We start from the raw sequence: 57,671 nt of genomic DNA, 5'->3' as shown, positions 1-57,671 counted from the left end.
AATACGCAACCAAATAAGTTGAGGGAACAGGTAATAACCTATATGATCCATTGTCATTGTAATAATTCCAATCCATTTGATCGCATTGACTTTATCATAACTTTCTTTTGACATTTCATCCCTCCAATTGCCGAAATCAAGCCATTGTAAGCATTTTACCATTAAAGAAAAAGAACCTAAAGGGCTAATGTCTCTTATTCTTAAATGAATCAAAAGGGAGACTAAAATGACAAATTAAGTCATATTTTACGTTAAAATCCACTTTTTGTATTCTTTTAGTAAAGAAACTCTTCAAATAATACAGAAGTAATAAGAAACCATGACGAATGACGAAAAGCACTTCTCTTTTTTTTTTACCGTGGTAGGATAGCAATTGTTGAAGGAACGACTCCTTCATTTCTTATAGAGCTTAGAGCTCATATCTAACATTGTCGCTCAGAATCCACAGCCAACTTCTTTATACCTTATGTAGGCGAAAAACTATTTTTACAAAACAAAGGAGATCAAAAAAAAATGAAAAACTTTAAATCGAAATTTTTTGTAGCAAGCGCAACTTTAGCTTTAACAGGTGTCATGGCTGTTACAAATCCAACTGAAGCTTCCGCAGCAGAATATACTTCTAGTACTTGGGAAGCTCGTACAGTAAGTGAAATCAAACAAGACATTAAAAGTACTGAAGATGGAAGCACTGAATACACTATCCAATGGGGTGATACATTATCATCTGTAGCATTAGCAACTGATTTATCTATTACTGACTTAGTAGATGTTAATGATATTAACAATGCTAATACTATTTATAGCGGCAATACTATTTCTTTATCTGCGGACCATTCAACTGTTACTATCGAAACAACTGAAGAAACTAAAAGCTATGATGTTAGCGATTCTGAAGTTGTAGAAGTAGAACCTACTGTTGAAGAAGAAACTCCTGTAGTAAAAGAAACTCCAGCTGAAGAACCTGAAGTTGTAGAAGAAGTAGTAACAACTGAACCTGCTGTAACAGAAACAACAGAAGCAGAAACAACTTCTGCTCAATCTGGTAAGACAGTTACAGTTGAAGCAACAGCTTATTCTACAAACCAACCTGAATTATCAGACACAACGGCAACTGGAATCAACTTGAATGAAAATCCAAATGTTATTGCTGTTGACCCAAGTGTTATTCCTTTAGGATCAACGGTTTATGTTCCAGGATACGGTACTTTTATTGCTGGAGACACAGGTAGTGCTATTAACGGCAACCGTATCGACGTGCATATAACAGATTTAAACCAAGCATTAGCTTTTGGTAGACAAACAATGGAAGTTCAAATTTTAAATTAATCACGCTAAATTAAATTTAACTTATTCTTAACCCCCAATTTCGAATAGTTAAAAATCCACCTAAGAGGTTTTATCTCTTAGGTGGATTTTTTTGTTATTTTTCTTCAATTACTTGAATCGGAATGTGCGCAGAACGTTCAAAATCAAATAAACCTAAGTCTGTAATCTTTAATTTTGGAATAACTGGAAGGGTCAAAAAGGATAAAGTCAAAAATGGATTAAAATTTATACTCTCTCCTATAGTAGACACTGCTTGATTTAAAGCTTTTAGCTGCTCATTAACAACTGGATACTCCATTTCTGTCATTAATCCTGCTACGGGCAAAGCGAGTGACGCTAATACCTCTTCGCCTTCTACAACAGCTAACCCTCCATTGGTCTCAATTACTTGTTTAACAGCTTTAAGCATCTCTTGATCAGAAGTTCCCACTACAACTATGTTGTGTGAGTCATGGGCAACAGTTGTCGCTATCGCACCTTTCTTTAAACGGAACCCTTTTACTAATCCCAATCCTATATGATTCATTCCGTTGTGTCGTTCAATCACAGCAATTTTCAATTGATCTTTTTGGATAGAAGGAACAAAACACCCTTCTTCAATGGTTACTTCTTCTTTTAAATGGTTCGTCACCAAACTATTAGGAATGATTTCGATCACATTGCATATAGAATCCGTTAAAGGTATCAACAACGCTTCTACTGTTAGCTCTTGGACATTTATTCTAGCTAATTCTGGGCCTTTAAGGCCTTTTCCAATCTCATTTTTAAATAAAGATTCATTTAATTTACCGTTATCTGAAATACAAACGCCTTTTTTAAAGACTTGCTTGATAGAAACAGTTTCTAAATCATCTAAAATTAAAAAATCTGCTTGGTAACCTGGAGCAATTGCTCCTAAATGATTAAGATTAAAGCATTCAGCTGTATTTAATGTTCCCATTTGTATAGCGGTTATCGGGTCTAAACCATTTTGAATAGCCAGTCGTATGATATGGTCGATACTTCCTTCTTCCAATAAATCATCAATTAATTTATCATCTGTGACAAATAGGCATCTGCGTGAATTTTTTGCCGTCACAGCCGGTAATAGCGCCATTAAGTCTTTTGCAACTGTACCTTCTCTAATCATCAAGTACATACCCATATCTAACCGGTCTTTTGCTTCTTTGGCATTGATGCTTTCGTGATCCGTACGAATTCCAGCTGCCATATAAATATTTAATTCTTCCTTTGTCAGCCCAGCAGCGTGTCCATCAATCAATCCATTAGATTCTTGAACCATTGCAATTTTATCCATCATAAAGCTGTCACCATTTTTTACAGAAGCAAAATCCATGACTTCTGCTAGACCTAATACTTCAGGCGCAGATAAAAATGGGCTAAGCTCCTCAGCATTTAGTAATGCCCCATTATTTTCAAATTTTGTTGCTGGTACACAAGAAGACAGCATCATATAAATATCCATTGGCAGTCGTGTCGCTTCATCAATCATAAATTGAATGCCATTTACTCCAGCTACATTAGCAATTTCATGTGGGTCTGTCACTACGCTTGTTACACCATGCTGCAATACAATTTTTGAAAATTCTTTTGGAGTTAATAAAGAACTTTCAATATGAACATGTCCATCAATCAATCCTGGTATGATTATTTTATTGTGAGCATCAATTATTTTGGCTCCCTCATATGAACCGATTCCAGCAATCACCCCATCTACGATTGCAATATCTCCGCTCATTAATTCTCCAGTAAATACGTTTACGATCATTCCATTTTTTACGACTAAATCGGCAGGCGTTTTTTTAGCAGATACGCTGATTCTTTTCTCCAATGTTGACGTTCTTAAATTCATCAAAAGCCTCCTGATCTTTGTTTTTAATTTTATATTCTACAATACACTAGCTAGATTTAAAAACAACTTTTATTTTGTTTTATTTGCAAGTTTTTCCTATTGTATTATGTTAAAATACAGGTTAAGGATAGGGAATGTGAGGATTCTATATGAGTAAGTTTAATGAAATTTTTTTAGATCTCGAAGCAGCTATTTTAAACCAACGCTTTATTTCTGGAGATCTTTTGCCTAGCGAAAATGAATTAGTAAAACAATACAATGTTTCCCGTGAAACAATACGAAAAGCTTTAAACCTGCTATTAGAAAAAGGCTATATTCAAAAAATTCAAGGTAAAGGTTCTGTTGTTTTAGACGTGAAACGGTTTGATTTTCCCGTTTCAGGCTTAACCAGCTATAAAGAGCTTCAAGTAGCTCAACAAATGAATAGCCAAACTATCGTGATGCATAACGGTTTGCAACCTGTCTCTCAAGAGTTAGCGGATCATTTAACTATTCCTTTGAATACGCCAGTTTTGTATCTTGAACGTTTAAGAAAAGTAAATGGCGAAGTGGTTATTGTAGATAAAGATTATCTGCTCACTTCTATTGTTCCAAGTATTCCAACAGATGCAGCTGAAGATTCATTGTATCATTACATTGAACATACATTAGGTCTGACTATTGGGTATGCTCAAAAAGAAATAACGGTAGATCCTATTACAGAAGAAGACAAGCAGCTGATGAATTTAAAAGATGACACCCATGTCGTGGTTGTAAGAAGCGATGTTTATCTAGAAAACACAACACTTTTTCAACATACTGAATCTCGTCATCGTTTGGATCGTTTTCGTTTCGTTGATTTTGCCAGACGTCGAAATTCTCTTTAAACAAAAAAGGAAACTGATAAATTATCAGTTTCCTTTTTTATTTTAATTAGCTTCAAAATAAAAAGCAATTGTTTCATACGGACCTAATTCTAAGTTAGCAGTTAAGCTTCTTTCTTCTTTATTGCCGATAAGATAACGACTAGATCTAGTTAAAAATTCTTCTGGAATTTCCAAAGTCACATGATCTGAATAGAAATGATTAAATACAAGCAGTTGTTCTCCCTCATATTCTCTTACATAACCATAAACACTTGGATGATCCATCATGATTCCACGGTAATCCCCTTCAGAGATTACTTTCAAATCTTTTCTTAATTGAATAAGCTTTCTATAAAAATCAAAGATGGTTCCTTCTGCTCGTTCTTTTTCTACATTGATTTGATGGTAATTTTCAGTTAATTTTATCCATGGTTGTCCCGTAGTAAAACCGGCATTTTTTTCGTTTGTCCATTGCATTGGTGTGCGGCTATTGTCACGAGATTTCCCTTTAATGATCTCCATAATTTCTTCATGTGGCAGATCTTTTGCTTGTAGTTCTTTATAAGCATTATGTGTCTCTACATCTACATAGTCTGTGATATCTTGAAATTCTGGATCTGTCATACCAATTTCTTCACCTTGAAAAACATAAGGTGTTCCACGCATCAAGTGAATCGTTTGTGCTAATAATTTAGCAGAAGCTTCAAAGTGATTCACAGGATCTCCAAAACGGCTGATTGCGCGAGGCTGATCATGATTATTCAAGAACAGTGCATTCCAGCCATTACCTTTAGACATGCCTTCTTGCCAATCATTTAGCAACTCTTTTAATTCCATAAAATCAAATGGTGTTTTGCTCCATTTTTCTCCATTTAAATAATCGACTTTTAAGTGATGGAAACTAAAGACCATCGATAATTCTTGTTTTTCAGGATTAGAATAAGAAATTCCATTTTCAATTGTTGTGGAAGACATTTCTCCAACTGTCATGATGTTAGGGTATCTTCCATACGTTTCTTGATTCATTTCATGAATAAATTCATGTGTTATTGGTCTATCAGTATATAAAGATTTTCCCACGCCATCTTCCGCATCTACCAATACTTCATCTTTCCCAATAACATTGAGTACATCAAAACGGAATCCTTTTACGCCTTTTTCTAGCCAAAAATTGACTACGTTAAAAAGCTCTTTTCTTACTTCTGGATTACGCCAGTCTAAATCAGCTTGCGTAACATCATACAAATGCAAATATTCTTTTCCAGTATCCCTAAAAGGAGCCCACGCTGGGCCTCCAAATTTTGAGACCCAGTTTGTCGGGTGGCTTCCATCTGCTTTTGGTTCACGTAAGATATAATAATCTTGGTATTTCTTTTCACCTTTGAGCGCCCGTTGGAACCACTCATGTTCAATAGAAGTATGGTTCAAAACCATATCCAACATAATTTCCAACTTATGCTCTTTAGTTACAGCGATGAGTTCCTCAAAATCTTCCATCGTTCCAAATAATGGATCAATTTCTACATAATTAGCGATATCATAGCCATTATCTTTTTGCGGAGAAATGAAGAAGGGGTTGATCCATAACACATCAACACCTAATTCTGCTAGATAAGGAATCTTTTCAATAATTCCTCTTAAATCTCCTACTCCATCTCCATTAGAATCCTTAAAAGATTTTGGGTAAATTTGATACACGACTTTCTCATGAAAGGTACTCATTTTTATTCCTACTTTCTAAAAAATTATTTCCCTAATTCAGGTTCTGTAATAGTAACTTGGTCAGATTTATTCAAGATGTTATATTTACGGAATACAATTGTTAAGACAAACGGTACCACTATTGCAATCGCCATACAAAGGAAGAAGATTGGCCAATATTGGTTTTGGATAGATAAGAATCCTGGAATTCCGCCAACACCGATTGAATTTGCTGTCACGTTGAAAGTAGTAGATACTAACCCAGCAAGACCTGAACCGATCATAGCCGCAACAAATGGGTAAATGTATTTAATATTGATTCCGAACATAGCGGGTTCTGTTACACCTAAATAACAAGAGATAGCTGCTGGAATAGAAACTTGTTCTTCTTTTTCATTACCACGATGTAAGAAAATAATCGCTAATACAGCTGAACCTTGAGCAATATTTGATAAAGCGATCATTGGCCATAAGTTTGTTCCTTGGAAGTCAGCAATCAGCTGTAAATCGATCGCATTCGTCATATGGTGCAAACCTGTAATAACCAATGGTGAATATAAGAACCCAAACAAGGCACCAAACAACCAGCTAAATGAGCTTCCTAATCCTGCATAAACGACACTTGAAACCCAGTTTCCTATAACCCAACCAATTGGTCCTAAAACCGTGTGAGCAATCAAAACCGTTGGAACTAAAGCAAAGAATGGTACAAAAATCATTGAAATAGCTTGCGGAACTATTTTACGCAATCCTAATTCTAAATAAGCCAATACAAATCCGGCTAACATAGCAGGAATAACTTGTGCTTGGTACCCGATCATGTCAATTGTGAAATAACCAAAATCCCAAACTGGAATGTCTGCTGCTGCCGTTCCGGCAACTGCATATGCATTCAATAATTGAGGTGACACTAGTGTGATCCCTAGAACGATTCCTAAAATTTGAGTGGTTCCCATTTTTTTAGCAACACTCCACGTGATACCTACTGGTAAGAAGTGGAAAATAGCTTCTCCGATCAGCCATAAGAACGAGTTGACTCCACTCCAAAACTGACTGACATTAACGATTGTATTGTAAACTGGTTCTCCAGCACTGTTGACTTGCGCTACACCATCTACCATCGCTTGACCAAGAGATTCCATTGGAATGGCTTCCAAAATATTTCGGAATCCTAAAATCAACCCTCCGACAATAATTGCTGGAATAATAGGTGAGAAGATCTCTGCTAAAACGGACATAGCACGTTGTACAGGATTTTGATTTTGTTTACTTGCTGCTTTTACTTCGTCTTTCGATACGCCTTCTTTGCCGGAAATTTTAGAAAATTCATTATAAAATGTGGCAACATCATTACCAATAATAACTTGATACTGTCCGGCTTGAGTAAACGTACCTTTAACTGCTGGAATATCTTCTATCTTTTTGCTGTCTGCTTTTGCAGGATCATTTAATACGAAACGCATGCGGGTAGCACAGTGACTGACTGCAGAAATATTATCAGGGCCTCCGACGTCTTCCAATAGCTGTTTTGCATCTTGCTTGTAATCTGCCATTTTTTTTCCTCCTAAGAAAAAGTTATAAGTGCAACTTGTATATACAAGTACAATGTACCGTTTTCTTTTGGAAAATGCAAGCGTTTTATCTTCCTTTTTTCTGCTAACTGATTTTTATAAACATAATCGCTTTTTAAGCACAAAAAAAGGCTGACATAAAAGAAAAAAATTCTTATGTCAGTCCTTACTTTCTCTATTTAACAATACTATAGTAAACTTTTGAAGTTACTTGATAAATGATGCCATAAATCAGACTATAGCCAACAATTACCCCTGCAAAACACCAAAAGACTAATGATGTATTTACTACATTAAAAAGAATTAACAATTTTTGAATAAGTGGAAAGGCAAAGGCAACATGAATCACCGCAACTACTAAAGGCAATAGGAACATCCAAATAATTTGTAAACGAGTCGTTTTACGTATCATTTGTTTATCTAATCCCACTTTCTGCATGATCTGGAATTTTTCTCGATCGTCATAGCCTTCTGAAACTTGTTTAAAGTATGTGATTAAAGCTGCTCCAAAGACAAACAACAATCCAAGGAAAATGCCTAAGAATAAAAAGCCGCCATTCATATTATATAATTCATCACTGAAGAGTTCTTTTGACTCATAAAATGACCCGTCTTTACTGTTTAGTATTTCATCTAGTTTCTTAGAATAGCTTTTTTTCTGTTCTTGGGTCCCAGTCGTATTCCAAGAAATCATCGCTTCCGTAGTAAAAGGATATTCATTTTCTGATAACTGATCTTCGTAATCAATAATAGACTGACGAACCTCATTTGATTGGACGATAATAAACTCAGGTGATTTCACCTCTTCATCAATTTTGATAGGACTTTTATTTATTGACTCAATCTGATAAGTTGTATCTCCTATGAGCAATGTAGTCAAGTCATCGCTATTTTTTAAGTTGTAAACCAACATTTCATCAGAGTCTAAATCAATTGATTGGTTTGTCATTTGTTCATAATCTTCTTGTACCAGTATATTGACAAAAAATGTTTCTTTTGCAGAATAATTAACTTTATCACCAACAATCAATTCATTATCCTCTAATTGTGTAGCTAAAGAATAAGAGGAGTAACTTTCTGTACCGGTTACTTCTAAACCTAATTTTTCTGTTTCTTTTTGTATCTCTTGCAATTCTTCTTCTTTATTGACATCTGTAAAATAAGTTATTTTATTTTCATAAGGATATAAGCGATCTAAAGTTCCTTGTATTCCAATAAAGACAGCTAATGTAGTCGATACTACAACGATGACCATCGTTGCTAAGATAGTAATATTAGCTAATCCAGTGGCATTTTGTTTCATGCGATAAAGCATACCAGAGATTGAAATAAATGGACTTGGACGGTAATACAATTTCTTATTTTTCTTCAATGCTTTCAGGATAAATATTGATCCGGAAATGAATAAAAAATACGTACCTGCAATAACCAAAAGGACTGCAAGTAAAAAGTAAATCATTGCATTCAATGGGTCATTAATCGTTACAGACAGATAATAACCTGATCCAATCAATAATAAAGATAGAATAAAAAGGGTAATAGAACTTTTGGGTTCCCGTTCTCCTGTTTGTTTTCCTTTGATCAATTGAATTGGGTTAGAAAACGTTACTTGAGTGATATTATAGATCAACGTCACCAAAAAGATGAGAACAAATAATCCAATCGTGATCATTACAGCATTCAATGTGAAAGGAAAAGACATTTTTACGCCAAATTTCAAAGCATAATTTAAAACAAGAAAAGCAAGTTCCCCCAATAAATGTCCAATAATCAATCCTAAAAGGATGCTAGAAAAGCTTGTTACGACTGATTCAATCGTCAATATCCTAGAAACATGTTTCTTCTTCATTCCTAGTATCGCGTACAACCCAATTTCTTTTTTCCGTCGTTTTATCAAGAAACTATTGGTATACAAAATAAACAGAAAGGAGAACACCCCAATGACTACTGCTCCAATAGTAAACAACATCGGTAAGGATGCGTTTCTCGTTTGTACAAACTTATTCCCCATTAAAGCAACCATCATATAAAACATCGCTACTGTAGCAATAGAAGCAAAAATATAAGGTAGATAAATTTGCTTATTAGATTTAATGTTTCGTAGAGCTAACTTAGAAAAAAAACCTTTATTCATGTTGTTCACCTCTATTAGCTAGTACGATTAATGCTTGAGAAATTTTGTCCATGAACTGATCTGGCGTTTGTTCTCCACGGTAAATTTCATGGTACACTTCACCATCTTGAATGAACAAGACCCGATTCGAATAAGCAGCAGCTCTTGTACTATGAGTAACCATGATAATGGTTTGTCCAGCGTTATTGATGGTTTCAAAAGTTTCTAACAGGCTTTGGCTGGATTTTGAATCTAATGCTCCAGTTGGCTCATCAGCAAGAAGCAATTTCGGATTAGTGATCAAGGCACGAGCTACAGCTGCGCGTTGTTTTTGTCCTCCAGATACTTCATAAGGATAATGATTAATCAATCCATCGATTTTCATTTTTTTAACGATTGGCATCAAACGATGTTCCATTTCAGTTATTGACGTATTTGACAGTACTAGCGGCAATACTATATTGTCTTTAATTGAAAAATTGTCCAATAAGTTGAAATCTTGGAATACAAAGCCTAAATAATCTCTACGGAAATTAGAAATATCATTGTCCTTGATGCCTGTTAAATCTTTTCCTTCCAGCAAAACCTCACCATCAGTTGCAGTATCAAGGGTTGCTAAAATATTTAATAAACTTGTTTTACCAGAACCTGACTCTCCCATAATGGAGACAAATTCTCCTTTTTCTACTGAAAAATTCACGTCTTTTAAAGCCTGCACTTCTTGCGTTGAGAACCTTCCTGTATACGTCTTTTTTAAATGACTCACTTCTAATAATGTCATAATTATTTCCTCCTGTTCATTTCTCTATTTCTATTACTAGTTTAATAAAAATGAACAATGCTTGCTTTTATCTTTTCTTACAGATGGTGATTAAACCTTACACTTTCGTAAGATTCAGTATTAATAATCTTTTATTAGTGAAGTTCGGGCTAAATCGATTATTACTTTAGTGCCTTTTCCTACAATTGACTTGATTGACATCTCATGACCAAGGCGTTTTGTAATTTCCTGACTAAGAAATAAGCCCAACCCTGTTGATTTTTCGTGAATTCTTCCATTAAAGCCAGAATACCCACGTTCAAAAATACGCGGCAAATCTTCAGAGCGAATGCCAATACCGGTATCTTCAATAATGAGTTGGTCTTCCTTAGTTGGGCTCATATAAATTTTTATCTTACCGCCTTCAGGAGTGTATTTCAGACTATTAGAAAGAATTTGTTCAACTAATACCCTCAACCATTTCTCATCGGATAAAATACTTTTGTTGGTTTCTTGATAATCTAATTGGATACGATTGTAAATAAATAAAATCGAAAACTTCTTAACCGTTTCTTTGATCACTCGGTCAAGCGAAACTTGTACAAAGTCTAAATCAGAACCGCTTTGCTCTATTTTCAAATAATTCAATGCCATATGTGTATAGTTTTCAATCTGCAGCAACTCTTGTTCCATTTGATGGGTAAATTTTGATTTATTGTCCCGTTGCATCAATAAGCTGATAGCTGAAATGGGTGTTTTGATCTGATGCAGCCACAAGGTAAAATAGTCTATCTGAGACGTATTGCGTTGCTGACTCTTTTTTTTGACTTGTTGTATTTCTTCTATTAACTTTTCAATTTTAAGATGAAAAAAATCTTCACTCGAATCACGATTAGAGGACAATTGCTTCAATGTATCGATTGGGTCTTTATCTAATCGCTCCAACAAACGAAATCGTTTATAGTACCTTGAAAATTTAAACAAGAAGAAACACCCGCCTATAAATAGCGAAAGTTCAATACTAAATACTAAAAAGTACAATGGCAATTGTCCTAATACATAAATAAAGCTAAACACACTTAGGTTAAGTACATATGCTAAAAAGAACGAATAGTTAGCTTTTATAAACGCCTTGAGAATATCTATCACTTTATTAGTTGATTTCAATAGAGTCATCATCCTTTTGCAGGCCATACCCATAACCTTTTTTTGTGATAATAAATGAAGTCAAGTCCAATTCAGCTAGTTTTTTTCGCAAACGATTGATATTGACTGCTAATGTATTATCATCAATAAACGAATCATTTTCCCATAATTTCATCATAATCGCCTCGCGCGAAACAAAAGCCCCTTTTTGTATAAATAAGACTTCTAAAATTTTCATTTCGTTTTTGGTCAGTTCAACTTCCTGATCCATATATTGAATCTTTAGTTCACTCGTTTTTAGATAGACTTGTTGATAGCTTAAATAAGCATCATTGCCCGTAAAATCATACGTTCTGCGCAATAGAGCTTGTATTTTAGCTAACGCTACTGTTAAATCAAATGGTTTACTAATAAAGTCATCTGCTCCCATTTGAATAGCCATCACAATATCCATTCGTTCACTTTGAGAAGAAATAAAAATAATCGGTACTTGCGAGACTTTGCGAATTTCTGTACACCAGTAATAACCATTAAAATATGGCAGCTTAATATCGATTAAGACTAATTGAGGTGTTTCATGTGTAAAAGTATCCATAACAGCATTAAAATCTGTTACATGAAACGCATCGTATTGCCATTTCGTCAACTCTTCTTGTAAACTTGAAGCAATTACCAAGTCATCTTCAATAATCATAATTTTAACCATTTTACGCACCTACTTATCTTTAATTATTTACTACATACTATACAGGATTACTTTCCGTCAGCCTATTAGACTTTTGGCTTAGTAAAAATTTTTGATTCTTTAATTATTTTACAAAAAAAAGAGGCTGAGACAAAAATCCCAGCCACTTCTTTATATACGAATGTTTATTCTAAAACGTGCTCCAAAAAGCAGACTCAATTCTAATAAACACTTCTATTTTAATTCAACCACTAAGTAGCGGTGCGGTTCATTACCTTCTGAGTGAGTGACCACAGATTCGTCTTTGCTTAAATAAAAATGAATTTGCTTTCTTTCAGAAGCAGGCATAGGTTCTAAGAACACAGGTTGCTTTGTACGACGGACTTTCAGAGCAGTTCGCTCAGCTAACTCTCTTAATGCCATTTCTCTACGTTCACGATAATCGCCAACATTCACGATTGCAACAAACTTTGTTTTAGCATGACGATGAAGTAAAACTTGAGCTAATGATTGCAAAGCATTCAATACTTTACCATTTTTGCCTATAATGAGACCTGCTTTTTCTGTTTCAATATGAAAGACTACTTGTTCTTTCGTTTTTTCAACAGTAACAGTACTGGAAATACCCATTTTCTGTGCAATTTCTTGAAGATATTCCGATACCATTTTAATAGCCTCTTCATCATCCTGTTCGCTGTCAGTTTCTTTAGAAAGAGTTTCATCTTCCAAAAGATTATTTTCTATTAAATTAGAAGTTTCTTCTGTTAAAGGTTTGATTTCTTGAGTTGAATCTGTTGGTTTGTTTTTTATTTCTTCTTTAATAACCGATTCTCCAAAGAATTCTTTACCATTGTTGTCAGCTACAATTTTTGTGACTGTTACAATAGCCTCTTTCTTACCAATTCCAAAAACACCTTTTCTACCTTGATCGACCACTTTAATAGAAGCTTCTTCTTTACTGATTCCCAATTCTTTCAACGCTTTTTGAGTAGCTTCATCTACCGTTTCAGCTCTAACTGTATACTTATTCATTTGCCTACCTCCATTCTGCACATTTTTATTTTAATTTACTTTTTTTTCTTTTTCTTAGGTTTCAACGCTTTTTCAAGAGCTCGTTGGCGTTCTCGTTCAACTCTTATTTTTTCTTCACGTTCTTTTTTGATTTTGAAAGGATTATTTAACAATAACGTTTGTCCAACAGAAAAAGCATTACCTACAACCCAGTATAGTGACAATGCACTTGGCAATGTGATCCCCATAAATAAAATCAATGCTGGCATGATATACATCATAGATGTTGTCGTTGGATTTGACTCTGCTTGGCTCATACTAGATAACTTAGTCGTTCCATATGTTAATGCAGCAGCCAAGATTGGTAAGATAAAATAATGATCTGGTTCTCCCAGGTTCATCCATAAGAAGTTTCCAGTTTTCAATACATCTGTACGACTGATTGCTTGATACATGGCAATTAACACTGGCATTTGGATCAATAAAGGCAAGCAACCTGCTACAGGATTGACTCCTGCTTCTGCATATAATTTAGAAGTCTCTTCTTTTAATTTGTTTTGTGTATCTGTATCTTTAGAAGCATACTTTGTTTGCAATTCTTTTAATTGCGGTTGTAACTCTGCCATTTTTTGAGTACTTTTTGTTTGGCGGTGCATAATAGGTAAAAGAATCAATCGAATGATCAATGTGAAAATAATGATCCCTATTCCATAACTTCCACCAAATAAATTAGAAAACCAAATAATCACACGAGAAAAATTTAAAATAATGTATCTATCCCAAATTCCTGTGCTTTGTTCTGTAATGGGTGAAGTACCACAACCCACTAACACTACTGCTAATAAAACTGTTCCTAACAAAAGAAGTAATCGCTTACGTTTATTCACGGCCTAGCCTCCACTCTAAATAAGTACATTCTATCTTAATAATTTAGCAAGCTTCAATACATGTAGCAAGCTTTTTTTCGTTTCCTTCATTGTCATATCTGCTACTGGTGGGCGAGCGATAACAATAAAATCTTTTTCTGCTTTTAATTGCGGTTTTAATTCTGTTAAACTTTGTCTGATTCTTCTCTTAACATTATTACGCATAACAGCATTTCCTATTTTTTTGCCGACAGAAATTCCTACCCGAAAATGGGATTGATCTTTTTTATCGATCACATAAATGACAAATTGACGATTTGCTGATGATTTGCCATGATGAAAAACTTTTTGAAATTCTGTTTCTTTTTTGACACGATAGGCTTTTCGCATTAAAATAACCTCTCATCTCTTTAAATTAGTAAAATTCACTCCTATTTCATCGAATAAGCAATAAAATTACTCCTTAATTGGCTATTTATACATACCAACTACTGAGTAATTTTATTCAAATCCTAAAAAAAAAGACCACTGAAACGTTCAGTGATCTATGCAGACAATACTTTTCTACCTTTACGGCGTCTACTTTGTAATACATTACGTCCATTTTTAGTACTCATGCGTTTACGGAAACCATGTACTTTTTGACGTTTACGTTTTTTAGGTTGGTAAGTTCTTTTCATACGTGATACACCTCCTGTAAAAACTATCTCTCACATTACTATTTTAAAATTATCCAAAGACAGTCTAGATTATTATAACGAAGAAAAAATAGTCTTGTCAAGCATAATTCCCCTATTTTTATTCATTCACTCAAGTATGATAGCATATTTTTACTTAATAAGAAACATTCTTTTGCAAATTCTTTTTTTAATTCTTTATTTTCTTATCTTTTATTAAGGCTTGCTAAGATCTCAGATGTATTTTTTCATCCAAATTAAAGATATCCACAAGTGGGTAACTTTATCCACATAGCTGGGCACGACTTTTTTTATTTTTTTCTTATCCCATACTTATCACCTACTTATCCACATAAGAACATGCTGTGCAAAATCTTTATCCCCCGAGCATTAAAAATTGTGTATAAGTTTTGAAAATCTCATTAAATCAACTTTTACAGTTTATCGCTTATCCACAATCCAGCGTAATTTTTTGTCTATAAATAAAGTTATCCACTGACGTTTTCGACCTGTGTATAACTTTATTTACAGGCCGTGTATAAATTTTTCTTTAAAAAAACTACTTGTGGAAAACTTTTTATAAAGATGCTAAAATAACATAGACACATTTTATAAGGAGGTTCTCTTTTGGACGATTTACAAACATTATGGAATTTTTTAAAAGAAAAATTCAAAGAATCGCTTTCCAAAGTTAGCTACGATACGTGGATAGAGAGTGCCAGCCCGATACGTATCACAGATAACAACATTATTATTGAAGTCCCTTCTTCTTTACATAAAGAATATTGGGAAAATAATTTAGCTACACGAATTGTTGAAAATATATATGAATACTCTAGTCGTGAAATTTCTCCATTGTTTGTTATTAAAAATGAGCAAGACACACCTGCCAATGGAAATAATGTTCTTCGTAATGAAGTTCCTAAAAAAACTTTATTTAAAAGGGATATACAATTAAATACAAAATATACTTTTGATACATTCGTTATCGGCAAAGGAAATCAAATGGCACATGCTGCGGCATTAGTCGTTGCAGAAGAACCAGGAACAATTTATAATCCTTTATTTTTCTATGGAGGAGTCGGTCTTGGTAAAACCCATTTAATGCATGCGATTGGCCATCAAATGTTGCTGCTAAACCCTGATGCACGCGTCAAATATGTTAGTAGTGAAACATTTGCAAATGATTTTATTAATTCTATCCAAAACAAAACACAAGAAAAATTTAGGAATGAATACCGCAGTGTTGATTTACTTTTAGTAGATGATATTCAATTTTTTGCAGATAAGGAAGGTACTCAAGAAGAATTCTTCCATACCTTTAATGCTTTGTATGATGATCGTAAACAAATCGTACTTACCAGTGATCGTTTGCCTAATGAAATTCCTAAATTACAAGAACGTTTAGTCTCAAGATTTGCTTGGGGCCTATCAGTAGACATAACCCCACCAGATTTGGAGACAAGAATTGCAATTTTAAGAAAGAAAGCAAATGCTGAACGTTTAGAAATTCCGGGCGATACCTTAAGTTATATAGCTGGCCAAATTGATTCAAATATCAGAGAATTAGAAGGTGCACTGGTTCGCGTACAGGCTTATGCAGCAATAGAAAGCAGAGATATTACAACTAGTTTAGCTGCAGATGCATTAAAAAGTATGTTGCCTTCAGCAAAACCATCAACACTTACCATATTGGACATTCAAAATGCGGTCAGTAAGTATTACCAATTATCTATTGCAGACCTTAAAGGTAAAAAGCGAATCAAATCGATTGTATTACCAAGACAAATTGCTATGTATTTATCACGAGAATTGACTTCAAATTCATTACCAAAAATTGGTGCTGAATTTGGTGGAAAAGACCACACTACTGTTATTCATGCTTATGAGAAAATCGTCCATGCTTTATCAACTGATGATCAATTAAAACAAGAATTAGCCGATATTAAGAAAAAATTAAGCTGATTTAATATCTGAATAGCAGTTTTTTTTATTTTATACATGTGCATAACTAGTAGACTTATCCTTTTTTTATCAACAACTTATCCACATGTGTAAAACCTTTTAGATAAACTGATTGTCATAGTTTTCCACAGTATCAACAAGCCCTACTACTATTACTAAAGAACTTATTAAATAAATTAAACTATACTTGGAGGTAAATTTAATGAAATTTACAATAAAAAGAAGTGCTTTTTTAAAAAGCTTATCTGATGTACAACGTGCCATTTCTTCTAGAACAACTATCCCTATTTTGACAGGACTAAAAATCATTGCGAATGATGAAGGATTAACACTAACAGGTAGCGATTCTGATATCTCAATTGAAGCGTTTATTCCTGTATCAGAAGAAGATAATCTCTTGACCATTGAAAAAACAGGTGGAATTGTTTTACAAGCACGCTTTTTTAGCGAAATCGTAAAAAAACTTCCTGAAGAAACAATGACAATTGAAATATTGGATCATTTCCAAGCGTTAATCACTTCTGCAACAGCTTCATTTACAATCAATGGTTTAGATCCTAATAACTATCCACATTTGCCTATCATTGATACATCAGAATCATTTACTTTGCCCGTAAATTTATTTAAGCAAGTGATCGGTCAAACTGTTATTGCCATTTCAACTCATGAAAGTCGTCCAATATTAACAGGAGTAAACATTATTATTGAGAATGGAAAGTTCTTAGCCGTTGCCACAGATAGTCATCGTTTAAGTCAACGTGTCATTCCTTTAGAAATGAATGAAGAACAAGCGAATAAAAAATACAACATTATTATTCCTGGTAAAAGTTTGATAGAGTTATCCCGCACACTAGATGAAACCTCTGATACGATTGAAATGATGATCACTGAAAATCAAGTTTTATTTAAAGCCGAAAACATGTATTTTTATTCTCGTTTACTAGAAGGATATTATCCTGACACAAAACGTCTGATTCCAGATAATTCCTCTACTGAAATTAGTTTTAACGCAAGTTCACTATTAGGATCTATTGAGCGAGCATCGTTACTTTCACACGAAGGAAAGAATAACGTTGTAAAAATAACAATTAATCCTAATTTAGTTGAAATTTCAGGAAATTCTCCTGATGTGGGAAATGTAAAAGAAGAATTAGATTACCAATCTGTTGAGGGAGAACCTATTGAACTTTCATTTAACCCAGATTATATGAAAGATGCATTGAGAACTTTTGGTCAAACAGATATAAAAATAAAATTCACTTCTCCAGTACGACCATTTATTTTAGTTCCTAGTGAAAATGCTCAAGATTTTATTCAATTGATCACTCCAGTTCGAACTTTTTAAGATTGATTAAGCAAAAAACTACTTTCCAAATATTTTGGAAAGTAGTTTTTTTATATTATTGTCCAGATAACCATGTTTTTTTCGTTTTAAGCAATTATGGAACATTTAAGGTCTTTTTTTATCTTTTAGCTAAAATCGATGATAGTAGGGTTATTTTTAGATTCAATTGTATTATTGACGAAAAAAGAGTATAATAAGATTAATAAGCGGCAACGTTATGCGTGGATTATTTCCACGCTTATTTTATTGAGAAGTAGGTGAAAACATGAAAAAAACAATTAAAATCGATCGTGAATTTATTACATTAGGCCAATTTTTGAAACATGTAGATATTATCAGCAGTGGCGGTATGGCTAAATGGTATTTGTCTGAACATACAATTCTTTTAGATAACGAAGTTGAAAATCGTAGAGGAAAAAAAATCTATCCTGGTTCTGTTGTTGAAATACCTGATGAAGGAACTTATTTTATCCAAGCAGAAAGTCCAGCTGAATTAAATGAGGACAAAAAATAATGTTATTGAAAGAAATCCATCTTTCCAATTATCGTAATTATGAGCAGGCTGAAGTTGTCTTTTCTGAAGGAATTAACGTTTTCTTAGGAGAAAATGCTCAAGGAAAAACAAGTTTGATGGAAGCTATTTATGTATTAGCCATGGCTAGAAGCCATAGAACAGGCAATGATAAAGAAACGATACGATGGGAACAAGATTTTGCACGGGTAAGTGGAAGAATACAAAAAAAAAATACTACTTTTCCACTTGAAATCTCTATTTCTAAAAAAGGAAAAAAAGCAAAGTTTAATCATTTGGAACAAAAGAAACTGAGTGAATACATTGGCAATTTAAATGTTATTTTATTTGCTCCAGAGGATCTATCTTTGGTAAAAGGATCACCTTCTGTTAGAAGAAAATTTTTAGATATGGAAATGGGGCAGATGAGCCCTATTTATTTACACCATCTTGTACAATACCAACATCTTTTAAAGCAACGAAATAGCTATCTCAAACAACTAAGCATGAAGAAAGAAAAAGATTTAACTTTTTTAGATATTTTGACGGAACAATTAGCTGAATACGGTGCAGCTATCTTGTTAGAACGTTTTTCGTTTGTAAAAAAATTAGAAAACTGGGCTAAACCTGTTCACCATGAAATTTCTAAACAAAAGGAAATACTTGAAATTGATTATTCGTGTAGTTTGAAAATCACAAATGAATTGAGTAAAGAACAGCTTTATTCAGATTTGATGAAAGCATTTGAACAAGGTCGTCAAAGAGAGTTAGAACAACGAACCACTATATTTGGTCCTCATAGAGATGACTTGAAATTTAAAGTGAATGATAAAGATGTCCAAACCTATGGTTCTCAAGGCCAGCAAAGAACAACGGCATTAAGTGTTAAATTGGCAGAAATCGATTTGATGAAAGAAATGACTGGTGAATACCCAGTATTATTACTAGACGATGTTTTATCAGAATTGGATGATGAACGTCAAACACATTTATTGAAAGCTATTCAAAATAAAGTCCAAACGTTTTTAACAACGACTAGTTTAGATGGAATAAAGAAGAATATGTTGGATACGCCAAAAGTTTTTCTGATCAATAACGGCCAAGTAGAAATGGAGAGTGAATGAGTGTGTCTGAAGAAATAAAAAGCAAAAAAGATTTAGCAAAAGAATATGATGCGAGTCAAATACAAGTTCTAGAAGGGCTAGAAGCTGTTCGTAAACGTCCAGGTATGTACATTGGCGCAACAAGTAGTGAAGGACTTCATCATTTAGTGTGGGAAATCGTAGATAATTCAATTGATGAAGCATTAGCGGGCTTTGCTGATGAGATCAACTTAAGTATTGAAAAAGACGAAAGTATTATTGTTATGGATAATGGACGTGGAATCCCTGTCGATATCCAAGCTAAAACAGGTCGTCCAGCATTAGAAACGGTATTTACGATTCTGCATGCAGGGGGTAAATTCGGTGGCGGAGGATACAAAGTTTCCGGTGGTCTACATGGTGTTGGATCTTCAGTTGTTAATGCACTTTCGACTACGTTAGATGTCTATGTTTATAAAGATGAAAAGATTTATCACCAACAATACGCTCAAGGAAAAGTTGTCCATGACGTAGAAGTAATCGGTGAAACGGATAAACATGGAACAACTGTCCATTTTGTGCCGGATCCTGAGATCTTTAAAGAAACAGTTGAATTTAACTTTGACAAATTAGCTACACGTGTACGCGAGTTAGCGTTCTTAAATAAAGGCTTAAAAATCACAATAGAAGATAAGCGCGAAGATAAAAAACAATTTTTAGAATACCACTATGAAGGTGGTATTAAGAGTTACGTCGAATTTCTGAACGAAAATAAAGTTGTTTTATATGATGAACCTATTTTTCTAGAAGGTGAACAACAAGGAATCACAATCGAAGTAGCTATGCAACATACAGACGGTTACCATAATAACTTAATGAGTTTTGCCAACAATATCCATACTTATGAAGGTGGAACACATGAATTCGGTTTTAAGACAGCATTGACTCGTGTGATAAATGACTATGCTAAAAAGAATAAAATAATTAAAGAAAACGAAGAAAATCTAACTGGAGAAGATGTGCGTGAGGGATTAACGATCGTCTTATCTATTAAACATCCAGATCCTCAATTTGAAGGACAAACGAAGACCAAATTAGGGAACTCTGAAGCACGTACGATTACGGACCGCTTATTTTCTGCGCATTTTGAAAAATTTTTAATGGAAAACCCGCAAGTAGCTCGTCAAATTGTTGAAAAAGGCTTACTAGCTGCTAGAGCTCGTTTAGCTGCAAAAAGAGCTCGTGAAGTAACACGTAAAAAGAGTGGACTAGAGATAAGCAACCTTCCTGGTAAACTAGCTGACTGTTCAAGCAAAGATCCTTCTATCAGCGAATTATTTATCGTTGAGGGAGATTCTGCCGGTGGTTCTGCTAAGCAAGGACGCTCAAGACTATTTCAAGCGATTTTACCGATTCGTGGAAAAATCTTAAATGTAGAAAAAGCAACATTAGATAGAATTTTAGCGAATGAAGAAATCCGTTCGTTATTTACAGCAATGGGAACTGGATTCGGTAGTGATTTTGATGTTTCTAAAGCTCGTTACCATAAATTGGTTATTATGACAGATGCCGATGTCGATGGAGCACATATCCGTACCTTATTGTTGACATTATTTTATCGATACATGCGTCCAATAGTTGAAGCGGGTTATGTTTACATCGCTCAGCCTCCTTTGTATCAAGTGCGTCAAGGTAAAAAAATGGCGTATTTAGATTCAGATGAAGAATTAGATGATTATTTGAAAGAAATTCCTCTTTCACCAAAACCTGTTATTCAACGATACAAAGGTCTTGGAGAAATGGATGCTGAACAATTATGGGAAACAACTATGAATCCAGAAAATAGACGGATGCTGCAAGTTACTGTTGATGATGCTATTGAAGCAGATAAAAGTTGTGATATGTTAATGGGTGACCGTGTTGAACCAAGACGTCAATTTATCGAAGACAATGCGCGTTATGTGCAGAATTTAGATATTTAATCCAAATAGGAGGACAATAAAAAATGGCTGAAGAATTTAAAGAAAATATAAAAAATGTTGAACTAAGCCATGAAATGCGTGAATCATTCCTTGATTATGCAATGAGTGTTATTGTAGCACGCGCATTGCCGGATGTACGAGATGGTTTAAAACCAGTGCATCGCCGTATTTTGTATGGGATGAGTGAATTAGGCGTAACGCCTGATAAAGCGCATAAAAAATCAGCACGTATCGTTGGGGATGTTATGGGTAAATACCATCCTCATGGAGATAGTGCAATTTATGAATCAATGGTTCGTATGGCTCAAGATTGGAGTTACCGCTATCCGTTAGTGGATGGTCATGGAAACTTTGGATCAGTGGATGGCGATGGAGCTGCAGCAATGCGGTATACTGAAGCTCGTATGACGAAAATGGCTTTAGAAATGCTGCGCGATATCAATAAAGATACGATCGATTACCACGATAACTACGATGGATCAGAACGCGAACCAGACGTATTACCAGCTCGTTTCCCTAATTTACTTGTAAATGGAGTGACAGGAATCGCTGTTGGTATGGCTACTAATATTCCGCCACATAATCTAACTGAAGTTATCTCAGCATTACACATTTTGATGAAAAATCCTGATGCAACAACAGCAGATTTAATGGAAGCTATACCGGGTCCTGATTTTCCAACCGGGGGACTAGTGATGGGTAAATCTGGTATCAGAAAAGCCTATGAAACTGGTAAAGGTTCGATCATGGTTCGAGCTAAAGTTGAAATTGAAATATTAAAAAATGGCAAAGAACGTATTATCGTGCACGAATTGCCTTATATGGTAAATAAAGCCAGATTAGTGGAACGGATTGCTGATTTAGCAAGAGATAAGAGAATCGAAGGTATCACCGATTTAGCAGATGAATCCGATCGTGATGGTATGCGTGTCGTGATCGATGTTAGACGTGATGTAAGTGCAAGTGTTGTATTAAATAATTTATATAAATTAACTTCACTGCAAACATCATTTGGTTTTAATATGTTAGCAATCGTAAACGGTGTTCCAAAAGTATTAAGTTTAAAATCCATTCTTGAAGAATACTTAAAACACCAAGAAGTGGTTATTCGCAGAAGAACAGCTTATGACAAACGTAAAGCTGAAGCACGAGCTCATATTTTAGAAGGTTTAAGAATAGCGTTAGATCACATTGACGAAATTATTCGCATTATACGTGGTTCAAAAACTGGAGATATTGCTAAAACAACTTTAATTGAAACGTACGGTTTATCAGATAAACAAGCACAAGCTATTTTAGATATGCGAATGGTTCGATTAACTGGTTTAGAAAGAGATAAAATCGAATCAGAATACAATGAATTAATGGCTTTGATTTTAGATATGGCAGATATCTTAGCTAAACCCGAACGCGTACACATGATCATTGAAACGGAACTTCTTGAAGTTCAAGAAAAATTCGGAGATGCTCGTCGTACTGAATTATTGGTAGGAGAAGTACTAAGTCTTGAAGATGAAGACTTGATAGAAGAAGAAGACGTGGTTATTACATTAACCAATAAAGGGTATATCAAACGTCTTCCAAGTTCCGAATTTAAATCACAACGACGCGGTGGACGTGGTGTACAAGGTATGGGTGTTCATAATGATGATTTCATAGAAACCTTAGTATCTTGTTCTACTCATGATACGTTGCTGTTTTTTACAAATAATGGAAAAGTTTACCGTTCAAAAGGTTACGAAATTCCAGAATATGGACGTACAGCTAAGGGAATTCCTGTTATCAATTTATTAGGAATTGATTCTGGCGAAACCGTACAAGCTGTTATAAATGTCCGAGGAGAGGCAGAAGAAGAAATGTATCTCTTCTTTACGACTCGTCTTGGAACAGTTAAACGTACGAGTGTAAAAGCATTTTCTAATATCCGCAGCAATGGTCTGAAAGCGATCGTCTTAAAAGAAGATGACGAATTGATGTCGGTTTCTGTAACAGACGGCAATCAAAATATCATTATTGGAACACATTTAGGTTATGCTGTAAGCTTCCATGAAGATGATGTTCGAAATATGGGAAGAACGGCTAGTGGTGTTCGTGGTATTCGTTTGAGAGAAGATGATTATGTCATTGGAGTAGATTTGTTAACAGAAGACTCTGAAGTACTGATTATTACAGAAAAAGGATATGGAAAACGAACTAAGGCTAGTGAATATGCGATTAAAGGCCGTGGTGGTAAAGGAATAAAAACAGCTAATATTACAAGTAAAAATGGAAACTTAGCTGGTCTGACGACTGTGAAAGGCGAAGAAGATATCATGTTGATTACAAATACAGGTGTTATTATTCGTTTTAATGTCTCTGCAGTGTCACAAACAGGCCGTGCAACACTAGGTGTTCGCGTGATTCGAGTAGCAGATGATGTGAAAGTTTCGACAATGGCTAAAGTAGAGCCAGAAGATGAAAAAGAGGATTCAGAGCTATTAGAAAATAGTATTGAAGGTACATCTGTAGAGATTGATGAAACAAGTGATGTGATTCAAGAAACAGATCTAACAGAAGAAAATGACGATTTAACAGAAGAATAATAGTGAGAAGGAGAGATGACTTTTAGTCTCTCTCTTTTTTTGGAGTGTTGCTTAAAAAGCTAAAAATAATTTTTTTGAATCAGATAAGTTTACACTATTGATTTTTGCAATAGGCTGTGCTATACTAAACGGACGTGAGTAATCTACTGCAACATTAATAGAATACTCTCCTTGCTCTGTAAAAAGAGCCAAAGTCCATAAGGAGGTGACAGTCAAGATGAGTAAAGCAGCAAAATATGAAATTTTATACATTATCCGTCCAAACATCGATGAAGCTGAAAAAACAGCTTTAGTTGAACGCTTTGACACTATTTTAAAAGATAATGGTGCTGAAATCACTGAATCTAAAGACTGGTCGAAACGTCGTTTTGCTTACGAAATCAAAGATTTCCACGAAGGAATCTACCATATCGTAAAACTTACTGCTAATGATGCAGCTGCAATCAACGAATTCGACCGTTTATCTAAAATCAGTTCTGATATTCTGCGTCATATGACAATTAGAGAAGAAGACTAAGCAAAAATGTTTCACATGAAACATTTTATCGGAAGGAGTGGGCAATGTGATTAACAATGTTGTTTTAGTTGGAAGATTAACAAAAGATGCTGATTTAAGATACACTTCAAACGGCACAGCGGTAGCAACTTTTTCATTGGCTGTAAACAGACAGTTTACAAACCAAAAAGGTGAACGAGATGCAGATTTTATTAACTGTGTAATTTGGAGGAAAAGTGCTGAATCATTTGCAAATTTCACTAGAAAAGGTGCATTAGTAGGTGTAGAAGGCCGTATTCAAACTCGTTCTTATGATAATCAACAAGGGCAACGTGTGTATGTTACAGAAGTAGTTGTTGAAACGTTCTCATTATTAGAATCAAAATCTAAGAGTGAACAACGTAAAGATCAAAGTGATTCAAACTCTGGATCATATGGTTCTCAACAAAGTTCTTACAATAATACACAAAGTAACTCACAAGAAGCTCCCCGTAACCAACAATATCAAAATTTTGGAAACTCTGATCCATTTGAAAAGAGCGGACAACCAATTGATATTTCAGATGACGATTTACCATTCTAAAAGGAATGGGAAATAAAGGAGGAAATGAAATGGCTCAACAACGTAGAGGCGGAAAGAAACGCCGTAAAGTTGACTTCTTTGCAGCAAACCATATTGAACATGTGGACTATAAAGATGTTGATCTTTTGAAACGCTTTATCTCTGAAAGAGGTAGAATTTTACCGCGTCGTGTTACTGGAACATACGCTAAAAACCAACGTAAATTAACTAAAGCAATCAAACGTGCTCGTATTATGGGATTATTACCTTTCGTAACTGACGAACAATAAAAAGACAAAGAGAATCGTAATTTTACGATTCTCTTTTTTATTGAGATAATTAATTCATGCAGTTTTTAGGTGATTTAAAAATAAAACAAATAAGTAGAGAAAAGTCGGGAAATACTTATAGTATTGTTCTCGGTTTTTTTATTTTTTAATTTGTAAATAGAGAATGGGAAAGTTTCACGTGAAACATTTTGTCGCTATTGTTTCATGTGAAACAAGTTGTCTACTAAGAGAACAAGTGGTAAAATAGAGAATGAACTTTACTTAGGAAAGAGATGGAAAAAGGGGCATATTATGAATAAGAAACTATCTCAAGAAAAACTCCCAGAATTCTTGAATAATAAAAAAATACAAACGATTATAGCTGTTATAATGGTATTGCAATTAGCTACAATTATTCTGGGATTTATAGCTAGCTTTGGAATTGGTTTAGCTTTATTGGTCATTTTTATTGTTGTTTTAGTCTTGTTGTATAATTTAATTAAAAAGTTATCGATTGAAAATAGAAAATACATTTCTGATTTAGCTTTTCGAATTAAGCGTGGAGAACAAGAAGCCTTAATAAAAATGCCAATTGGTATTCTATTGTTTAATGAAAATCTGCAGTTGCAGTGGATCAATCCCTATCTTCAATCTCACTTAGGTTATCAAGAAGTCTTAGGAAAACAAATAAAAGATGTTGATAGCGAATTAGCTAGAATTGTTAAAGAAAGTCAAGATTCAGGTTTGAAAACTGCTAAATGGGGAAATAAAGTTTTTCAAATTATTGTCCAAAAAGATATAAAAGTTGTGTATCTTATGGATATTACAGAATACGCTAACATTCAATCTAAATACGAAGATGAAAAAATTGTTATCGGAAATATCTTTGTTGATAACCATGATGAAATTACTCAAGGGATGACAGATAGAAATATATCTAATTTAGATAACTTTATTACAACACAATTATCTAATTGGGCAAAATCTCATCATGTGTACTTAAAACGTATTACTGAGGATCGCTTTATCGTTATGATGCATTATGGGTCTTTAGAAAAAATGGAAGAAGAAAAATTCAGCATTATTGATCAAATTAGAGAAAGAACTTCAAAACAAAACTTCCCATTAACATTAAGTATTGGACTAGCCTATGGATCTGATGATTTAAGTGAATTGTCTAAGTTATCTCAAAGTAATTTAGATTTGGCTTTAGGGCGAGGCGGAGACCAAGTTGTTGTTAAAGGATACGATACTGAACCTCGTTATTATGGTGGTAAAACGAATCCTATGGAAAAAAGAACGCGCGTTCGTTCTAGGATGATTAGTCAAGCTCTCCAAGAACTAATGAAGCATTCGGATCAAATTTTTATTATGGGACATAAGTATCCTGACTTAGATGCAATTGGTGCCTCTTTAGGAATCAGAAGAATTGCTGAAATGAATAACAAAGAAGCATGGGTTATTGTAGAACCGAAAGAGTTTAGTAAAGATATCTCTAAATTAATGAAAGAAGTTGAAGAGGATAATCAAATTAGCCGCTACATTATAACACCGTCTGTTGCAGAACAAATGATTACGGCTAATAGTTTAGTGGTGTTGGTTGATTTCCATCGTCCATCTATGGGAATCGCGCCAGACTTGATTACACGTACGAATAAAGTAGTAGTCATTGACCATCATCGTCGTGGAGAAGCTTTTCCAGAGAATCCAGCGCTGGTTTATATTGAACCTTATGCGTCGTCTTCAGCCGAATTGATTACAGAACTATTTGAATACCAATCTGAAGAAGCAGATCCAATCAATAAAATTGAAGCGACTGCTTTGTTAGGTGGAATCATAGTCGATACCAATAGTTTTTCTCTTAGAACTGGATCACGTACATTTGATGCTGCAAGTTATTTGAGATCTTGCGGAGCTGATGCTGTAATGATTCAACGTCTTCTAAAAGAAGATAAAGAAACCTATCTTCTTCGTAGCCACTTGATTGAGACTATTGAGTTTATTACTAAAAATATAGCCGTTGCTATTGGAGAAGAAGAGAGTATATATGATACAGTAGTAGCAGCACAAACAGCTGACACGATGCTTTCGATGTCCAATATAGACGCTGCATTTGTTATCACTAAGCGTACTGACAACCGTATTGGTATTAGTGCTCGTAGTTTAGGTGAAATCAATGTACAGGTCATTATGGAACATCTAGGTGGTGGCGGACATTTATCTAATGCAGCTACGCAATTAGAAAATATTACGATAAAAGAAGCAAAAGAACAATTGCGTGAGGTTATTTTAAACCAAACTAAGGAGGAATAAAATTATGAAAGTTATATTTTTAGCAGATGTAAAAGGTAAAGGAAAAAAAGGTGATGTCAAAAACGTAGCAGATGGATACGCACATAACTTTTTATTGAAAAACAACTTAGCGAAAGAAGCTACGTCAGCTAGTATTAGTGAATTGAATGGTAAAATAAAAGCGGATGAAAAAAAAGAAGAAGAGATTCTACAAGAAGCTAAAAAGGTAAAAGAATTTCTCGAAAAAGATGAAAATGCAATCGAGATTAAAACAAAAGCTGCTGAAGATGGTCGTTTGTTTGGTTCAGTTACAACAAAACAAATCGCTGCTGCAGCACAAAAGCAGTTAAACATAAAACTTGATAAACGTAAAATAGAATTACCCGTTCCAATCAGAAGTTTAGCTTCAATGAAAATCGACGTGAAAATTCATCCTGAAGTAGTTGCAACAATTACTGTCAGAGTTTTACCAGAAAATTAAATGAATGAAACAAAACATTTGGCTTAAAAACATTTTAAGAGCCAAATGTTTTTTGTTTAAAATAAAAAAGGGAACAAGAGTTCTTTTTGGTAGATTGTGTTTGGGGTTGTTTTAAGGTAAAATAATAGAATTGAATCCAACAAAAAAATCCAAACTAAAAAGAGTGTTGATAATGAAGGGGAGAGAATTTATTGGTACAAGAAGCTTTTCAAGATCGCTTACCGCCACAGAGTATAGAAGCTGAACAAGCTGTTTTAGGTTCAATATTTCTAGATCCTGAGACGGTTGTTGGCGCTTTAGAATTTATTGAGTCGAAGGATTTTTATCGTCGCGGACATCAATTGATATTTCAATCAATGTTAGAATTAAATAACCATAATGAAGCTATCGATATCGTTACAGTAACCAATGCACTAGAATCTAAAAATCAGTTAGAAGATATTGGCGGAATGGCTTACTTAGCAGAATTAGCTGTCGCTGTCCCAACAGCTGCTAATATGGAGTATTACGCAAAGATAGTAGAACAAAAAGCTATTTTACGAAATCTGATCCATACAGCAACAGACATCGTTACTAAAGGATATGAAGAAGGAGACGAGCTGGCATCGATTTTAGACGAGGCAGAGCGTAGTATTCTAGAAGTATCTGAAAGACGCAACAGGAGCGGTTTTTTAGCTATTTCAGACGTATTGAACAGCTCTATTGCACAAATAGATCAGCTGTATCAAAATAATGAAGAAATTACTGGTTTGCCTACAGGTTATCAGGCATTAGATAAAATGACAGCTGGACTACAAAAAGAAGAATTAATTATTTTAGCTGCGCGTCCCGCTGTAGGGAAAACGGCATTTGCTTTAAATATTGCTCAAAATATTGGAACAAAGACGGATGAAACAGTTGCTATTTTTAGTTTAGAAATGGGTGCTGAATCGCTAGTCAATCGTATGCTTTGCGCAGAGGGCAGTATTGATGCCGGTCATTTAAGAACAGGGACATTATCAGAAGAAGAATGGCAAAGTCTGATCGTAGCCATGGGTAGTTTATCCAAAGCCAATATTTATATAGATGATACTCCTGGAATCAGAATCGCTGAAATTCGTGCGAAATGTCGTCGATTAAAGCAAGAAAAAGGAAATCTAGGTTTAGTGTTAATTGATTATCTACAGTTGATTGAAGGAACGGGTCGCGAAAGCAGACAACAAGAAGTTTCTGAAATTTCTCGTCAGTTAAAAAAATTAGCAAAAGAATTAAAAGTACCCGTTATTGCATTGTCTCAATTATCTCGTGGTGTTGAACAACGTCAAGATAAACGTCCAGTATTAAGTGATATTCGTGAATCTGGATCAATCGAGCAAGATGCGGACATAGTAGCCTTCTTGTACAGAGATGATTATTATGATCGTGAAGATGGAGAAGATGACGATGACCACGAATCTGCTGGAGAAGATAATGTGATAGAAGTTATTATTGAAAAGAACAGAAGTGGTGCAAGAGGCACGGTTAAATTACTATTTATAAAAGAATACAATAAATTTTCATCATTGAGCTATTACCCTGATGATATAGCTCAACGTTAAAAAAGACTAATGCGAATTATTGTTCGCATTTTGTCTTTTTTTTTGTTGATAAAAAAAATATTGTTCGTTTATTTCGTGTTTTTTAGTTAAAAAAAAATTAAATATTCGTTTTTAGGTTGAAACAATCATATATTACTGATAGTATTAATAAGTATTTGGGTTAAAAAAAAATTAATGAGGTGTTCATATGTCTTCAGTAGTAGTAGTTGGTACACAATGGGGCGATGAAGGAAAAGGAAAGATTACAGATTTTTTAAGTGAAAATGCAGAAGTCATTGCACGTTATCAAGGCGGCGACAATGCTGGACACACCATTCAATTTGATGGTGTAACTTTCAAATTACACTTGATTCCATCAGGTATTTTCTATAAAGATAAAATTAGTGTTATTGGAAATGGTGTTGTTGTAAATCCTAAAGCACTTGTTAAAGAGTTAGCTTACTTGCATGAAAGAGGCATAACAACTGACAATCTACGTATATCTGATCGTGCACATGTTATTTTGCCTTATCATATTCAACTAGATCAATTACAAGAAGATTCTAAAGGCGATCAAAAAATCGGAACGACAATCAAAGGTATTGGTCCAGCTTATATGGACAAAGCAGCACGTGTCGGAATCCGAATTGCTGACTTATTAGATAAAGATATTTTTGAAGAACGTTTACGTATTAACTTAGAAGAAAAAAATCGTAGTTTTGTAAAAATGTTTGATTCTACTGCAATTGAATTTGAAGATATTTTTGAAGAATATTACCAATACGGTCAAGAGCTTAAACAATATGTTTGTGATACTTCAGTTGTCTTAAATGATGCTTTAGATGATGGCAAACGCGTATTATTTGAAGGTGCTCAAGGTGTTATGTTGGATATTGATCAAGGTACGTATCCTTTCGTTACATCTTCTAACCCAGTGGCTGGTGGAGTGACAATCGGTAGTGGTGTTGGTCCTTCAAAAATTGATAAAGTAGTTGGTGTATGTAAAGCTTATACTTCACGTGTGGGAGATGGTCCATTCCCAACTGAATTATTTGACGAAGTTGGGCAACGAATTCGCGATATTGGTCGTGAATATGGTACAACAACAGGTCGTCCACGTCGTATTGGTTGGTTTGATACAGTAGTGATGCGTCATTCAAAACGTGTATCTGGTATTACTAATCTTTCTTTAAACTCAATCGACGTTTTAAGTGGATTAGAAACGGTTAAAATTTGTACTGCTTATGAACGTAATGGAGAAGAAATTTTACACTACCCAGCAAGTTTAAAAGAACTAGCTGAATGTACACCAATCTATGAAGAACTACCAGGTTGGAGCGAAGATATTACAGAATGCCGTACTTTAGCAGAGCTTCCTGAAAATGCAAGAAATTATGTACACCGCATTTCTGAATTAGTAGGTGTCCGTATTTCAACTTTCTCAGTTGGACCTGACCGTGAACAAACAAACATATTAGAAAGTGTTTGGGCACAAGTTTAATAAAAAATCGATTAACCAAGCAAATCGTTACGGTTGTTTGGTTAATTTTTTTAAATAAAATTTATTTTTTCTGCATAAAAACAAAAAAATGTGGTAAAATGTATTTTGTAAGTGAAATTCACAAAAAGGGTTGTTAGCTCAGTTGGTAGAGCAGCTGACTCTTAATCAGCGGGTCGAGGGTTCGAACCCCCCACAGCCCATATATAAATACTTGTAAAATACCTTATTTGAGTAAGGTATTTTTTTTTGTACTATTTTATTGATAAGTAATGTAAAAAATAAATGAAAATAGTTTATCATTCATATAAATAGATTAGTCCGTTTCTTATTTGGCTAAGCGTAAACAATGGAAACGTCTATCAAAATAAAAAGAGTAAAGCGAGTAATTATTCTTTTTAGCTGAATCCGTATTCAAGTATTTGTGAAAAAATGGAAAGACTATTATACTGAAATAGAAGAATAAGATAGTTACTATTCTATTAAGAGGAGTGAAGTAATTGGTTGAATTTTTTAGTTCTTTAAGCCCACTTGTACAAACGATAATTGCGACGCTCTTTACCTGGGGAATGACTGCTTTAGGAGCCACTTTAGTATTCACTACCAAAAATGTTAATCAAAAGTTAATGGATGGAATGCTAGGTTTTGCTGGAGGAGTAATGATAGCGGCAAGTTTTTGGTCACTATTATCGCCAGCTCTGTCAATGGCTGAAAGCGGACCGATACCTGCTTGGATACCCGCTGCAATTGGTTTTATGTTAGGTGGAATCTTTTTGTGGAGTGCAGATAACGTTTTGCCCCATCTAAATCCTAATATGCCTCCAGCAGAAGCTGAAGGGGTGAATCCTCAAAAAAGAAAACGCAGTACATTATTAGTTTTAGCGATTACGATGCATAATATACCTGAGGGTTTAGCAGTAGGTGTTGCATTTGGATCCGTTGCAACTGGGAATCCAGAAGCCTCTATCGCTGGAGCTGTTGCTTTAGCAATTGGTATGGGAATCCAGAATTTTCCAGAAGGAACTGCGGTTGCTATGCCCTTAAGACGTGATGGTATGTCTAGAGCGAAAAGTTTTTACTATGGTCAACTTTCGGGAGCTGTTGAACCGATAGCGGCTATAGTAGGGGTATTAGCTGTTACAGTAATGGAACCATTGCTTCCATATGCTTTAAGTTTTGCAGCAGGAGCTATGATCTTTGTTGTTGCAGAAGAAGTTATACCTGGTTCACAAGAAAATGGAAATAAAGATTTAGCATCTATGTGGTTGATGATTGGTTTTACAATCATGATGATCTTAGATGTAGCTCTGGGATAGAAAAGAAAAAAAGGGACTCAACAAATTAATGTTGAGTCCTTTTTGTGTAGCTAGTTTAAATTTCAAGAGGCGAATTAGTCTCTGTCTCTGCGATTTGATGTTAATAATGGGAAAAACTTCAAGGAATAAAGTGCACACAAGCCAACGATGATATAAACAATTTTTGATAATAGCGATGTTTGTCCTCCAAAAAGCGTAGCAACAAGATCAAATTCAAAGAGTCCAACCAACAACCAGTTTAAACCACCTACAATTAGCAATGCTAACGCAATACTATCCAATGTTTTCATTTAAATCCCTCCTTTATTTGATAATACCACTATACTTGTTTCAGAATTAGTTGTCGATTAAAGTGTCTTATGAAAAAAGGTAACCTTTTTATTATTCTTTCCAAATAAAAAATGGTAAGATTGCTAAAATTATAGTGAATTTTAAATGTACAAAAAGTGATTAAATAAAAACGAATGAAGTAAATGGGGAAGGAAGTAAAAACATGCTTAAAAATGGACTAATGATGCAATATTTTGAGTGGTATATAGAAGATGATGGTAACCATTGGAAACGTTTAAAGGAAGATGCAAAACATTTAAGTGAAATTGGAATAACCAGTGTATGGATTCCACCATGTTTTAAAGGTACAGGAACACAAGACAATGGATACGGAATATATGATTTATACGATTTAGGTGAGTTTGATCAAAAAGGTACTATCCGCACAAAGTATGGTACAAAAGAAGAATTAATAGCAGCAATTGATGAGCTGCATAAATACGAAATCCAAGTTTATGCAGATGTTGTTTTAAATCATAAAGCAGGCGCAGATGGAGTTGAACGATTTAAAGCGATTGAAGTGGATCCTGATGATCGCAATCAAACAATCAGTGAACCCTATGAAATTGAAGGATGGACAGAGTTTACTTTTCCAGGTAGAAAAGGGAAATACTCTGATTTCCAATGGCATTGGTACCATTTTTCAGGAACGGATTACAATCAAGAAAACGAGAAAAAAGCTATTTATCGTATTGAAGGTCAAAATAAAGGCTGGGCCGATGACGAAACAGTAGATAACGAGTATGGCAATTACGATTACCTCATGTATGCTGATATTGATTATAGTCATCCAGAAGTTGTTGAAGAAACAAAAAAATGGGCTAATTGGTTTATTGCAGAAACTGGAGTAGATGGTTTTAGGTTAGATGCGGTCAAACATATTAACGAGAATTTCATTTATGAATTACGCGAAAGTATTGAATCTAATTTTGGCAAACAATTTTTTATTGTGGGAGAGTATTGGGACCAAAATTACTCTAGTTTAAAGAATTATTTAGAGAGCCAAGGCTATAAAATGGATCTATTTGACGTAGGATTGCATCACCAATTAGAACAAGCTTCAAAAATGGGTAACGAATTTGATTTGACACAATTATTTGATCAAACGTTAATCCAAAATAATCCCATGCAAGCTGTAACTTTTGTAGATAATCATGATTCTCAACCAAATCAATCGCTGGAATCCTTTATTGAGCCATGGTTTAAGCCTGCAGCTTATGGAGTTATCTTACTAAGACAAGAAGGCTATCCAGTGCTCTTTTACGGTGATTATTACGGTATCAAAGGGGATGATCCAATTGAACCTCAGCGTGAAGTAATCGATAAATTATTGTACCTTAAAAAGAATTATGCTTATGGAAATCAAACAGATTATTTTGATCACAGAAATTGTATTGGTTGGACTCGATCAGGAAATGAAGAGTATCCAAGAGGGTGTGCTGTAGTCATCTCAAATAGTGAAGCTGGCTTTAAGGATATGTTTGTAGGAGAAGACAAAAGTGGATGTGTTTATGAAGATTATCTAGGTAATTGTACAAATAAAATAACGATTGATGAAGAAGGTAATGGTCATTTTCTTGTAGAAGCCGGTTCTGTATCTGTGTGGGTGAATAAAGAAGAATAATTAAATTAAAAGAAAAAGATCGAATTGTTGCTAACTAATGAATAGACTGAAAAAATTTATTCATTAGTTACTTTTTTTTGTACTCTTAATGTCTAATTACTTAAGAAAATTGATTAAATAGTTTGTATATAGTAAGCTTATAAGTAATTAAATGTTTTGCAGGGGGACACATTTGTGTTGAGAAGGTAAAACCTGACCCTTTGAACCTGTTAGTTAACACTGACGTAGGGAGCACTAGGTACATATCTGTTAAATTATACGTACTGAGCTCTCCATTTCTATGGGGAGCTTTTCTTTTGTAAAACTTTTAATTGCGGGGGGACACGCTTGTGTTGAGAAGGTTAAAACCTGACCCTTTGAACCTGTTAGTTAATACTGACGTAGGGAGCGATTAGTGTTTTTTTCATACACTTTTTTTAGCCTCTACGCTTTTTGTAGAGGCTTTTTTTGCTTGCGTCCAAAATAAAGGAGGACTGAGAGTTAGATTTTTGAAGAATGGTGAAAAGAAATGGCAGACAAAAAAGTAGAGGAAAGAGGAATGAAATATGTTAGTACAAATTAAAAAAAAAGCTCCTTTAGTGCATTGCATGACAAATTACGTAGTTGCTAATTTCACAGCGAATGGGTTACTTGCAGTCGGTGCTTCACCTATTATGGCTGATGAAGTTAAAGAGGTATCTGAAATAGTGTCGATTGCTCAAGCATTGCTTATTAATATTGGAACAGTGAATGACCGTACAGCAGAAGCTATGCTGCTTGCAGGCAAAACAGCAAATGAATTATCTATTCCTATTGTGCTGGATCCAGTAGGTGTTGGTTCTACAAGTTATCGCAAACAATTGGTTAAGCACCTTCTGAATAAAATTCAGTTTGATTTAATTCGGTGCAATGCAGGTGAGCTAGCGGCAATTGCCGGTGAGGTTTGGCAACCAAAAGGTGTAGATAGCGGCACAGGTGAAATAGATATTGCTAAAATCGCAAAACGAGTTGCTTTGCAGTATACGTGCCTTGTCATTGTAACGGGTGAATCAGATTTTATAACAGATGGGCATGAGGGAATTCATGTTTCAGGAGGCAAGAAAATAGCGACACACATCACAGGTACTGGGTGTTTATTAAGTGCTATCTGTGCAGCGTCGCTTGCGAGCAGCGGTATGAATCCAATGCAAAGTTTAGCAGCGACGTTAAAAGATTACAAGCAAGCTGCTGAACAAAGTACAAATGAAGTGGGTACGTTTGCTTTACAATTTATGAACACATTACAAAAATTATCGGAGGTTGAGAGATGATTGCACTAACAATAGCTGGATCAGATTCAGGTGGCGGTGCTGGAATTCAAGCGGATATAAAAACATTTCAAGAACTGGGTGTATTTGGAACAACAGCAATAACAGCATTAACTGATCAAAATACACTAGGAGTACACGGTATTTTTGAAGTATCGCCAATTTTTGTACAGCAACAATTACAAACAATACTAGATGATTTTTCTGTAAAAGCAATTAAAACAGGAATGTTATTTTCAGCTGAAATTATTGAAGTTGTGGCTAAAATCGTACAACAATACCAAATTCCACTAATCGTTGATCCAGTGATGATTGCAAAAGGCGGAGCAAGTCTTTTACAAGATGAAGCAGTAAAAACGTTAATCGAAAAGCTGTTTCCTTATACAACAATTTGCACACCAAATATCCCTGAGGCAGAACTTTTAACAGGTAAACGGATTAAAAATGTTAAAGATATTGAAGAAGCTGCACAGCAAATCCTTCAAATGGGGGTTGAATGCGTGATTATAAAAGGAGGTCATTTAGATGGAGAACAGGCAACGGATAGAGTATACACTCGTCAGCATTCTTTTTCGATAAGTACCCCTCGTATACAAACAAAAGATACACATGGGACAGGTTGTACATTTTCTGCAGCTCTTACAGCAAATATTGCAAAAGGACTGTCCATACATGAATCGATTATTGAAGCAAAAAAATTCATCCATCTAGCTATTTCTACCCCTCTTCATATTGGAAATGGTCATGGACCAACAAATCATTTTGCTTATAACGATCAAAAAAGAACCTGTGAGGTAGCAGTAAATGAACTGTAATATTTTGAACGTTTATTTTATAATGGGTACAGTGAACTGTAGAAAAGATCCTTTGGAAACTCTTGAAGAAGCTTTACAAGCAGGGATTACTTGTTTTCAATTACGTGAAAAGGGTGAAGGGTCTTTAACAGGTAAAGCGTATGAAGAGTTTGCTCGTGCTTGTCAAAAAATGTGTCAAGCTTACCAAGTACCGTTTATCGTCAATGATGATGTAGAGCTTGCATTTAAATTAAATGCGGATGGTTTTCATATCGGCCAAGAAGATCTAGCGCTTCCTATATTTCGTGAAAAAGCAAAAGGAAAAATAGTGGGTGTTTCTGTACACAATTCTAGAGAAATGGAACAAGCGATACTTAACGGAGCAGATTACGTCGGAATTGGTCCACTATATAAAACGCAATCTAAAAAAGATGCGAAGCCTCCTGCTGGGTTGTATTTTTTAAAAGCTATACGAAAACAATTTGCTAACTTTCCAATTGTAGGAATAGGTGGAATTACAGAAGAAAATGCTAATGCCGTTCGTTCTTCAGGCGCAGACGGTGTGTCTGTTATTTCAGTTATTTGCCACAGTGAAGATATTGGACAAACCGTTAAGAATCTACTGTCAAAGAAAAAAATAAACTAATTATTTAGAGGATTGATTTAGCATTAGTATATAAATAAGGATAAAGCAAATACCACTCCCCTAAAGTATTAGGAGAGTGGTATTTTAGTAAGGATTTTTACTTTGAGTTCTATTTAAGTCTATAATTGTCCACGTCTATCTTCAACAGATAGATCTGGGGTATCAGTTAAATCTTCAACGGTAGGTGATGAAGGAACTTCTACAGTTCCGTTAAATTCTGAAGTATCAACAGGTTCAGAGTGAAGATTTAAATCTGTTTCAATATCTTCAATAGTAGAAGCTAATTCAGGATCAGTGTAGCTGATTTCTTCTTCAACTTCTTTGTAACTTTGTTTTACTTCTTCAGCAAAACTGTTTACTTGATCCATTGCTTGATCTTTTAAATCATATGCTTGTGCTTTGATATCTTCACGTAATTCTTTTCCTGATTTAGGAGCGAATAATAAAGCAGTAACTGCAGCAGCAGCTCCTACAAATAAAGTTTTAGTAAAACTGTTAGCCATAATAAAGTTCCCCTTTTCTAAATTAGTTTAGTTAATTAAATGAAAAACGTTTTTTTGTCCTCTTTTTTCTAGTTTGATACATCTTCAAAGCAGTTTTTCCTACTTTAGTTATGCGAGGAGGAGTAACCGTAACTTTTCTACGTGAGCTAGAGAAAAGAGATGAAACGACTTTTGTGCCATTTTGTTTTAAGTCATTGATCGATTCTCCAAATTCACTTGTTGTCTGAGTAAAGCTAGAAATATAAGATTGTTTAACAGCGATATCTTTGGTCATACCATCTACTCTAGTAGTCATATGATCTATTTTACTTGTTATAGCATCTGCTTCTTTTGTAAAATGATTGATATGATCTTGAACAGTGGTTTGAGTTGAATTAATTTCTTTCATTAGTTTTCCAACTTTTTTACCGATGAGAATTCCTACAATAACTAAAGCAACCAAGGCTAAGACAACAACACCAATTGCTATGATAAATTCGACTGACATTTAGCTTTTACGCTCCTTTCATTAAGATAGATTTTAAAACAGTTTAACTTAATAAGAAAGTAGACAAATCGTACACTCATCTAAATTGGTGAGCGATTAATTTACCTTTATTTTCTATAGAATACCATTAAAGATAGGAATATCCAAATAAAATGAAATCGCATTAATGAGAAAATTTAAATTGAAAAATTATTTGTTGTTAAAAGAATAAATAACACCTTTGATTGATGGTTTTTTTTATAAGGGATGGTCAAAATGAAAAGAATCCGTTACAATTAAAGATAAAACAATAACTAGAAGACAGTAGTGGTTAATAAAAGAGTAAGACATTGGAGGATTAATGGAATGAGCTTATCTTCAAAACAAGAAACACAAAGCGAGCTAACAGGGAAGAATAAAGCGCTATTGGTTGCTGTAACAGATGGTAGCATGATACCTATAGAAGAAGTGCCTGATTTGGTATTTTCTGAAAAAATGATTGGAGAAGGTTTTGCTATGATTCCAACATCTGATGTAGTTTATGCGCCTATTAGCGGAAAGTTATTTCAAGTAGCGGGTGCATCTCATGCATTCGAAATACGAACAGATGATGGTTTAGAAGTGTTAGTTCATGTTGGTTTGGATACTGTAACGCTAAACGGGGAAGGTTTTGAAACAAACTTAAAAAAGGGCATGATGATAAAGCAAGGTGAACCTCTAGTAAAATTTGATAGAGAGTACCTTTTAAGTCGAGGATGCCGTTTGTTTATACCTGTTGTTGTGATAAATGGAGAAAACGAGAATTACCATTATGTTTTTAAACCGAACAATGAGATACAAGCCGAAGCTGGAAAAACAATTGCGTTGACGATTGAAGGCTATTAAACAGTTATTATATTTACTCAAAATCAAGAGCTCTGAATGAGCTCTTGATTTTGTTTTTGCACTCTTATTGTATGTTCGGTATAATGGAAAGTAGAACAGTTTATCATTCTATAAGTAATTATAAAAAGTAAAGCCATTAAAAACTAAAAAAATCATTAAAAAAATAGTAAGTCCAAGGAGGTTTTATTTTGAAAAAAATATTAGTAGTTGATGATGAAAAACCAATTTCGGATATTGTAAAATTTAATTTAACAAAAGAAGGTTATGAAGTATTTACTGCGTATGATGGAGAAGAAGCTTTAGAAAAAGTTGAGGAAGTATTGCCTGATCTGATTATCTTAGATTTGATGCTTCCTAAAAAAGACGGGCTAGAAGTCTGTCGCGAAGTACGTAAAAGTCACGACATGCCTATTATTATGGTGACAGCAAAAGATTCAGAAATCGACAAAGTTCTTGGATTAGAACTTGGGGCTGATGATTATGTGACCAAACCTTTTTCAAATAGAGAACTTACTGCGCGTGTTAAAGCAAACTTAAGACGTCATGACAATGCTAAAACTCCTGTCGTTGAAGAAGTAGAAACAAACGATATTGAAGTTGGTGCATTAACGATTCATCCTGATGCATATATTGTTTCTAAAAGAGGAGAAACGATTGAATTAACTCACCGTGAATTTGAATTGCTGCATTATTTAGCTAAGCATTTAGGTCAAGTGATGACTAGAGAACATTTATTGCAAACGGTATGGGGTTATGATTATTTCGGTGATGTGAGAACAGTGGATGTAACGGTTAGAAGACTGAGAGAAAAAATAGAAGATAATCCAAGTCATCCAACTTGGCTTGTCACAAGACGTGGAGTGGGCTACTATTTAAGAAATCCTGAACAGGAGTAGTGTTTCATGAAGAAAAAAATTACTTTTTTTCAATCAATTGATTTTAAAATCATCTTTGTTTTTATCATTTTGCTTTTAGTAGCATTGGAATTGATTGGAACATATTTTGTTAGGCAATTAGAAACACAGCTGGTAACTAATTTCCAAGAAGAAAAAAGACTTCAAGTAGGATTTCTAGAGAACACTATTCAACCTATTCTGATCGATGATGAAACAACAGAAGATAGTGAAGAAATAGGGAATTTGATTAAAGACTTTTCGGGAAATGGAGTCTTAGAAGTTCAAGTAATCGATGATCAACACTATTTATTAGGAACAAGCGACAGTACGCAACAAAATAGTGTGGGCAGTAAAACCAATGATAATGATGTCCACCAAGCGTTACTATTAGGAAATACAGTTACAAGTCAATACAAAGATCAAACAACCAATGACCGAATCTGGAAGTTGGTTTCTCCTATTATATCAGGTGACGGATCAAATGAAATATTAGGTGTAGTAGCTTTAACGACTAATATAGAGAGTGTTTATGAACAAATAAGTGAAATAACGGTTATTTTTCTTAATTCTTCATTAATAGCAGTTGCCTTAACGGTTATTTTATCCCTATTTATTTCCCGGGCAATAACCAAACCAATTACGGAAATGACACAACAAACAATTCAAATGGCTGATGGAGATTATTCTGGGCAAGTAAAAGTCTACAGTAAAGATGAGTTGGGTATTTTGTCAATGGCGATCAATGATTTATCTACTAAAGTTGAAGAAGCTCAAGAAACAACTGAATCTGAACGTAGACGTTTAAATAGTGTGTTAACGCATATGACTGATGGCGTTATTGCAACAGACCGTAGAGGAATCATCGTCATTATTAATGATAAAGCAATGGAAATGTTGAATATTTCCCAGGAAATGGCTTTAGGCGTTTCTATTTTAAAGGTATTAAAAATAGATCAAGAATATACTTTGCGAAAATTACTAGAAAATGAAGATGAAATGCAGTTTGATTTTTCTACTGATGAAGTACCTGTCACTTTACGTGGTGAATTCACATTGATACAAAGAGAAACGGGCTTTATTAGTGGAATCGTGTGTGTGTTACATGATGTGACTAAGCAAGAAAAAATTGAAAATGAGCGTAAAGAATTTGTATCTAATGTGTCACATGAATTGAGAACGCCTTTGACAAGTATGAGAAGTTATTTAGAAGCCTTATTGGATGGAGCTTGGAAAGATCCAGAGATAGCTCCTCAGTTTTTACAAGTAACACAAGAAGAAACAGACCGTATGATTCGTATGATCAAAGATCTATTAGACTTATCACGTATGGATTCTGGGAGAGCCGTTTTAGATTTGGAATATCTTAATGTAAACGAATTGTTTGATCATGTCATTAAACGTTTTGAAATGATGATACAATCTTCAGATAAACAAAGTAAGGCATTTTCTATTAAGAGAGAGTTTACAGAAAGACAACTATGGGTAGAAGTTGATGCGGATAAAATGATTCAAGTGTTAGATAATATTATGAATAATGCTATCAAATATTCTCCTGATGGTGGAACCATTAAGTGTGGATTGGTTGAAACGAATGATAGTGTCGTTTTAAGTATAAGTGATGAAGGTCTGGGTATTCCAAAACGAGATCTAACAAACGTCTTTGACCGTTTCTTTAGAGTAGATAAAGCTCGGGCTCGTTCTATGGGCGGGACTGGATTAGGTCTGGCTATATCTAAAGAAGTCGTTCAACAGCATAAAGGTAAGATTTGGGTAGAAAGCACGGAAGGAAAAGGAACTACTTTTTATATTTCATTGCCTTATCTTCCGTATGAGGAGGATGATTGGGAATGAAAAAAGAATTATTTTTAAAAATCGTTCTGGGTGCTCTCATTTGTTTGAGTCTCTTTTTAACTTTTATTATTTGGACTAGACCTAGTCAATTTAATGAAGAGATAAATACTAATCAAGGGACCACATCATCAGTATCTGTTGCGCGAAAATTGCCGCAAGTATTTGGACCTACTCAAATTGTTCTCCATTCTTATGGCGAAACAAATGTTTTTTTTCAATCAGACGTTGTGAGCTCTTTAACTAAGGAGCTTGCCAACTGGAAGATTCATTCTGTAGAAGAACCTGTTGAATTAAGCAATGAAGAGTACCAAGACAAATTAAACCAAACAAATGCGGTTGAAATGGTTTTTACACAAAAAATTTCTTTCGGTATTTTGTCAGATGTGTTTGATAATCTTGCAGGTGAATATTATGATCGTTCCTTCAATCGTCTATATTTTTCGGAAGACGATGTGGATCAAATTTATTTCTATAATACGCAGTCAAAATTATTTTACAGGGAAACAATAGAAGGAATTGATCAGAAGAAGGTAAATGAGTTACTAAATGATGAAAAAGAGAAGTATTATGCAGCGACAGCTGTTTTAGACGAAGGAAAACAAGTCTATACATCGCTAAATGAAGTTGAATTGCCTTACTTAAGTTACTTAGTAGAAAGGCAAACAAATCAATTGTTCATTGAACAATTATTTGATGATACTTCAGAAGTAAGAGAAGATAGTGATAACTCGGAAAATATTGTTAGTTATAATGATTATGTGAGCGAACTGCAAATCAATGAAAACACAGATATTTTAACGTATTATAGAAATCGGAATTCAGAAAATAAGTTGTCCATTACAGACACACTTAGAGAAAGTTACAATGAATTGATCCAATATGAAAATTGGTCTTCAACGGTTCATTATTTTGATTATAATGACTCAACAAGAGAAGTAATCTATCGTCGTTATATTGAAGGACTACCAGTATTTAGTGAGCTTTTTGATTATGGAACAACGCACATCACAGTTGTTGAAGATGGATTGTCTCGATTACAAGTTCCTTTAGTCATTGCTCAAACGCCAATTTCGGATGTAGAAGAACAAAAGACATTGCCAAGTGGAGTAAGTATTTTAGAATCTTTAGAAGCGTATGGCTATGACAGTGAAGAAATTGATGATATTAAAATTGGCTATACTTGGACTAATAACAAGGAATCAGACCGTGTAATCAATTTAGAACCTAATTGGTATATTAAAATTAATGGAACTTGGGAACTTGCTAAAAACCTACTTCTAAATGAAGGAGGTCAATAAAATGGATTTTAAACGAATTCAAATTATTTTCATTATTACGTTTCTCTTTTTAAATACGTTCTTGATTGTTACCTATATTGATAAGAATAAAAATTATTACTCTAGTAGCTCAAATCAAGTAATTGATTTTTCTAAAGAAATGGAAAATGAGAATATTAAGTTACCGAAATTTTCAGAAAATGAAAATAAAGTGCCTTATGTTCAAGCTGAAACTCATACATTGTTAGAAGACAATGTAGATCAATTAAGTAATCACTCTGGAGTAATTGAAGAAGATGGCTCACTTTATAGCAGTTTGCTTTCTAAGCCGCTTGCTTTATCAGAAGAAACGGAACTAACTAAGGAAGATATTGAATTGTTAACAGAATTTGTATTGAGTGAACAAGTGTTATTTGGTGCCGAATACCGTTATTTTAACTACAATGCTACAAACCAACAAATAACATTTGCTCAAATAGCAAACAATATTCCTATTGCAGATGGAACGTCGGAAATCATATTTCATTTAAATAATAAAAAAGAAGTGATCTCTTATGACCAAACGTATGCTGGGCCAGTTACAGTTCAAGGTGAAAGCCGTAATCTGATCACAGATAAAAATGCTGTTGAGATTTTGTATCAAAATGATGAGATACCAGCAAATGCTACAGTGAAAAAACCAGTATTAACTTACTCTAAAACTCTTTCTTTACAAAAATTAAGCATGTATGCACCTGTGTGGTATATTCAGATCATCAATAGTGGGAATACAGAATTTAAACGAGTTGATGCTCTTAGTGGCAGTATTATTCGGTCAAATACGTCTGACACATCCAAAGTGCAAGAATCGGAAGTAAGCGAAAGTTCAAATTAAATCTAGTATGAAAATAACTGAAAAATTAACTTTTATAGTTAGACTTAAAGTAAAGGGAGCAAGCAACGTCTTGTCATTCACCTTTCTTTGGGTCTTTTTTTACGTTTTGAAAACTTGAATTTATATAAGTTTGATGTAAAATGATAAAGGTGATAGAGGAGGATTTTTAAATGTTATCCAATGAAAGTAATGGTTTAAAGGTTAGTATTCTTGCAAGTGGAAGTTCTGGAAATGTAACCTATATAGAATCCGAAAAGAAAAAATTATTAGTCGATAGCGGACTAAGCGGAAAAAAAATAACTGAATTATTAAAAAAAATAAATCGAAATGTAGCAGACTTAGATGGAATTTTAGTGACACATGAACACCGAGATCATGTACATGGAGTTGGTGTGTTGGCTCGAAAATACCATTTAGACGTTTATGCAAATGCGGAAACCTGGGAAGCTATGTCACCTATTATTGGTACGATCAAGACAGAACAAAAGTATTTATTCGAGATGGGAAAAACAATGACTATTGGAGATATAGATGTAGAAAGCTTCGGTGTTTCGCATGATGCGATTGCTCCTCAATTTTATAGTTTTCATAAAGATAATAAGAATTTTGTGATGTTGACTGATACGGGTTATGTTAGTGACCGTATGAGAGGGATCGTGTCGAATGCAGATGCGTATTTATTTGAGAGCAATCACGACCTTGAGATGCTGCGCATGGGTAATTATCCATGGCATTTAAAACAACGTATTTTGGGAGATAAAGGACATCTTTCAAACGAAGACGGTGCATTAGCATTGTCAGAAATTATAGGAGACGCTACTAAAAGAGTTTATCTAGGTCATTTAAGTAAAGATAATAATTTAAAAGAACTGGCTCATTTGACAGCTGTAAATATTTTAAAAGAAAAAGAAACAGGGGTAGAAGATAAGTTTATAGTTTTTGATACGGATCCTGTTGAACCTACCTCATTATTTGTTATTTAAATAAGAAAAATAAACCTCTCTTGCTAAAGTCTAAGAGAGGCTTATTTAGTCATTGGGGCTATTATTACCTGTAATAAAGAATTAATGGTAAAATTAATTAGTAATTTAATAAAAATATCCAAGAAGTTTCATATAAAATTCAAATGTAATGAGTATGCTAGACATATCAAAGAAAACGAGAAATTATTATGAGGGGTGAATGCAATGAGTGATGAGAACAAACACGATCAACCAAATTTGCCGTTACATGAAAAAGAAGAACAACCATTAAAAAATCAAAAAGACAGCAGAATAACAAATACTGAATCTTCTCCTGAAAAAAGCAAGAAAAAAAGTTCATGGAAAAGTGGCATTATTGGAGGGCTGGTCGGTGGTTTAGTTGTAGCAGCTTTAGGTGGAGGATACTTAGCAGCTACTGATGACGGCATCAATACCAATACAAGTACAGGTATGGTTGATAAAGACACCGGTGAAGTCGTTACAACTAATGTGAGTGTGGATGTGACTTCTGATGTTACAGAAGCTGTAGCCAAAGTAGAAGATGCAGTCGTTTCAGTTGTAAATATGCAATCTCAATCAAGTAATGGATTCGGTGGTGCATTTGAAACCGATGAAAGCATGCAAGAAGAAGGCAGTTTAGAAACAGCTGGTGAAGGTAGTGGAGTTATCTATAAAAAAGATAATGATACGGCTTATGTTGTAACTAATAATCATGTTATCGATGGTTCCGATGCCATTGAAGTTATTTTAAAAGATGGAACAAAAGTTGAAGCTGAGTTAATTGGAACAGATATTTGGACAGATTTAGCGGTATTATCTATTCCATCTGAAAAAGTAACAACTGTTGCTACTTTTGGTGATTCTGATGCCTTAAAAGTTGGTGAACCTTCAATTGCGATAGGTTCTCCTTTAGGTACAAACTTTGCTTCTTCAGTAACCCAAGGGATCATTTCTGCTAAAAATAGAAGTGTTGAGACAGATATTACAGGCGATGGCGTTGTTGACTGGGAAGTAACAGCTCTTCAAACTGATGCAGCAATCAATCCAGGTAATTCTGGCGGAGCTTTAATTAATATAGCTGGACAAGTTATTGGAATCAATTCAATGAAAATTTCAAGTGATACAGTTGAAGGAATGGGATTTGCTATTCCTAGTAATGATGTAGTCAGCATCATTAATCAATTGGAAACGAAAGGTGAAGTAGTTCGCCCGGTATTAGGAATCAGTTTATTGGACTTAACGGAAATATCTGAGCAGCAACAAGAATCAGTTTTAAAATTACCTGAAGAAATTTCTTCTGGTATTGTAGTTGCGGAAGTTCAATCAGGATCTGCTGCTGAAATAGGAGGATTAGAACAATACGATGTTATTGTAAAATTCAACGGTGTAGAAGTTACAGACTCCATTTCCTTACGTAAAGAAATCTATGCTTCAGAGCTAGGTAAAGAAATTGAAATTGAATTTTATCGCAATGGGGAATTACAAAAAACTACAGTCACAATGACTGCTGCTGAAACGAGTTTATAAGAATATAAATGTTACAAAATGAAAATGGAGTCTGAGTGATAAAAACTCAGACTCCATTTTTTTGTAATTTCTAGTAATTAGCTAATGTGTTGTTATTAAATTAGCTAGTTACTTTTTTCCATTTACGAATTTTGGTTCTAAAATTCGTAAATGGTGCAACTGTATTTATGTGAATCCATTTCCAAATAGGCCATTTGGCTTTTGTAGTAGCCCAATTTCGTTGTTCGGATTCAAATAATTCAGTATCAGAGAGACTTTCCACCCAATGGCATAACTCTTCAACTAACTGAGTTAATATTTCTTTTTGTTTTGCTAAAGAATATTTTCCATATTCTTGATAGAAAGACTGATACAATCCACCTAGATTGTTCCATTTGTATTCTTCAGTAGGTGTTTTAACAATTTTTCCTTGTTGTTCATTTTTTTCCCATTGAAGTAATAGATTAATCCAACCAATCTGATAAGATAAATTTTCAGAAGGTGTTTGTTCTACTTCTATGATTTTTTTGTCTTTAAATTCTTCAGAGATTGAATCAAATTCGGTGATGTATTTTTGGTAGTGTTCTTTAATGGTGTTTATTAATTCAGTTTTGCTATGATATTCTCTCATAAAAAATTCCTCCTAATAGTTTAGTAATAAGAAAAGAAGATTCTATATAAAAAGAATAAGGTGTAGAACATAAAAAGTCTAGGTCTTCGTAAAAAAATGGAAACGAATTCTTTAGTCTGAAAAAATGTTGGAAAAAACCAATTTTTAATTGGTTTTTTTAATTTTTGTGGACAAGTAAAAATAAAAAGTTTTGAACATTGTGGATAAGTGCTGTAAAATAATATAAATAGGTATGTGGAGACAAAAAAAGTTATCCACAAAATCAGGAAGGTGTTGTGGATGGATAAAATTTTAGCGTGCCAAGAACATATAGAAGAAGCTTTAGATGACGCAGTTTATGGCGGTTTTGAAATGCCGGTGCTAGACCAATTATTGCTTGTTGATAACTCAAAACATAAATGCGGTTATTGCGAGCAGGATGCAATATATGTAGTGTCGAACAAGCATTCTACCACTAGATAATGATATGAAGTTGTGGACATGTGGATAACTTTTGTGGATAACCTGTGATTATAGGAGGATAACTTTTGAACATCAAAATAATAACTGTGGGTAAATTAAAAGAAAAATATTTAAAAATGGGAATTGCAGAATATGCTAAACGATTATCAGCCTATTGTAAAATGGAATTAATTGAAGTGCCGGATGAAAAAGCACCTGAGAAATTAAGTGAAGCTGAAATGGTACAAGTCAAAGAAAAAGAAGGCGAACGGATTTTAGCGAAAATTCCAGATCAAGCATTTGTTTTTGCATTAGCTATTGAAGGGAAACAACGAACTTCAGAAGAATTTGCAAAAGAGATTGAACAACTGGGAGTTCAAGGGAAAAGTACCATTGTTTTTGTGATAGGTGGGTCATTAGGTTTAAGTGATGCAGTAATGAAAAGAAGCAATACACCCATCTCATTTGGAAAAATGACGCTTCCTCATCAATTGATGCGATTAGTTTTAATTGAACAGATCTATCGTGGCTTCAAAATTGTTAGGAATGAACCGTACCATAAGTAAATGAGGTTTTTAAATAGTAATGAATTAACAAGAAATCTTGAGTGGTGATAAAGAGTGATTTATATATGCAAGATAATATTAGGGATCTACGCGATTGAAGTATTGAAAATTATCTAAACGAAATGGTTTAGAATGTTTGTTAATCAGTTAAATGCGGATAATGATAAGAAAGAATTAAAAAATGTAAGCACATTGGCAACAACCAACATGCTTACATTTAAAAGATTCGAAAATTATTTTGCGCGTTTTACTTCAATCCGATAGCCATCAGGGTCCGTCACAAAGAAATATGAGGGTGTGCCGCCTGAAAGTCCTCTTAAATCACCTGTTTCGTAAGCAGAAGCTTTACAAACTTCATGCATTTTTTCTAAGTCACTGACAGTCACACCTAAATGACTGAAGCCGTTTCCTACATTATATGGCTCAGCATCGTAATTGTAAGTAAGTTCGATTTGCACAGAAGAACCGGGAGAATTCAGATAAACTAAATCAAACTTATCTTCAGGGAATTCTCTGCGGCTGGCAACTTCAAAATCGAATAGATTAGTATAAAAGTCTAAAGTAGCCTCAATATCTCTGACACGTAGGCAAATCTCAACGAGTTCTTGGTTCATAATCATATCATCCTCCAATAGTTTCTTATTTTTATTCTAGCATGAATAGGTCATATAGGCACGCCCATGTTATCTTCTGCATTGCTTTCTAATACCTCAATAGGCAAAAAACACAGAGTTTAATCTGTTATTACGTGCATTCATTGACAAAACTACATGAGGTTTTGAAAAATTGTTAGAGTATTTTAATAATAAAGACGGAGATAAGCCATTGTTAAATGATGGCTTATCTCCGACTTTTTCTGCTGTTATTGATATAAATCATTTAGGATTTTAGTACAATAATGCATATATACGGTATAAATATTGAGAATAATTAAAGTAAATTATACTTGTGAACAGAGTTTTGCAGATACCCTAGAAATATAATTAAGTTTAGTGATAAACTAACAGTCAATTGTAATTATTAAGTATGATATTTTTGATTTACTATTTTAGGGGGAGAAAGAGAATGGGATTTATTGTTAATAAATTGATATTAATTGTATCGTTAGGGTTGGTGCTAGGTGCTTGTTCTGCAGCAACTGACATGGAAGAAAGCTCAGAGAATACAACAGATGAGGCTGTAGAGGCAGTTGAAGAAACTGAAGAAAAAAGTATTGTAGCCGATGAAATGACAACAACTTTTTATCCAGAAGTAACTAGATTAAGACATCTTACCGAAGAAGACCTGGAGTGGTACGATATCATTATAACTAGATTAAATGCTATAGATGATTTCTCAGGTGATCGGGAGACTGTATACGAGATAGCTGAAGAATACGGAGAAGATCCTGAAGAGTTATATTTTGATTGGTTAGAGATTTGGGATGCAAAAGTGCATGGTGATAATGGGAATTATGCTATTTTGTCAGAGGCTTATAGTAAATTAACTACTGAGATTATTGAAAAAAACATCGTGGGGGAAAAAATCGAACATTCTAGCAGTAGATCTAGTTTAGATGAGGGAAATTTAACTACCTTTGTAAAGCACGAGCTAGACGTAGATGGAGAACTTTATGAAGTTGCTTACGTGATTGAACACAGAGATGATTATAGAATTGCGGAAATAATTGAGTTTAGTGTTAATGGAGAAAAGACAGATTTATAGATAGAGTATGTTTAGTTATGTTCGTTGTAGCTGTTTTAATGCATCAATAAGAATTTTAGTATAAGTAAATGCAAAGGCTAAAATTTGGGCAAAATGGTGCTTGCGTAGTATGATGAAGTTACGAATAAATATTATGAGGAGTGTTAAAATGTCAGAATATGAATTACCAAAAGTGTGGCAGTGGGAAGAAGAGAATTCAAAAAAAGGTGGCAATCGTCCAACAGCTGGGAGTCGTTTTGAACAAAAATTACCAGTTGGAGAGGCTCCATTTCAACTTTATTCATTAGGAACACCGAATGGCATTAAAGTCACGATCATGTTTGAAGAGCTCAAAGAATTGGGTGTAGAAGGCGCAGATTATGACTTGTACACTATCAATATTGGAGAAGGCGACCAATTTGGTTCAGATTTTGTTGAAATCAACCCTAATTCTAAAATTCCAGCCCTTGTTGACCAAAGTCAAAGTCCTCGTTTGGATATTTTTGAATCAGGTTCCATTCTTCTTTACTTAGCGGAAAAATTTAACCAACTGATTCCGACAACTATTCACGGTCGGACTGAAACCCTTAATTGGTTATTCTGGCAAATGGGAGCAGGTCCTTATGTTGGTGGAGGATTCGGTCACTTTTTCGCGTATGCTCCAGAGCCTATGAAATACCCGATTGATCGCTTCACGATGGAAACGAAGCGTCAGTTAGATTTACTAGATAAAACCTTAGCAAACCGACCTTATATAGCTGGCGATGCCTATACCATCGCAGATATTGCTATATGGTCTTGGTACGGCCGTTTAGCTTTAGGAAAATTATATGAAGGATCATATGAATTTTTGAATCTAGATGAATATACCCATCTCTTAGAATGGTCTCAGCGCATTGCAGAACGACCAGGTGTTCAAAAAGGTCTGGCAGCAGAGTCTCAATCAATTAAAGAATAGTTTGTATCATATTTTATTACTTTAGGGTTATAACAATCTATTTTGATTGAAAAGAAATAAATAATCAGCACTGTATTATAATAAACAAGACAACAATAAATTATTACTAATACTAGGATTCTCTATAAATACCTTGCAAAAATAATTTATTATAGGTAGATTTAAATTACACTTGAGGTATGTAATAGATAAAAATGTTTATGATAGTAGGGTTTGTATTGAGAAAAAAAGCACTAAAGATTCAGTTAACGAGTTGGATTTTCCTCTTAACTGCAACTGCAGGATTTATGAACGTTGTAACGATTATTTTATTTTCAGCTACTAGCTCCCATCATACGGGGAGTTTATCAAACAGTATGATTCATTTAGTAAAAGGGGATTTCGAGGGTTTTATTCGTTTGATAATCGTTATACTAGCCTTTTTCTTAGGAACGATGTTGAGTGGATTCCTATTTCCAGAACAGGTCTTTAAATTGAAACGTCGGTATGGTTATATTCAACTCTTATCCGGTTTAGCGATTTTAGCGGGAAGCATTATGCTTAAGGATCCTTGGTGGCGTTTGCTAGAGACAACCCTGATTTTAGGTCTGCAAAATGGTATGTTTGTCTATTATAAAGGGATGATTGTTCGTACGACACATATGTCTGGAAACCTAACTGATGCCGGTTTGGCTTTAGGTAGAAGTTTAGCAGGACGAAAATCCGAGTTACGGAAGGCCCGTTTCCAACTACTGAATCTCAGCTTCTTTCTATTAGGTAGTATAGTTGGTGCCGGCGTATTGCTATATACTAGCGTTGATATTTGGCTTGTAGCAAGTAGCTTATACTTTTTTCTTGGACTTTTATATTTCTCATTGTATCATCACGTCAATTACGCAAAATCAATCCATTATGAATTTGAAATAAACGGAAAAAATCTATTTGATTATTTAAAATAGACTTAGATTTTCTATACTAAACTGTACAAAATTTATATGGCCAACAATCTGAAGTCAATTGGACTCTGGTAGCTCATCCAAACAAAGAACCCCTCACAGTAAAATGCGAGGGGTTCTTTGTTTATTTATAGAGTCACAATTGCTTAATAGTGTAGTGCTTTTAATTCTTCTATCGTAACGTCTTGTTCAACATAGCCATCAACCATAAAGCCACTTAAATTTGAAAATTCTTTATAAAAGATGTCGTAAGCTGTCAGATTAGAATTGAAATTTTCTTCATTTAATTTTAGGATAAGTTCCTTCGTTTTAGCTTGAGTATCGCTGTCAAGTTCCCAGTTATCAGGTCTAAGACGGCCCACTTCATCGTATTCAGGCTTGTTGCCATAAATCATTTCTCTATAAATGCGGTCTTGATGCATAATAGGTGTTTCATGGGTGCCTTTATCTGCCATCACTTTGTAAAGACCGATACAATAAACAGGGAAAAAAGGAATAACTGAACTTGCTTTAGTGGTAACTGCAGTAGCGACTACAATCTGAGCTTTGCCGTTTATGTCAGCTAGTAACTCATTAATATTGTTTGTCTTTTCATCACAATCCGCTTTAGCGAGACCAAGAGTACCCCCACCATAGTAATCATGATTCAATTCAGTTCCTAAATAAGAATAATTTGTTGTTAGAACTCCATCCGTCAAAACATCTGCTTCTTTTAGTGCTTTCATCCATAGTTCCCAGTCTTCGCCACCCATTACTTTCACTGTACTAGCGATTTCTTGATCAGTTGCGGGGTCTAGTGTTTCTGTGTAATAACTTTGATTTTGCATATTAATATTAGGTCCAACCACGGGCTCTCCAATGGCTTTAATCGAAGAAGTATATGTTTCTCCAGTAGTAGGATCTGTTCTTCGACCACTTGCCAGACTGTAAACGACTAAGTCTACTTTACCGCCAAATTCGTTCTTTATATAATCGATGACTTCTTGCTTGCTTTCGTGGCTGAAGGCGTCTTGAACAAAGTTTTTAGCAATCAGACCTTCTTTTTCAGCGGCTTCTCGAAAAGCAATATTATTGTACCAGCCAGCTGTACCTAAATTCTTTTCGTTCTTTGGACCCTTTTCAAAAGAAACGCCAATTGTATCTGCTCCAGTACCGAAAGCTAAGCTGATTCGGGTAGCTAAGCCGTAGCTTGATGATGCGCCAATGATCAATACTTTTTTTGGACCTTCATAAGTTCCTTTGCCTTTTACATAGTCAATTTGATTCAATACTTCCTGTTTGCATCCAAGTGGATTTATACCTAAAGCTACATTTCCACGAATATTTTGTTTGAATTCCATCATGATTAATTTTCCTCCATTAAATCGTTATAAGAATATAATATCAGAAAAAGCTTCTTATGAGAAATTACTTATCAAAATTTCACATCAAAGTTACGTACCTGTGTTCATCACTCAATAGGTAAAATGGAATGGTTGTATAGTATTACTAAAAATAAAAAAGATTTGGTAGTAAGATAGTGATTATGGTAACTACTAGATAAATGTAAGTTTCTGGTATAATTAATAATATATTAAAAATCACATTTTAACTATGGATACTAAAATTTAAATTGAGGAGACAGAATTATGGACATTAATCTCGTAAAAGCATTTTCTGATAATTATATTTGGATTATTGAAGAAGGTACAGAGGCAGTGGTAGTCGATCCAGGAGAAGCTGAACAAGTAATGGACTACTTAGCGGAAAAGCAGCTACAGTTAAACTCCATCCTTTTAACGCATAATCACGACGACCATATCGGAGGAGTTCAGAAAATTTCAGCAAAATACCCAGATGCCTCAATTTATGGGCCGAAAGAAACAGAGGACATAGCAAACCATATCGTAGTGGACGGAGACTCCTTTAATTTGTTAGGAAAAAATGTCCAAGTATTAAAAACGGGCGGACATACTCACGGACATATCAGCTTCTTAATGGATAATGTTCTCTTTTGCGGGGATGCTTTATTCTCAGCAGGCTGTGGCCGAGTTTTTACAAAAGATTATCAAGCTCAATATGATGCCTTACAGAAATTCAAACAATTAGACGATGAGGTACAAGTATATGCCGCTCATGAATATACGCAAACCAATTTACGTTTTGCACATTCTATGCAGCCATCGAACACAGCCGTTTCTGAAGCCTTAAACCAAGTCAATGAAATGCGCGCAAAAGGAAAACCAACTTTACCTACAACAATTGGTAAAGAGAAAAAAATCAATCTGTTTCTGCAAGCAGAGAAGATGGAGGACTTTAAAGAGTTGCGTGATGCTCGTGATAAGTTTTAGGTATTCTTTCAAATCCTGACACTAAGTTTTTACTAAATTAAGTAAGGAGATACAAAACAATTATGAATTTTGAAACAGTTATGCAGGAGCTTGAAGACTTAAGTAAGCCAAGAATGAAGAAAATATATCTATCCAATGGTGCACAAGAGCCGCTTTTTGGTGTAACCACGGGTGAAATGAAACCTATGTCAAAGAAGATAAAAAAAAATCAACCTTTAGCGGAAGAGCTTTATGCTACAGGTAATTATGATGCTATGTATTTTGCTGGTGTTATTTCGGACCCCAAAATTATGACGGAGTCTGATTTTGATCGCTGGATGGATGCAGCTTATTTCTATATGTTGTCTGATTTTGTTGTAGCTGTAACATTATCTGAATCAGATATTGCACAAGACGTTGCGGATAAATGGATTGCAAGTGGTCAAGAATTGAGAATGTCTGCGGGTTGGAGTTGTTATTGTTGGCTTTTAGGAAATCGTTCAGACAATGAATTTTCTGAAAGTAAAATTTCTGACATGCTTGATCATGTAAAAAAGACGATTCATGATGCGCCAGAACGCACAAAAGCGTCCATGAACAATTTCCTATCCACGGTTGGGATTTCATTTTCTCCTTTACATGAAAAGGCACTCGAGACAGCAATGGAAGTAGGTACAGTAGAAGTCAAACGTGAAAACAAAAAAAACAGTACCTTAAATGCTTATGAGAGTATTCAAAAACAAGTAGAAAAAGGAAGAATCGGCTTTAAACGTAAATATGTAAGGTGTTAAGATTAGCTTCACACAGGAGGTTCTAAGATATGGGAATACAAGAGCATAAGTATATTGAGACGAATGGAATCAAGCTGCATGTTGTTCAACAAGGACCTGAAAATGGACAGTTAGTGATTTTACTGCATGGGTTTCCTGAATTTTGGTATGGTTGGAGCAATCAGATGTCTGAACTGGCAAATAAAGGATTTAGAGTATGGGCGCCAGATCAAAGAGGCTATAATCTTAGCGATAAACCTAAAAAAGTAAGTGATTACCGAACGGATCATTTAGCTGCAGATGTTGCTGGTTTAATTAAAGCTTCCGGTAAAGAAAAAGTAGTTTTAGTAGGTCATGACTGGGGTGGAATCGTGGCTTGGAGAGTAGCGAGAGAATATCCCGAGTTACTGCGGAAGCTAATTATTCTTAACGCTCCACACGAATTGGCTATGAGTAACAAACTTTTAACACACCCCTTACAAATTCTAAAAAGCTCATATATTGCTTTCTTTCAACTGCGAGGGATACCGGAAAAGATATTTAGTATGTCTAATTGGAAAGCTATAGAGAAGGCATTAGTGAGCAGCAGCCGAAAAGGAACCTTCAGTGAAGAAGACTTACAAAAATATCGTACTGCATGGTCTCAGCCAGGTGCTATGCGTTCAATGATCAATTGGTACCGTGCTATAATATCCAACTATACTAGTTCGGATGTTCCTTCCCGAGTAACTGTGCCAACTTTCTTGGTTTGGGGAGCTAAAGATCGATTTTTAGGTCCTGAATTGGCCAGCAAAAGTCTCGAATTTTGTGATGATGGTCGAGGAGTATTGCTGGGTGAAGCTACTCACTGGGTACACCATGAAGAACCAGAACGTGTCAATAAGCTGATTCTTGGTTTTATTAGTGAAGAGCCCCTTTGTAGTTCTACCTGAGCGTATTTAACTGTAACTAACGGTAACCAGAACAATAAACTCATATAAAAAGGCACAACATCCATTTATTACTGGACGTTGTGCCTTTACTAATCTTTATTATTTCACTTCGCCAATTGGCATGATAACTTTTCCATAAAGTTCATTCAAAACTTGTGCCATTGCAGCATAGATTGCTGAGAATCCACAAATGATTCCTTCATAACCAGCAATTGTTAAAATAAGTGCAGAGCCTGTAAAATGACCTAAAGATAATAGAAGGAATAAAAGTGCTAACGATCCAAAAACAACTTGTAGTGCTCTGTTGATTCTAAGTGTTCCAATAAACATAGCAAATGTAAAGATAGCCCACATGAATAAGTAAGCTGCCATAGATTGACTAGAAGGAGCTTCTCCTAGACCCATAGTAGGTAAAATATTTATTGCAATCAATGATAGCCAAAAAAATCCATATGATGTAAATGCTGTAGCACCAAAAGTATTATCCTTTTTCCATTCCATAATTCCTGCAATAACTTGTGCAAATCCGCCATAAAAGATGCCCATTGCAAAAATCATTGAATCCATTGGGAAAAATCCAGCGTTATGAAGATTTAACAATACAGTAGTCATCCCAAAACCCAGTAGTCCAAGTGGAGCAGGGTTTGAAGTTATTTCCTTGAAGGTAACTGTCTTACCTAATTTATCTTTATCCATTTTGTAAATCTCCTTATGATATAGTGTCGCAAAAATTCGCGCGATTCTTATTATACAGAAGGCTGTATATACAAGTCAAATAAAAGAAAGTGACATATTAAGATATTGAAGTAATTCCACTTTTAAACCATATTATATCAAGTACCAAAAAGCAGGTTTAAAACAATTTTTTTGTATATTATAAAGTTTCATGCTCTTTTTGGCTAATTAATGTAGGGAGAACTCTTAAACTTATATTATAGCTAAGCAGTTCTTCTGAATGATGTTAGATAAACTTTCAAATAAAATTTAAAACTATGTTTTGCCATACAAAAAGACCCCTAAAAATTAGATTTTTTAGGTCTAGCTTTTAGGGGACGACTCATTTTGAAAGACATCTTTTTTATATTAATCTTATTTTGTATAGTTGTCGAAGTAACCTTGAATATAAACGATAGGTGTTCCTTTATCTCCGCTGCCAGAGGTTAAGTCAGATAATGAGCCGATTAAGTCTGTTAATCTACGCGGGGTAGTACCTTGCGCTTCCATCGAGCCAACTAGATCTTCCTTTTTATTCTGGATGTATTCAGAAATAGATTGTTTTAGCTCTTCTCCACGAAGATGAGAGAAGTTATTGTCGGCTAAATATTTCAATTTCACTTCGTTTGGAGTACCTTCAAGTCCTACAGTGTATGCAGGCGAGACAACCGGGTCTGCAAGCTCCCAAATTTTCCCAACTGGATCTTTGAACGCCCCGTCGCCATATACCATGACTTCAATTGTTTTACCTGTTAGTTCTTTTAATTTGGCTTGAATACCATCAACAATTGGCTGGCAATTATTTGGAAAGAGTTTTAGGGTATCTTCTGTTGCTTTATTTGATCCAAGCAGGCCATAAGTTTCATTAAAGCCGCTGCCGTTGATTGATGTTGTTAAAATATCATCAAGGCCGTATACTGTTTCAGCACCATTAGTTGATAAGATACGTTTTGTTCTAAAACGTGAATGTATATCACTCGTTAGGACATGTTTAGTATACGTTAAAATAGTTTTGGGATTGTTTGAGAAAATGACTTCGCAAGTTGCGCCTTCAGCTTCAATCAACTCCCTATAGTAATCGATATAATCGATCCCAGTAAATCGGTGTTTTTTATAACCGAAATGCTCACGGAATTCAGCTTCAGTTAAAACATCTGTCCATGGATTCACACCTTTGACATCCAGTTCATCGATCTCAACAAGTTGGTTCCCAACTTCATCAGAAGGGTAGCTCAACATTAAGACGATACTTTTTGCACCTTTTGCAATACCGCGTAAGATATTTGCAAAGCGATTACGGCTTAATATTGGGAAAATGACG

General features: G+C 34.5%; 55 protein-coding genes, 1 tRNA gene and 2 riboswitches (2 of these 58 running past the window's edge). Of the genes, 36 read left to right on the top strand and 20 right to left on the bottom strand.

Annotation, left to right across the window (positions count from 1 at the left end; translation table 11 throughout):
- Nucleotides 1–114, bottom strand: partial view of a TraX family protein gene (locus NST49_RS02840; RefSeq protein WP_051932738.1) — the 5' portion only. 486 nt of this gene lie to the left of the window's left edge; the window shows 114 of its 600 coding nt (coding positions 1–114); it begins with the start codon at nt 112–114; its stop codon lies off the left edge, out of view.
- 399 nt (nt 115–513) lie between these two features.
- On the opposite strand from NST49_RS02840, the gene NST49_RS02835 reads away from it, so the two are divergent.
- Nucleotides 514–1,326, top strand: coding sequence for a 3D domain-containing protein (locus NST49_RS02835; protein ID WP_023179670.1), 813 nt, complete (start codon nt 514–516; stop codon nt 1,324–1,326).
- A gap of 94 nt (nt 1,327–1,420) precedes the next feature.
- Here NST49_RS02835 and ade read toward each other — a convergent pair whose 3' ends face one another.
- Complete coding sequence (gene ade, locus NST49_RS02830; RefSeq protein ID WP_301426062.1) at nt 1,421–3,178, bottom strand: adenine deaminase; 1,758 nt, start codon at nt 3,176–3,178, stop codon at nt 1,421–1,423.
- A 149-nt stretch (nt 3,179–3,327) separates the two neighbouring features.
- Here ade and treR point away from each other — a divergent pair, with 149 nt between their 5' ends.
- The gene (treR, locus tag NST49_RS02825; protein WP_023179674.1) at nt 3,328–4,044 is read left to right on the top strand and encodes a trehalose operon repressor; all 717 of its coding nucleotides are present in this window, start codon (nt 3,328–3,330) and stop codon (nt 4,042–4,044) included.
- 42 nt (nt 4,045–4,086) lie between these two features.
- Here the strand turns inward: treR and treC are convergent, their stop codons facing one another.
- From treC to rpmH, 10 genes are all read right to left on the bottom strand, one after another.
- Nucleotides 4,087–5,745, bottom strand: coding sequence for an alpha,alpha-phosphotrehalase (gene treC, locus NST49_RS02820; protein ID WP_251166218.1), 1,659 nt, complete (start codon nt 5,743–5,745; stop codon nt 4,087–4,089).
- A 23-nt stretch (nt 5,746–5,768) separates the two neighbouring features.
- On the bottom strand, nt 5,769–7,277 hold the full coding sequence (treP, locus tag NST49_RS02815; protein ID WP_023179676.1) for a PTS system trehalose-specific EIIBC component: 1,509 nt from the start codon (nt 7,275–7,277) through the stop codon (nt 5,769–5,771).
- Between the two features lie 193 nt (nt 7,278–7,470).
- Nucleotides 7,471–9,429, bottom strand: coding sequence for an ABC transporter permease (locus NST49_RS02810; protein ID WP_251166219.1), 1,959 nt, complete (start codon nt 9,427–9,429; stop codon nt 7,471–7,473).
- The gene (locus tag NST49_RS02805) at nt 9,422–10,189 is read right to left on the bottom strand and encodes an ABC transporter ATP-binding protein (protein WP_251166220.1); all 768 of its coding nucleotides are present in this window, start codon (nt 10,187–10,189) and stop codon (nt 9,422–9,424) included. The genes NST49_RS02810 and NST49_RS02805 overlap by 8 nt, the downstream gene beginning before the upstream one ends.
- Before the next feature lie 120 nt (nt 10,190–10,309).
- Nucleotides 10,310–11,344 (bottom strand): sensor histidine kinase, encoded by a 1,035-nt coding sequence (locus NST49_RS02800; protein WP_341048652.1) that lies wholly within the window; start codon nt 11,342–11,344, stop codon nt 10,310–10,312.
- Nucleotides 11,322–12,020 carry a response regulator transcription factor gene (locus NST49_RS02795; protein ID WP_034538001.1) on the bottom strand — a complete coding sequence of 233 codons (699 nt, stop codon included), beginning with the start codon at nt 12,018–12,020 and terminating at the stop codon, nt 11,322–11,324. The genes NST49_RS02800 and NST49_RS02795 overlap by 23 nt, the downstream gene beginning before the upstream one ends.
- Before the next feature lie 213 nt (nt 12,021–12,233).
- Entirely contained in the window at nt 12,234–13,031 is a 798-nt protein-coding gene (gene jag / locus NST49_RS02790) for an RNA-binding cell elongation regulator Jag/EloR (protein WP_341046900.1), read from the bottom strand.
- Nucleotides 13,032–13,066: 35 nt separating this feature from the next.
- Complete coding sequence (locus tag NST49_RS02785) at nt 13,067–13,897, bottom strand: YidC/Oxa1 family membrane protein insertase (RefSeq protein WP_023179686.1); 831 nt, start codon at nt 13,895–13,897, stop codon at nt 13,067–13,069.
- A gap of 30 nt (nt 13,898–13,927) precedes the next feature.
- Nucleotides 13,928–14,266, bottom strand: a complete 339-nt coding sequence (gene rnpA / locus NST49_RS02780) for a ribonuclease P protein component (RefSeq protein ID WP_023179688.1) — start codon at nt 14,264–14,266, stop codon at nt 13,928–13,930.
- 155 nt (nt 14,267–14,421) lie between these two features.
- Entirely contained in the window at nt 14,422–14,556 is a 135-nt protein-coding gene (gene rpmH / locus NST49_RS02775; RefSeq protein WP_007725519.1) for a 50S ribosomal protein L34, read from the bottom strand.
- 624 nt (nt 14,557–15,180) lie between these two features.
- Between rpmH and dnaA the strand changes: the two genes are divergently transcribed.
- The 15 genes from dnaA (at nt 15,181) to NST49_RS02700 (ending at nt 32,490) form a co-directional block, all read left to right on the top strand.
- Nucleotides 15,181–16,518, top strand: a complete 1,338-nt coding sequence (gene dnaA / locus NST49_RS02770; RefSeq protein WP_023176489.1) for a chromosomal replication initiator protein DnaA — start codon at nt 15,181–15,183, stop codon at nt 16,516–16,518.
- Between the two features lie 202 nt (nt 16,519–16,720).
- Complete coding sequence (dnaN, locus tag NST49_RS02765) at nt 16,721–17,863, top strand: DNA polymerase III subunit beta (protein WP_023176490.1); 1,143 nt, start codon at nt 16,721–16,723, stop codon at nt 17,861–17,863.
- A 265-nt stretch (nt 17,864–18,128) separates the two neighbouring features.
- Nucleotides 18,129–18,377, top strand: a complete 249-nt coding sequence (gene yaaA / locus NST49_RS02760; protein WP_341046890.1) for a S4 domain-containing protein YaaA — start codon at nt 18,129–18,131, stop codon at nt 18,375–18,377.
- The gene (recF, locus tag NST49_RS02755) at nt 18,377–19,498 is read left to right on the top strand and encodes a DNA replication/repair protein RecF (protein ID WP_023176492.1); all 1,122 of its coding nucleotides are present in this window, start codon (nt 18,377–18,379) and stop codon (nt 19,496–19,498) included. The genes yaaA and recF overlap by 1 nt, the downstream gene beginning before the upstream one ends.
- 2 nt (nt 19,499–19,500) lie before the next feature.
- A complete protein-coding gene (gene gyrB / locus NST49_RS02750) occupies nt 19,501–21,438 on the top strand; it encodes a DNA topoisomerase (ATP-hydrolyzing) subunit B (RefSeq protein ID WP_034538767.1) in 1,938 nt (645 codons plus the stop codon).
- 23 nt (nt 21,439–21,461) lie between these two features.
- Nucleotides 21,462–24,020 carry a DNA gyrase subunit A gene (gene gyrA / locus NST49_RS02745; RefSeq protein ID WP_034538004.1) on the top strand — a complete coding sequence of 853 codons (2,559 nt, stop codon included), beginning with the start codon at nt 21,462–21,464 and terminating at the stop codon, nt 24,018–24,020.
- A gap of 217 nt (nt 24,021–24,237) precedes the next feature.
- Complete coding sequence (gene rpsF / locus NST49_RS02740; protein ID WP_023176496.1) at nt 24,238–24,537, top strand: 30S ribosomal protein S6; 300 nt, start codon at nt 24,238–24,240, stop codon at nt 24,535–24,537.
- Nucleotides 24,538–24,583: 46 nt separating this feature from the next.
- Nucleotides 24,584–25,099, top strand: a complete 516-nt coding sequence (gene ssb / locus NST49_RS02735) for a single-stranded DNA-binding protein (RefSeq protein WP_251166224.1) — start codon at nt 24,584–24,586, stop codon at nt 25,097–25,099.
- 29 nt (nt 25,100–25,128) lie between these two features.
- Nucleotides 25,129–25,368, top strand: coding sequence for a 30S ribosomal protein S18 (gene rpsR, locus NST49_RS02730; RefSeq protein ID WP_007724031.1), 240 nt, complete (start codon nt 25,129–25,131; stop codon nt 25,366–25,368).
- 291 nt (nt 25,369–25,659) lie between these two features.
- Nucleotides 25,660–27,660 carry a DHH family phosphoesterase gene (locus NST49_RS02725; RefSeq protein WP_251166225.1) on the top strand — a complete coding sequence of 667 codons (2,001 nt, stop codon included), beginning with the start codon at nt 25,660–25,662 and terminating at the stop codon, nt 27,658–27,660.
- A gap of 4 nt (nt 27,661–27,664) precedes the next feature.
- Nucleotides 27,665–28,120: a 50S ribosomal protein L9 gene (gene rplI / locus NST49_RS02720; RefSeq protein ID WP_023176499.1), complete on the top strand. Its 456-nt coding sequence runs from the start codon at nt 27,665–27,667 to the stop codon at nt 28,118–28,120.
- A gap of 191 nt (nt 28,121–28,311) precedes the next feature.
- Complete coding sequence (dnaB, locus tag NST49_RS02715; protein ID WP_341046879.1) at nt 28,312–29,697, top strand: replicative DNA helicase; 1,386 nt, start codon at nt 28,312–28,314, stop codon at nt 29,695–29,697.
- Between the two features lie 187 nt (nt 29,698–29,884).
- On the top strand, nt 29,885–31,177 hold the full coding sequence (locus tag NST49_RS02710) for an adenylosuccinate synthase (RefSeq protein WP_251166226.1): 1,293 nt from the start codon (nt 29,885–29,887) through the stop codon (nt 31,175–31,177).
- A gap of 127 nt (nt 31,178–31,304) precedes the next feature.
- Nucleotides 31,305–31,377 (top strand) — tRNA-Lys (locus tag NST49_RS02705).
- Between the two features lie 297 nt (nt 31,378–31,674).
- On the top strand, nt 31,675–32,490 hold the full coding sequence (locus NST49_RS02700) for a ZIP family metal transporter (RefSeq protein ID WP_023176502.1): 816 nt from the start codon (nt 31,675–31,677) through the stop codon (nt 32,488–32,490).
- A gap of 74 nt (nt 32,491–32,564) precedes the next feature.
- Here NST49_RS02700 and NST49_RS02695 read toward each other — a convergent pair whose 3' ends face one another.
- Nucleotides 32,565–32,780 carry a DUF378 domain-containing protein gene (locus tag NST49_RS02695; RefSeq protein WP_023176503.1) on the bottom strand — a complete coding sequence of 72 codons (216 nt, stop codon included), beginning with the start codon at nt 32,778–32,780 and terminating at the stop codon, nt 32,565–32,567.
- Nucleotides 32,781–32,983: 203 nt separating this feature from the next.
- On the opposite strand from NST49_RS02695, the gene NST49_RS02690 reads away from it, so the two are divergent.
- The 4 genes from NST49_RS02690 to thiE all read left to right on the top strand — a co-directional run bounded on the left by NST49_RS02690 (nt 32,984) and on the right by thiE (nt 37,170).
- Nucleotides 32,984–34,444, top strand: a complete 1,461-nt coding sequence (locus NST49_RS02690) for an alpha-amylase (protein ID WP_341046874.1) — start codon at nt 32,984–32,986, stop codon at nt 34,442–34,444.
- 150 nt (nt 34,445–34,594) lie between these two features.
- A riboswitch (TPP riboswitch) is annotated at nt 34,595–34,692 on the top strand.
- A 57-nt stretch (nt 34,693–34,749) separates the two neighbouring features.
- A riboswitch (TPP riboswitch) is annotated at nt 34,750–34,848 on the top strand.
- Between the two features lie 141 nt (nt 34,849–34,989).
- Entirely contained in the window at nt 34,990–35,733 is a 744-nt protein-coding gene (gene thiM / locus NST49_RS02685) for a hydroxyethylthiazole kinase (protein ID WP_341046871.1), read from the top strand.
- Nucleotides 35,730–36,545, top strand: a complete 816-nt coding sequence (thiD, locus tag NST49_RS02680) for a bifunctional hydroxymethylpyrimidine kinase/phosphomethylpyrimidine kinase (RefSeq protein WP_023176506.1) — start codon at nt 35,730–35,732, stop codon at nt 36,543–36,545. The genes thiM and thiD overlap by 4 nt, the downstream gene beginning before the upstream one ends.
- The gene (gene thiE, locus NST49_RS02675) at nt 36,535–37,170 is read left to right on the top strand and encodes a thiamine phosphate synthase (RefSeq protein ID WP_034538010.1); all 636 of its coding nucleotides are present in this window, start codon (nt 36,535–36,537) and stop codon (nt 37,168–37,170) included. Before thiD ends, thiE begins: the two co-directional genes overlap by 11 nt.
- A gap of 119 nt (nt 37,171–37,289) precedes the next feature.
- Here thiE and NST49_RS02670 read toward each other — a convergent pair whose 3' ends face one another.
- Nucleotides 37,290–37,673 (bottom strand): YtxH domain-containing protein, encoded by a 384-nt coding sequence (locus NST49_RS02670; protein ID WP_023176508.1) that lies wholly within the window; start codon nt 37,671–37,673, stop codon nt 37,290–37,292.
- A gap of 31 nt (nt 37,674–37,704) precedes the next feature.
- The gene (locus NST49_RS02665) at nt 37,705–38,160 is read right to left on the bottom strand and encodes a DUF948 domain-containing protein (RefSeq protein ID WP_023176509.1); all 456 of its coding nucleotides are present in this window, start codon (nt 38,158–38,160) and stop codon (nt 37,705–37,707) included.
- Nucleotides 38,161–38,505: 345 nt separating this feature from the next.
- Between NST49_RS02665 and NST49_RS02660 the strand changes: the two genes are divergently transcribed.
- The 7 genes from NST49_RS02660 (at nt 38,506) to NST49_RS02630 (ending at nt 46,432) form a co-directional block, all read left to right on the top strand.
- The gene (locus NST49_RS02660) at nt 38,506–39,024 is read left to right on the top strand and encodes a PTS sugar transporter subunit IIA (protein WP_023176510.1); all 519 of its coding nucleotides are present in this window, start codon (nt 38,506–38,508) and stop codon (nt 39,022–39,024) included.
- A gap of 188 nt (nt 39,025–39,212) precedes the next feature.
- Nucleotides 39,213–39,920 (top strand): response regulator YycF, encoded by a 708-nt coding sequence (gene yycF, locus NST49_RS02655; RefSeq protein WP_023176511.1) that lies wholly within the window; start codon nt 39,213–39,215, stop codon nt 39,918–39,920.
- A gap of 6 nt (nt 39,921–39,926) precedes the next feature.
- Nucleotides 39,927–41,771, top strand: coding sequence for a cell wall metabolism sensor histidine kinase WalK (gene walK / locus NST49_RS02650; protein WP_023176512.1), 1,845 nt, complete (start codon nt 39,927–39,929; stop codon nt 41,769–41,771).
- A complete protein-coding gene (locus NST49_RS02645; protein WP_341046862.1) occupies nt 41,768–43,069 on the top strand; it encodes a YycH family regulatory protein in 1,302 nt (433 codons plus the stop codon). Before walK ends, NST49_RS02645 begins: the two co-directional genes overlap by 4 nt.
- 1 nt (nt 43,070) lies before the next feature.
- Nucleotides 43,071–43,922, top strand: a complete 852-nt coding sequence (locus NST49_RS02640; protein ID WP_023176514.1) for a two-component system regulatory protein YycI — start codon at nt 43,071–43,073, stop codon at nt 43,920–43,922.
- A 170-nt stretch (nt 43,923–44,092) separates the two neighbouring features.
- Nucleotides 44,093–44,905, top strand: coding sequence for an MBL fold metallo-hydrolase (locus NST49_RS02635; RefSeq protein WP_251166229.1), 813 nt, complete (start codon nt 44,093–44,095; stop codon nt 44,903–44,905).
- Between the two features lie 204 nt (nt 44,906–45,109).
- A complete protein-coding gene (locus NST49_RS02630) occupies nt 45,110–46,432 on the top strand; it encodes a S1C family serine protease (RefSeq protein ID WP_341046860.1) in 1,323 nt (440 codons plus the stop codon).
- A gap of 100 nt (nt 46,433–46,532) precedes the next feature.
- Here the strand turns inward: NST49_RS02630 and NST49_RS02625 are convergent, their stop codons facing one another.
- Complete coding sequence (locus tag NST49_RS02625) at nt 46,533–47,042, bottom strand: ClbS/DfsB family four-helix bundle protein (RefSeq protein ID WP_341046859.1); 510 nt, start codon at nt 47,040–47,042, stop codon at nt 46,533–46,535.
- A 279-nt stretch (nt 47,043–47,321) separates the two neighbouring features.
- Here NST49_RS02625 and NST49_RS02620 point away from each other — a divergent pair, with 279 nt between their 5' ends.
- Nucleotides 47,322–47,504, top strand: coding sequence for a CxxH/CxxC protein (locus NST49_RS02620; RefSeq protein WP_023176517.1), 183 nt, complete (start codon nt 47,322–47,324; stop codon nt 47,502–47,504).
- Between the two features lie 65 nt (nt 47,505–47,569).
- A complete protein-coding gene (gene rlmH / locus NST49_RS02615; RefSeq protein WP_023176518.1) occupies nt 47,570–48,049 on the top strand; it encodes a 23S rRNA (pseudouridine(1915)-N(3))-methyltransferase RlmH in 480 nt (159 codons plus the stop codon).
- Between the two features lie 233 nt (nt 48,050–48,282).
- Here the strand turns inward: rlmH and gloA are convergent, their stop codons facing one another.
- Nucleotides 48,283–48,663: a lactoylglutathione lyase gene (gloA, locus tag NST49_RS02610; protein ID WP_251166259.1), complete on the bottom strand. Its 381-nt coding sequence runs from the start codon at nt 48,661–48,663 to the stop codon at nt 48,283–48,285.
- A gap of 451 nt (nt 48,664–49,114) precedes the next feature.
- Between gloA and NST49_RS02605 the strand changes: the two genes are divergently transcribed.
- The 3 genes from NST49_RS02605 (at nt 49,115) to NST49_RS02595 (ending at nt 51,628) form a co-directional block, all read left to right on the top strand.
- Nucleotides 49,115–49,753, top strand: a complete 639-nt coding sequence (locus NST49_RS02605; protein WP_251166230.1) for a hypothetical protein — start codon at nt 49,115–49,117, stop codon at nt 49,751–49,753.
- 148 nt (nt 49,754–49,901) lie between these two features.
- Nucleotides 49,902–50,690, top strand: coding sequence for a glutathione-dependent disulfide-bond oxidoreductase (yghU, locus tag NST49_RS02600; RefSeq protein ID WP_251166231.1), 789 nt, complete (start codon nt 49,902–49,904; stop codon nt 50,688–50,690).
- Nucleotides 50,691–50,908: 218 nt separating this feature from the next.
- Nucleotides 50,909–51,628, top strand: a complete 720-nt coding sequence (locus NST49_RS02595) for a YoaK family protein (protein WP_236620725.1) — start codon at nt 50,909–50,911, stop codon at nt 51,626–51,628.
- 143 nt (nt 51,629–51,771) lie between these two features.
- Here NST49_RS02595 and fabV read toward each other — a convergent pair whose 3' ends face one another.
- Nucleotides 51,772–52,965: an enoyl-ACP reductase FabV gene (gene fabV / locus NST49_RS02590; protein WP_043945522.1), complete on the bottom strand. Its 1,194-nt coding sequence runs from the start codon at nt 52,963–52,965 to the stop codon at nt 51,772–51,774.
- Between the two features lie 288 nt (nt 52,966–53,253).
- Here fabV and gloB point away from each other — a divergent pair, with 288 nt between their 5' ends.
- The 3 genes from gloB to NST49_RS02575 all read left to right on the top strand — a co-directional run bounded on the left by gloB (nt 53,254) and on the right by NST49_RS02575 (nt 55,636).
- A complete protein-coding gene (gene gloB / locus NST49_RS02585; RefSeq protein WP_023176525.1) occupies nt 53,254–53,955 on the top strand; it encodes a hydroxyacylglutathione hydrolase in 702 nt (233 codons plus the stop codon).
- A gap of 62 nt (nt 53,956–54,017) precedes the next feature.
- Nucleotides 54,018–54,725: a DNA alkylation repair protein gene (locus NST49_RS02580; protein ID WP_023176526.1), complete on the top strand. Its 708-nt coding sequence runs from the start codon at nt 54,018–54,020 to the stop codon at nt 54,723–54,725.
- A 29-nt stretch (nt 54,726–54,754) separates the two neighbouring features.
- Entirely contained in the window at nt 54,755–55,636 is an 882-nt protein-coding gene (locus NST49_RS02575; RefSeq protein ID WP_341046852.1) for an alpha/beta fold hydrolase, read from the top strand.
- A gap of 99 nt (nt 55,637–55,735) precedes the next feature.
- On the opposite strand, the gene NST49_RS02570 is transcribed toward NST49_RS02575, so the two are convergent.
- Nucleotides 55,736–56,332, bottom strand: a complete 597-nt coding sequence (locus NST49_RS02570) for an acetate uptake transporter (RefSeq protein WP_023176528.1) — start codon at nt 56,330–56,332, stop codon at nt 55,736–55,738.
- A 393-nt stretch (nt 56,333–56,725) separates the two neighbouring features.
- Nucleotides 56,726–57,671 carry the 3' portion of a coenzyme F420-0:L-glutamate ligase gene (locus tag NST49_RS02565; protein WP_187948845.1) on the bottom strand. The gene runs 245 nt beyond the window's last position, so only the last 946 of its 1,191 coding nucleotides appear in the window; its start codon lies beyond the right edge, outside the window; it ends in the stop codon at nt 56,726–56,728.

The organism is Carnobacterium sp. FSL W8-0810 (assembly GCF_038007125.1).
Lineage (GTDB): Bacteria > Bacillota > Bacilli > Lactobacillales > Carnobacteriaceae > Carnobacterium_B > Carnobacterium_B inhibens.
The sequence above is the reverse complement of the archived record's forward strand: the minus strand, read 5'-3'. Positions and strand labels throughout refer to the sequence as shown.

Bases quoted from the DNA above. Each gene is read 5' to 3' on its own strand.
- NST49_RS02835 (WP_023179670.1), top strand. From the start codon at position 514: ATGAAAAACTTTAAATCGAAATTTTTTGTAGCAAGCGCAACTTTAGCT.
- ade (WP_301426062.1), bottom strand. From the start codon at position 3,178: ATGAATTTAAGAACGTCAACATTGGAGAAAAGAATCAGCGTATCTGCT.
- treR (WP_023179674.1), top strand. From the start codon at position 3,328: ATGAGTAAGTTTAATGAAATTTTTTTAGATCTCGAAGCAGCTATTTTA.
- treC (WP_251166218.1), bottom strand. From the start codon at position 5,745: ATGAGTACCTTTCATGAGAAAGTCGTGTATCAAATTTACCCAAAATCT.
- treP (WP_023179676.1), bottom strand. From the start codon at position 7,277: ATGGCAGATTACAAGCAAGATGCAAAACAGCTATTGGAAGACGTCGGA.
- NST49_RS02810 (WP_251166219.1), bottom strand. From the start codon at position 9,429: ATGAATAAAGGTTTTTTTTCTAAGTTAGCTCTACGAAACATTAAATCT.
- NST49_RS02805 (WP_251166220.1), bottom strand. From the start codon at position 10,189: ATGACATTATTAGAAGTGAGTCATTTAAAAAAGACGTATACAGGAAGG.
- NST49_RS02800 (WP_341048652.1), bottom strand. From the start codon at position 11,344: ATGACTCTATTGAAATCAACTAATAAAGTGATAGATATTCTCAAGGCG.
- NST49_RS02795 (WP_034538001.1), bottom strand. From the start codon at position 12,020: ATGGTTAAAATTATGATTATTGAAGATGACTTGGTAATTGCTTCAAGT.
- jag (WP_341046900.1), bottom strand. From the start codon at position 13,031: ATGAATAAGTATACAGTTAGAGCTGAAACGGTAGATGAAGCTACTCAA.
- rnpA (WP_023179688.1), bottom strand. From the start codon at position 14,266: ATGCGAAAAGCCTATCGTGTCAAAAAAGAAACAGAATTTCAAAAAGTT.
- rpmH (WP_007725519.1), bottom strand. From the start codon at position 14,556: ATGAAAAGAACTTACCAACCTAAAAAACGTAAACGTCAAAAAGTACAT.
- dnaN (WP_023176490.1), top strand. From the start codon at position 16,721: ATGAAATTTACAATAAAAAGAAGTGCTTTTTTAAAAAGCTTATCTGAT.
- yaaA (WP_341046890.1), top strand. From the start codon at position 18,129: ATGAAAAAAACAATTAAAATCGATCGTGAATTTATTACATTAGGCCAA.
- recF (WP_023176492.1), top strand. From the start codon at position 18,377: ATGTTATTGAAAGAAATCCATCTTTCCAATTATCGTAATTATGAGCAG.
- gyrA (WP_034538004.1), top strand. From the start codon at position 21,462: ATGGCTGAAGAATTTAAAGAAAATATAAAAAATGTTGAACTAAGCCAT.
- rpsF (WP_023176496.1), top strand. From the start codon at position 24,238: ATGAGTAAAGCAGCAAAATATGAAATTTTATACATTATCCGTCCAAAC.
- rpsR (WP_007724031.1), top strand. From the start codon at position 25,129: ATGGCTCAACAACGTAGAGGCGGAAAGAAACGCCGTAAAGTTGACTTC.
- NST49_RS02725 (WP_251166225.1), top strand. From the start codon at position 25,660: ATGAATAAGAAACTATCTCAAGAAAAACTCCCAGAATTCTTGAATAAT.
- rplI (WP_023176499.1), top strand. From the start codon at position 27,665: ATGAAAGTTATATTTTTAGCAGATGTAAAAGGTAAAGGAAAAAAAGGT.
- NST49_RS02710 (WP_251166226.1), top strand. From the start codon at position 29,885: ATGTCTTCAGTAGTAGTAGTTGGTACACAATGGGGCGATGAAGGAAAA.
- NST49_RS02695 (WP_023176503.1), bottom strand. From the start codon at position 32,780: ATGAAAACATTGGATAGTATTGCGTTAGCATTGCTAATTGTAGGTGGT.
- NST49_RS02690 (WP_341046874.1), top strand. From the start codon at position 32,984: ATGCTTAAAAATGGACTAATGATGCAATATTTTGAGTGGTATATAGAA.
- thiM (WP_341046871.1), top strand. From the start codon at position 34,990: ATGTTAGTACAAATTAAAAAAAAAGCTCCTTTAGTGCATTGCATGACA.
- thiD (WP_023176506.1), top strand. From the start codon at position 35,730: ATGATTGCACTAACAATAGCTGGATCAGATTCAGGTGGCGGTGCTGGA.
- thiE (WP_034538010.1), top strand. From the start codon at position 36,535: ATGAACTGTAATATTTTGAACGTTTATTTTATAATGGGTACAGTGAAC.
- NST49_RS02670 (WP_023176508.1), bottom strand. From the start codon at position 37,673: ATGGCTAACAGTTTTACTAAAACTTTATTTGTAGGAGCTGCTGCTGCA.
- NST49_RS02665 (WP_023176509.1), bottom strand. From the start codon at position 38,160: ATGTCAGTCGAATTTATCATAGCAATTGGTGTTGTTGTCTTAGCCTTG.
- NST49_RS02660 (WP_023176510.1), top strand. From the start codon at position 38,506: ATGAGCTTATCTTCAAAACAAGAAACACAAAGCGAGCTAACAGGGAAG.
- walK (WP_023176512.1), top strand. From the start codon at position 39,927: ATGAAGAAAAAAATTACTTTTTTTCAATCAATTGATTTTAAAATCATC.
- NST49_RS02645 (WP_341046862.1), top strand. From the start codon at position 41,768: ATGAAAAAAGAATTATTTTTAAAAATCGTTCTGGGTGCTCTCATTTGT.
- NST49_RS02640 (WP_023176514.1), top strand. From the start codon at position 43,071: ATGGATTTTAAACGAATTCAAATTATTTTCATTATTACGTTTCTCTTT.
- NST49_RS02635 (WP_251166229.1), top strand. From the start codon at position 44,093: ATGTTATCCAATGAAAGTAATGGTTTAAAGGTTAGTATTCTTGCAAGT.
- NST49_RS02630 (WP_341046860.1), top strand. From the start codon at position 45,110: ATGAGTGATGAGAACAAACACGATCAACCAAATTTGCCGTTACATGAA.
- NST49_RS02625 (WP_341046859.1), bottom strand. From the start codon at position 47,042: ATGAGAGAATATCATAGCAAAACTGAATTAATAAACACCATTAAAGAA.
- NST49_RS02620 (WP_023176517.1), top strand. From the start codon at position 47,322: ATGGATAAAATTTTAGCGTGCCAAGAACATATAGAAGAAGCTTTAGAT.
- gloA (WP_251166259.1), bottom strand. From the start codon at position 48,663: ATGAACCAAGAACTCGTTGAGATTTGCCTACGTGTCAGAGATATTGAG.
- NST49_RS02605 (WP_251166230.1), top strand. From the start codon at position 49,115: ATGGGATTTATTGTTAATAAATTGATATTAATTGTATCGTTAGGGTTG.
- yghU (WP_251166231.1), top strand. From the start codon at position 49,902: ATGTCAGAATATGAATTACCAAAAGTGTGGCAGTGGGAAGAAGAGAAT.
- fabV (WP_043945522.1), bottom strand. From the start codon at position 52,965: ATGGAATTCAAACAAAATATTCGTGGAAATGTAGCTTTAGGTATAAAT.
- gloB (WP_023176525.1), top strand. From the start codon at position 53,254: ATGGACATTAATCTCGTAAAAGCATTTTCTGATAATTATATTTGGATT.
- NST49_RS02580 (WP_023176526.1), top strand. From the start codon at position 54,018: ATGAATTTTGAAACAGTTATGCAGGAGCTTGAAGACTTAAGTAAGCCA.
- NST49_RS02575 (WP_341046852.1), top strand. From the start codon at position 54,755: ATGGGAATACAAGAGCATAAGTATATTGAGACGAATGGAATCAAGCTG.
- NST49_RS02570 (WP_023176528.1), bottom strand. From the start codon at position 56,332: ATGGATAAAGATAAATTAGGTAAGACAGTTACCTTCAAGGAAATAACT.